Raw genomic sequence first — 57,487 nt, 5'->3', positions numbered from 1 at the left:
CTGACGCTGATTGCGCTGCTGCTGAGCAAAGAGACCCGCCACCAGTCGCTGTAAATTTTACCCTCACCCTCTCCCTAAAAGGGAGAGGGGATGAAGAGAGAAACCTGACCAAAAGGGAAAGGGGACGCTGATTTCCCCCTCGCCCCTTCGTGGAGAGGGCTGGGGTGAGGGGAAGCTTCACTCACTTCTTCATCTGCCCCAAAATCGTTCGGCACTGATTGTCGCTGCCTTCAGAAGGCGAGATCAGCGCGACCAGCGCCGCCGCTGGCGTAACCAGCGTTGCAAGCGCGGCGGCCACCGCACCACGAACAATGAGCGGCCCGGGCTTCACGCCCGCGTCCGGGCTCTTGAACGTGCCGCGCACGTAGAGCGGTGAACGCAGGGTAATAATACGAATCCCTTTGCTCTCCGGGTCGATGGTCAAATCCAGGCGCTCGCTGGCAAAGTTGGTGCTGCCGGTCACGTTGATCAGGGCGTTTTCGGTATCAAAGGCGAAAATCCTCGGCGTCGCGATCCCGTTACGCAAATCCAGGTTCGCGGCGGCGCAGTTTATCCGCACCTCATCGTCGCCAAAAATCTTCCCGACAATATAGTTCCCGACGTTAAGGCCGACGATTTCCATCAGGTTACGGCTGATAAGCCCGTCGTTCATCAGCAGCTTCAGACTACCGTTGCTGGTGCCCAGCAGCGCGGCGACAGAGTTACCACGCCCGCTCAGGTTAGCGTCACCGTTCAGCTCACCGAGCGTTTTCTGCATCGACTCCACCTTCGGCATCAGCTGTTTAAGCTGCAGGCGGCGAGCCTGGATATCCGCTTTCCCCTGCATCGGCTTTTTGTCGCCTTCGAGGTGGATATTCGCATTGATGGTGCCCCCCGCCATGCCGAATTTCAGCGGCTGCAGACGCAGGTCGGCGTTATTCAGGATCACATGGGTCGAGAGGTCGCTAAGCGGCAGCGTTCCGCTGTGCTCGATGCGCTGCCCTTTAAAGCGTACGTCGGCATCCATCACGTTCCATTTATCCGTTTCAAAGCGATCGTAAGGCAGCACTTTGTCGGCGGGCTGCGCCGTGCTGTCGCCCCGCTGCTGTTTGGCTTTTTTCGTTTTCTCGGCGCCCTTCCCGGAGTCCACGCCAATCAGCGGCCCTAAATCGGCCAGCCGCAGCTGCTTAGAGACCAAATCGCCTTCCAGTTTCGGACGAGGTTTGCCCTGGCTGTAGGTCAAAGACCCGTGAATATCGCTGTCGCCAATGCGCCCGTTAAAATCCTGATAACGGAATTCTGAGCCTTTTTCCGAATCTATTTTGGCCAGCAGATGGCCGTCGGTTTCAAACGGTGGCGTATCCGGCAATAAAACGCCGGTCAGCGCGTAAAGGTTACCGAGCGAGTCGCCGGAAAACTTGAGTCTAAGGTCAACGCCACCCATCTTCATCGGGTCATTAACCGTCCCGACAAAAGCCACACGTGAAGTCCCCGAACGCACGTCAGCCTGTACCGGGAACGCACTATCGCTTTCACTGGTCAGCGCCAGCATGCCGCCAATTTTGCCGCTGCCCGCGACCGGCTGGCCGTTGTAATGGCCATTCACCTTCAGGCCAAACACATAATCAGCCGCCTTCGCCGCATCTTTTCCCTGTGGCTTTTGGCCGGAGACTTCACTAAACGGCAGCGGTTTACCCAGCGGGTCGACGAGGATCGTCAATTCCGCCTTTGTCACCTTGTCGTCCACCGCAATCCGGCCTTTATCAAACAGGATGTTATCCAGGCGGAAAGACCAGCTGGACGGTTTTTGGTTGGGATCTTTCGCGTCAGAGCCGGCGAAATTGAAGGTCCAGTTATTGTTTTTTTCCGACAGCCGGATAAGCCGCGCATCAGGTTCAACCAGCTTTATCCAGGGGATGTAAACCGTTTTGGTGAGCAGCGCCAGCGGAGCCAGGGTTGCATCGACTCTCGGCAGATGCACCATGGTAACCTCAGGAATACCAGGCGGGTTGCCAAGGAGAATGTCTTCGGCGTGAACGTGCGGCCACGGTATCCAGCTGCGCCAGCCTGATTCGTCTTTATTGCGTTCCCAAACCACGCCCAGATCGCCACGGATGGCAAAGGGGCGGTTCAGCTCTGTCGAGACTTTTTGGTTGATGGTTGGTTTCAGTCGGTTCCAGTCAAACGTCGCAATCACGACGATCGCCACCACAACCAACAACAAGAAAATCCCGGCGACTACACTGCCAATTTTACCTGTTCTCGTCATCCCTCTTACCTCTCCCGATGCCGGTCTGCCTGACTAAAAGATAGTTCAGCGTGACCAAAACGACATCAGGGGAAGCGAATCAGAACATGTTCAAGGTTTTCGAAAGGGACCGGACGGGAAAGAAAATAGCCTTGTGCTGCATAGGCAGGAGATGACTGGACATCTCGCCATTCATCAATAGTTTCAATGCCTTCCACAATAACGCCTTTACAATATCGGTTCATCAATTGCAGCAGCATGGTAAATAAATTACGCCCTTCATCGCTTTTTCGCAGCATGATGAAAAGTTCTCGTGCCACCTTGATGTAGTCATAGCGCACTTCGCTCAGTGCGGAAAAGTTTGCGAGACCGGTTCCAAAATCATCAAGCCACAGCGGGCCAAACTCGTGCATGCCTGCAAGGGTCGCCGCCTGCGGTAAGTTGATATGCTCAACCAGCTCAAAACGCACCCACGGCAGCCTGGCGATCAAATCGAGGATCGGCTGATGCTGTTTCATCGCAATAAGCGTAGGGCCATCCACATTTACCGATGCCAGGATGTCATGGCCGATAAAGGTCTGTTCCCACGCTTCCAGCAGGCGGAGCTGCTCTTCAACAACGTCAAGACGCTGGCGGCCAGGAATAGAGGAGAAATAGCGATCGGGCGGAATACGTACCTCCGCGTCGCTCGGGTGAGTAACCACCGTTAGCAGTTCAACTGCCATCAATTTCCCGTCTGTTTTATATATCGGCTGAAAAGTGTAACGACGCTGGCATTGCAGCCAAAACCGCCGTTCCTGCAAACTTTCAACGCTCGCCTCAAGCGTATGCAGCCTGTGAGTAATCTGCTTCAACTTCATCTGTACATCCTGTTTGACCTGATGACTCTACGTGGCTCGTCGAAAGGTTATCGGCGTGGCAATAGAGAACTTTATGTTCGCTTTCGCAGCAAAATGTACTACACCGATTTTTGTCACAATCACAATAACCTGGCGCACATCAAAAATTTTCGAAACGCTGTTTTAAAATATTTGACTCAATTTTCACCAGGACGGAGAATGCAAAAAACAGTTTTTTTGTTCATTTCATCATCAGGTTTCCTATGTCTACCCATAAAATTGCCGTCATTGGCGAATGCATGATCGAACTGTCACAGGATGGCGCCCAGCTGCATCGCGGTTTCGGTGGCGACACCTTAAATACCTCTGTCTATCTGGCTCGCCAGGTGGATGACGGTGAGCTTGCCGTGTACTACGTCACCGCCCTTGGCGAGGACAGCTTTAGCCAGCAAATGCTGGACACATGGCGTCAGGAGCGGCTGCACACCGGGCTTATTCAGCGTCTGGAGCATCGCCTTCCAGGCCTTTATTACATCGAGACAGACGCCAGCGGCGAACGCACCTTCTACTACTGGCGAAATGAGGCCGCGGCCCGCTTCTGGCTCGAAAGTGAGCAATCATCTGCTATCTGTGCTGAGCTTGCGCAGTTCGACTATCTCTATCTGAGCGGGATAAGCCTCGCCATTCTCAATGAAGCCAGCCGGGCGAAACTCATGGCGCTGTTGAAAGAAGCCCGCGCCAACGGCTGCAAGGTGATTTTCGATAACAACTACCGCCCACGCCTGTGGGCAAGCCGGGACGAGACACAGCGCGTTTATCAGCAGATGCTGGTCTTTACCGATATCGCTTTCCTGACGCTGGATGATGAAGACTTGCTGTGGGGCACCGCCCCGGCAGACGAGGTGATTCGCCGGACGCACGCAGCAGGCGTAGAAGAAGTGGTGATCAAGCGGGGCGCAGAGCCTTGTCTGGTGTCGGTAAGAGGCGAAAACGTACTCGAAGTCCCCGCCCTTCGCCTGGCGAAAGAAAAAGTTGTGGATACCACCGCAGCAGGGGATTCGTTTAGCGCAGGCTATCTGGCGGTACGTTTAACCGGAGGAACGACAGAAGAGGCCGCGAAACGCGGCCATCTGACGGCAGGAACGGTGATTCAGTATCGCGGGGCGATTATCCCGCTGGAAGCAATGCCCAAATAAGTTGACCCTCACCCTAACCCTCTCCCTGAAAGGGAGAGGGGAAGAAAAGAAAACTTTTACACGAATTCCCCCTCTCCCCTATGGTGAGAGGGTCGCCGTGAGGGGCTGCTCCGGCACTAAGAGGCAGGAGGAATGTCCGAAACATCCTGCTTAGGGTCGTCAGTGACAGGCGGCACAGCGGCCGGCACCATAACCTTATCCCATGTCTCCTGCAGCGCCTTCATGTTGTACTCAGGCTCGCCCTTAGGCTGCAACAATACCAGTGACATCTCCTGTGAGAGCTGCTGGCGTAAATCCTGGTTAAGCATCGACACGGTCAGGCTGTCCAGGAAGTCCTGGCGCAGCTTCTGATACTGCTCTGGGGCAATATCAACAACCTGATTCTGCAGCGAACGCATACGCTGGCTAATCAGGACGTCAGTATCGGTACGCGCGTAGGTGGCGAACAGCTTCGTCAGCTCATTTTTCTTCTGGGCAATCAGCGCGTCAAACTCTTCCTGGGATAAGCCTTTATCACGCACTCTTAGCAGTTCACGCCCCACGCTTGTCAGGCTGGCGTTCAGCTTATCGTTTGGCGATTCAATATTAATCCCGCACTGGGCCCGCAGGTAAAGCACGCGGCAGTCGAAGCTGAGATTCAGGTCTTTGGCGCTGCTTTTGCTTAGATTTTGCTGAACATTCCAGAACAGCGCCTCGCGGGCCAGGTCAGCGCGCCAGTAGCGCAGCAATGCGGCTGATTCACGGATAGGCTGCCACGTGTTATCCCACATCAGTGAAAGCCTATCCTGATGCACGCTGTCGGTCATCAGGCTTACCGGCTCAGGCTTCAAGGGTGAAAGCGTTGGCATCGGCGCGGGCGTTTCACGCTTGCCTTTTAGTTCGCCGAAGGTTTTATTGATTTGCTCCGCCACGTTACGGCTATCAACGTTGCCGACCACGATAAGGGTCATGGCGTCCGGGGTATACCACTTGTCGTAAAACGCTTTCAGCTGCGCGGCATCGACCGGGCGTTTAAGATTCTCCGCCGGGTCATGGCCCAGCAGCGTGGAGCCTTTCAGACGATAACGCCACCAGCTGTCTTTGGTGTTCATCGGCCAGGTGGCCACCATATCCGGCGCGTGCAGCGCAGCGGTAACCGTTCCAGAGGTCACGTCCAGCGACCCGGTGTTGGTCGCCAAAAACGCCAGCGCTTCTTTCAATAAATCATTGCGGTTATTTGGCAGGCTGAGATTAAACAGCGTGAAATCATAAGAGGCGATTGCCGGAGGAAGTGGACGCTCCGGATCGCTGCTTTGATGCCATAAAGAACGCGCCTGGCTTGTCTGCAGGCCGCCGGCCTGCGTCAACACCATACGCGGTAAAAAGTGGCTGTAACCGCTTTGTTGGGCGGTTTCGGTTAGCGAACCGGTATTCACCATCAGGCGAATTTCTACGCGATCGCTTGGCCGCTGGGGAGTGGATAAAACCTGCCACTGGAAGCCGTTAGAAAGCGTTCCCTGTTGCCAGGCCGGGTCCGGCTGGAGTGCTTCTGCCTGCACATTACCGGCGGCTGCCACTAACAGCAATCCGCCAGCTAAAAGTCGAATCTTGGTGCCCTGCATGTGAACCCCTAAAAACAATCCTGGTTAAAAGTAGCACATCGGCGCGGCATTCGACGTCCGCAGACCGACATAGGTGACGTTTCACCAATCCGTTTGACCGCATTTCTACGAAAACGTCACTTAAGAAAGTGAAAAATAGAGAATAAAGACCCTAAATAATTCGAGCTGCAGGTAGGCGACAAGAGCGTGAATCCCGGGAAGCTTACATCAGATAAGTGACCAGGGTTCAGGAGCGCAGTCAACACCCCTGCAGTTTGAAGTATGACGGGTATTAGGGGTAATTATGCAGAGTCGCCCGCAGCAAGGGCAAGTCGCTGCGGGCAATTGGTCGGATTAGTGGGAGACTTCGGTCACTTTTTTGTCGGATTGCGGGTTATCCAGCTGCTGGCGAAGCTGTTTCTCATCCAGCTGTTTCACCCATTTGGCCACGACGACGGTTGCGACACCGTTACCGACCAGGTTGGTCAGGGCTCGGGCTTCGGACATGAAACGGTCGATACCCAGAATCAGCGCCAGGCCCGCGACCGGCAGATGGCCTACCGCAGAGATGGTCGCCGCCAGCACGATGAAGCCGCTTCCTGTTACCCCTGCAGCACCTTTAGAGGAGAGCAGTAGAACAACCAACAGCGTTATCTGGTGGAAGATATCCATATGGCTGTTGGTGGCCTGAGCGATAAACACTGCCGCCATTGTCAGGTAAATCGACGTGCCGTCCAGGTTGAAGGAATACCCCGTTGGAATAACCAGACCGACAACGGATTTGCGGCAGCCCAATTTTTCCATCTTGTCGAGCATACGCGGCAGCACCGACTCGGAAGAGGAGGTACCCAGCACGATCAGCAACTCTTCTTTGATGTAGCGGATGAACTTGAAGATGCTGAAGCCGGTGACGCGAGCAATAGAGCCAAGCACCAGAATCACAAACAGCAGGCAGGTAATGTAGAAGCAGATAATCAGCTGGCCCAGCTGTACCAGAGAGCCCACGCCGTATTTACCGATGGTAAACGCCATCGCACCAAACGCCCCAATCGGCGCCAGACGCATGATCATGTTGATGATGCCGAAGATGACCTGAGAGAAACTTTCGATGACGTTAAAGATCATCTGGCCTTTGTGGCCCAGGCGATGCAGGGCAAAACCAAACAGTACGGCAAACAGCAGGACCTGCAGGATGTTACCGCTGGCAAAGGCACCAATCACGCTGCCTGGAATCACGTCCAGCAGGAACGCAATCACACCCTGCTGCTGCGCTTGCTCAGCGTAAACCGCAACGGCTTTCGCATCCAGCGTCGCCGGGTCAACGTTCATCCCCGCGCCAGGCTGCAGCACGTTGACCACGATAAGCCCGATAATCAGCGCGATGGTGCTGACAATTTCAAAATAGAGTAACGCCACCGCGCCGGTACGGCCCACGGCTTTCATGCTTTCCATGCCAGCGATCCCGGTCACCACGGTACAGAAGATGACGGGCGCAATAATCATTTTAATCAGTTTAACGAACGCGTCGCCAAACGGTTTCATTTGGGCACCCAATTCCGGGTAAAAGTGACCCAGCAAAATGCCGATGGCAATTGCGGTCAGCACCTGAAAATACAGACTTTTGAAGAGTGAGGTTTTCATTAGAGTATCCTTGAACGGAGAGTAACCGCAGAACCGGCTCAGGGACCGGCATGACTGCGGCACTCAACATAACACCCCAAAAAAAAACGCAGAAGTGGCCTCGATCGACTTTGTTAACGCGATTGTTAAAAACTTGAACTGAACCGTTCCAGCTCGTAACATTTGTAACTATTGTTTTTCATTCAGGTAGCAAGGAATTCACTTTCAAACCGATCCAGGGAACAGGCTTTCGCAAACAAGAAGCCCTGCGCGTAGATAACGCCGTGTGCCACCAGCCACTCGCGCTGTGCCTCTTGCTCTACGCCCTCGGCCACCACTTTCAGGTCCAGCGCTTTGGCCATCGCGATGATCACCCCGACCATCGCGTTGTCTTCCGGCAGCCCTTCCACGAAGCTTTTGTCTATCTTCAGCACGTCAATCGGCAGCGCTTTCATGTGGTGCAGATGGCGCAGGCTGGCGTAACCCATACCAAAATCGTCCAGCGCGATGCGCACCCCAGCCTGGCGAAGCGGCCGCAGGATATTCACCGCAGCTTCCGGGTCGTCAATACGGCGGCTTTCGGTCACTTCGAGGATTAACGTGCCAGGCTGAATGCGATAGCGCCTGAGCAGCTCCAGCAACGACGGCACCATGGCTTCATGCAGGAGTTGCAAGGCTGAGAGATTCACACACAACGGCAACATAATGCCCCGGCTCTGCCAGGCAGACAGCGTACGGCAGGACTCTTCGAGGATCCAACTGCCGACGGTTATCATCAACCCGCAGGCCTCAATACGCTCTATCAGCCCTTCCGGCAGGCTCCAGCTACCGTCAGGCTGGCGCTGGCGTAGCAGAACTTCAGCGCTGACCACGCTGCCATCGCGCATATCCACCTGCGGCTGTAGCCAGACGGCAAAATGGTGTTTTTCCAGCCCGCTTAAAATATCGTGTTCTTCGGTCAGACGGCGCTGCGCTTTCTCCATCTGCTCGGGATCGAAAAACTGAATCTGGTTTTTACCGTAGCGGCGAGCGGAAAGCGTGGCCGACGCCGCACGACGGTAGAGTTGCTCAGCACTGAGGCCGACTTTAAACATTGCGATGCCGATGCTGGCGGTCGGTTTCAGTTGAAGCGCCTGAACCGGTAAACGGGCATTGAGCGTTTCCATGATTTGCTGGGCCAGCGTCATGGCATACCACGGGTCGCTTACGCCGTAGAGCAGCAGCCCAAAATCATTCTGGCTGAGCTGAGCGAGCACTCTGTTGGCGGGCAGAACGGCTTTGATTTTTTCCACCAGCGTCAACAGCAGCATCTCCCGCTGCTCTTCATTCAGGACGCCCGCGGCATCCTGCAGGGTTTCACTGCCGATAAGCATCAACGCGCCGTGCTTCTCGTTCACCACCATCTGCTCAATCAGCGCCAGCAGCAGCGCTTTATTTGGCAGCTCGGTCACCGGGTTGTGGGTACCCAGCGTGTTCATCTGCTCCTGAAGACGCAGCGCGACCTGCTGATTGCGGTTATAGCTGCGTACCAGCATGCCAATCTCATCGTCATGATGCAGCGGCGGCAGCGATAGCTGGTGCTCACCCGCCTGCTGGGGGTTAAGGCCATCAAGTTCACGGCTAATTTTACGAATGGGGTGTACCACCAGCCGGTTAATACACCAGCTGATCGCGACGGTCAGAATCAGCGCCAGCAGCAGATAGGTGGTTAGCAGCGTAGAAATCGTGCTGACGATAATGCGATACATGCGCCATGAGTCAGCCTGCAGTACGAGATAAGCCAGCGGCTGCGGGTTAGCCGGGCGCTCCAGCGAATAAAGAGGAAGGGAAATCTGCACCGGCAGCTCGAACACGCGGGCGATCAGCATCGGGATCTGATGTTCCGGCTTAAAGCTAAGCCGCAGCGCCTGAAACTGATTAGGCAACACAACATCCGCACGGCTGATGATGCCGGAAGGTTGAATCTGGTGAAGAATGGCTTCGGCCTGAGGAATATCGGCGCGCAGGATTGCCTCGGACAGCGGAAGGCGTACCGAGTGGGCGATTTTCTCCATTTGCGTGGCGGTGTCGTAGCGGCTTTGCTGTACAAAATGGAACAGCTGAATGACGATAAAAATGAAAATAAATACCAGGGCCACGGCTGACACCATAGCCATCTGTTTTATCGTTAGGGAACGACTGACTCGCAAGCTGACTCTCCGCTTTTGCTTAACCCGCGCCACGCCCGGCATCAGGATATTCTTATGCCCGCAGAGTATACTGCATTGCCACAGTTTTTAATCCTCGGTCCAGGATAATCGGGTAATTCTGCTTATTTGGATAAAATCGCGTCGGATCCAGGCTCAAATGCCGCAGAAGGCGGGCTAACCCGCCGTCTTAGATTGCGCCCGATCAGAAGTCCGCGTAAGGCACCAGCGGCTGAGGCGGCATATCCATATCGCCCTGCCAGCCCGCCATCGAGTAGCGAACGAAAATCAGCGCGTGGCTTGGGGTGTAGTCCTTGGCCTGCTGAATATCAATCCCCGCGCCAATTGACCAGTGCGCGCTGATACGGCGCTCTACCAGCGCCCTGGCCGTATAACCGAAACCGTTACTGCTGCTGGCTGAGAATGGATCGTTACGGTCCGGATAACCATTTGGATCGTCCGGATAGTCGTTAGTGTTGTTTGGCACAAGGTTGCGCAGCGGGTAGCGCATGCCCGCATTGCTGTGAGAATACGACCAGGAGCCGGAAGCGCCCAGTTCCCATGACCAGTTCTCGGTACGTTTACGCCAGGTCACCGGCACGGCAAACGACACGTATTTCTGCGGGCTGTAATAACCGCCCTGGCCGAGGAAGTAGTCGCTAAGGTCTTTTTCATAGTGCCAGACCATATTGGTGAGACCCACGGTCAGCCGCTGATTATTCTCGTTAATCAGCTTGTAGTAGTAGCCGGTCATCCAGCGCACGCGCCAGTTATCGGCAACGTTTTTACCGGTAAACGAGTCTGCGCTCAGGCTAGACCAAACGCCGTTAGCCTCACCTTTGTCGTAGCTCAGGCTAACGCCACCGCCGGTTGCACGAACGCCGCCCCACACGGTGTTGGTATTCGGATCCCGCTGTCCGCCGAAGGAGAGCAGAGAGCTGGAGATTGGGCGTCGGTGTGCATTGACGGTGTAGCCAATCGGCCCGAGGTCGTTGCTGTAGCTAACGCCGCCGACAACGTCCACGACGTCAAAGCCCAGCGGCGTGGTACCAATATCCGTCTGCCAGGTGTCATTTTTCCAGCCAACCGCCAGGCTTGCGCCGTTGGCGTGCTGTTTGGTGCTGCCAAAGCAGTTATGTTCCGCGCAGGTGCCCCAACGCTCGTTGTAGCCCGAGCCGTTATCTTTGAACGACCCAACGTCCATATTGACCATATCGGTGCGGAACCACATGCGCCCGTCGCTGAGCGGCGCATCTACTTCCAGCATCGTGGTGTGTGCTTTTAGATCGGAGTAACCCGGCGTACCGCTGGAGCCCCAGTATTCATGGTCGAGCGTCACGTTCACGTCCTGCTGACGGTAAAGATCGGCGGCGTCGCTACGCACCCCGCGCTTCAGCCAGTCGTCTTTTTCATCGTTGCGGGTAAGGCGGGTGAAGGTATCGTTATCCGCTGGACGTTTCTGAGTAATGCCGGAGGAGACCATTGCATCTTTATAGGTCTCCAGCGCCTGCTGTGGCTGACCGTTTGTGGCCTGGAAGCGCGCAGCATCACGCATCACCAGCGCACTGTCCATGGACGGCGGCTGGCTTTTCGCCGCGACAAGAATCGGGGCATAGGTTTGCGCGGCTTTTTCGTTATCACCCAGAGCGGCCCAGGCATTTGCGACGCGGCGCTGAGTATTGATCGACGGGGCAACGCCCTCCGGGGATGTCTGCAGCTTAGCCAGCAGGTCACGAGCCTGCGGTTTATTGCCTTCGGCGATCAGCACCTCGGTTAAGCCTAACAGCGCGTCTTCGTTATTCGGCGAGCGCTGCAGGACTTTCTGATACTGATTTTTAGCCGCTGTGCGGTCACCGCGCTCGGCGGCCCAGTCAGCCAGCGTCAAATCAATGCGATCGGACGGCGTCTGCTGCTGGAGTAGCGCAATCGCATCTTTTTCTTTCCCGCCGTCACGCAGTCGATTAGCCGTTTGCATCACTTCGTTGAACTGCAGCCGATCGGCAAGCTCGCGAATATTGTCGTTCCACTGCGCTTTTGGCAGCGTGTTGAGGTGGCTTAGCGCCGCCGCATCCTGGTTATTGCCCGAAAGATAAAGACCGTAAGCAAAGACCTGTTCCGCATCGCCGGGCTTACGTTGAGCAAGACCGCGCATCAGGCTGTCTGCCTCGCTGTGCTTCCCGGCGGCGTAGAGATCGTTAGACAAGCGATAGGTTATCCACACGCTGTCCGGGTCGAGTTTTAGCCGCTGACGCTGAACCTCCGCCGCTCTTGCCCACTGCCCCTGGCTTTCCAGCGCGGTAGCCTGCTGCTCCAGGCGTTCACCCGTCAGGCTACGTTCAATATCATCAATGCTTTTGCGCTGGCTAGTGGAAAGGCTTTGAATGTAGGCCGTTGCACGCTCCGGCGACTGGCGGCGATAAACGTTCGCCAGCCCGCGAATTGCGTTGCTGTTACCGCGATCCATTCGCAGGGCCTGCTGGTAATAGCGCTCGGCGCTGGCGTCGTCTTTTTTGGCGACGGCAACATCACCAAAGCCCAGCACCGCATAGCTGTCGGTATTATCAATCGTCTGCGCCTGCTGGTACTTCTGCCGCGCGGCATCAGGGTTATTGGCTTTTAGCTGGGCATCGCCTTGTTCGATAAGCAGCCAGTAGCGGTTGGTTTTTAATAAACTGTCCCACTTTCCACGGTTATCGCTTTCAGGATCCATCTGAATCGCTTTCTCGAACTGCTGTATTGCGAGGGCACGTTTCCCCTGCTGGGAATAAGCCTGCCCCAGCGCGCCCACCACTTCGCTGTCGTTTTGCTTCGCGCTTAACGCCTCTTTCAGCTGTGGGATCGCCTGATTTCCGCGCCCGCCGCCAACATCCTCTAAGCCTTTAGCTCGCGCGAGGAAAGCCGGATCGGCCAACTGTTTTTGCTGCTGTGCGAGGCGATCGCGCGCGCTGGCAACCGTATCGCCCTCGGTAAATATGCCGAGAAACGTCTGCAAAGCGGCAACGCTTTGCGGGCCTGTAGGTAAGCTGTTAATTTGGGAATACCAAAGCGCAGCGGCATCTTCCCGGCTGCTGTTTGACTTCGCCATTTGCTGTAGGACCTGGTACGCCTCAGCGCTGCGGCCGTTGGCAAACATCAGGCGCGCCAGGTTTCCGCGCAGCTCGCCGTTCCCTGGAGCAGCGGCATTAAGCGCTTTTAGCTTATCAATCGCCAGGTTCGTACTGGCAGGACGCTTCGTCATGAGCATCCAATATTCAACCGCCAGCTCGCCCTCAGGCGGGTTGCCATTGAACATTTTTTCATAGGCGGCAATTGCCTGCTCGGTGTGCCCGCTGGTCGCCAACAGCCGAGCCTGCTGCAGCTGCTGACGGCCGTCTGCGCTGGTCAGCATCATGGTAGCCTGCGACTGTTTATATTCATCAGAGCCTGGAGCAAGTTTTGCCAGTCGGTCTAGCTGCTTTTTCGCCCCGGCATTGTCACCCTGGCGTAGCAGATAGCGCATCCGGGCAGAGATAACATCCGGATCGTCGGGCGCCATCAGCTCCAGCCGGGAGAGCGACTGGCGCACGATATCTTCACGCTTGCTGGCCTCCCCCATCCTCACCTGATCAAGCAGCTGCTGTTGAGGCGTCAAGGCGGCCTGAGCCATTGGCATCAGCGCCATACCCAATGAGAGAGTGACTAAACTTAATGAGAACTTGCGCATACCTGACCCCAGCTCGGGATTAATTCACCAAGAGAATTGAAGCGAAAACGTTTTTGATCCCATCCCTGACCAAATAGCGTTAAAACATAGCTGTAATAGGCGTCAGCCTGGGGGAAATTCTGCTCAACCCGCTGGCGCAGCACTTCCCGTGCTTCGCTATCCTGTAAAAAGGGCAGCATGGCGGCGAAGAATCCCACCGGCCCGTTACCCTGAACACTTCCGGTTTGCACATCGACTTTTTCCGGCGGCAAACCTTGTTTAAGCGTCATATCGGCCATCGGCTGGAATGCCTTCAGCAGCCGAGCTTTCTGCGGATCGCTGTCGGCCATCATGCCAACCCACAGGTAAACGCGTATCGCGTCATAGCTGCCGTGGCGGACATCCTCTGCCGTAAACTGCCAGCCTTTGCCTTCAGTCCATTCAGCCCAGTTTGGGGAAAATCCTTTCGGCGCCGTCTCCAGCAGCAGTCTTTGGTTTGCCGCACGCATGGCCGACCAGGGCCCACGGTAGCGAACCATCCGCTGGAGCACCTGCGGCGGGAGGTAACTTGGATTTAGCCGCCAGTCCGGGGCATGATTAAAACCCACCCGCCCCGGCAAAAGCACAAAGCCAAGACCAGGAACGTTAATCACCTCCTCTTTCGCAACACGCTTTAATAGCTGTTCACCAAGGCGCGTATAGGCAGGTTTATGCCACAAACGCCCCGCCTCCAGCAGGCTCCAGACAATCCACATGTCGGCGTCAGAGGCGGAGTTCGTGTCTAAAACCGTCCACGCGTCTTTGTCGTTTTTGCCCCATAACCAGGCGGGCAAGTGGTCTTTTAGCGCCCCTTCGGCAAGGTTGTTTTCCGTCCAGCGCAGCAGCCTGTCGAACATCACCGGATCGTTAGCGGCCAGAGCAAAAAAGAGCGCATAACTCTGGCCTTCTGAGGTGGTAATTTTGCGCTCATCGCTGGGGTCGATAACCCTTCCCTGGTCGCTGATGTAATTTTGTTTAAACTGCTCCCAGGCAGGCCAGGTACAGGCGGCCCGCCCGGTAACGGCTGTTAACATCAGCCCGACCATCAGCAGTACGGCGCTGATTTTCATGGTGATTACTCATCGTCCGGATCGATACGGCGGCGGCTAATAATACGCAGTATGCGCCACAGCACCCAGGCCAGCAGCACCACGCTTATCGCCGCGAAAATAGCCAGCAATACCGGGTGGTTAGCCAACGCGTACCAGATACGCTCGAACCACGGCAGATGGCCAACATAGTAAATATCGCCTACACGAAGGCCATCAACGCCGGACTCACGAATCACCGCAACTGAACCAGAGATAGCCGCACGCTTACCGCTATCATTAAGCGCATTATTCAGCAACTCATAGCCGCGGGGGCTGTCCGCCAGTAACGCGAGGACGCTGCGCTGGTCGTTATACGGCGACTGGAAGCCCACGATAGCGGCCATAGCACCTTTGGAAGTCACCGTGGTTTGGGTATCAGCTGCACGATCTTTTGGATCGGAAACCGTACTCAGCAGCGGCGTCTGGCGAACCGGGGTTTTCACCCAGCTTTGGGCCGCTTCAACCAACAGATCGATGCGTTTGTCATCTTTCAACGTCGGCGGAATAGTGCCGATTATCATGACGTCCGCATCTTTACCCTGAATAGCGCTGCCGTCATCCGTCAGATTGACGTTCACGGCCGGGAAACCGGTCTGGGATCCAATCGTGGCAAGCGTATCCAGCAGCGCGGTCACCTGCGCAGGTTTAGGCTCTTTGCCGACAACCACGATGGTTTGCGAGAGGTCGGCCATACGGCTGAACGGGAAGCCCGCATTGGCAAAGGCACGCAGATCCGGCATCGCAATAAAGTGATGGTAGTTCGAGAAGTCGATCGTCGATTCATCCTCCACCACAACATGGTTTTGTATCGGCTGGAAAGTAATACAGTTTTCTATCGAACCGCCCGGCATCGGGTTCATATACGAGAAGTCAAAGCGGAGCTGGTTGGCGGCCCCCAGACGCAGTGCCGGAATCGACACGTCGGTTTTGCCGTCCAGCAGACCCTGAAGCACCGGCAGGCGAAGCAGCAGCTTGTTGTTCTCTTCGCTCGGCGTCAGGTTGAACGACTGGAGGAACTGGTTGTTCAGGCTGATGTCCATGCGCGAGCTGTCTTTCATCGCTGGCGCGGTGTAGCGATATTTCAGGTTAAGATCGATGCCGTTGCTGCGCAGCAGATACAGATCCGGCGGCAGGTTCATCGTCACACTAATCGCACCCGGTTCCAGCCCGCTGGACTGCAGCTGTTCCTGGTAACCTTTCATCTCGCCAAGCGTCACCGGACGATCGGTTCTCACCCAGTTTGGCGCATCGTAAGGTTGGCGAGGCAACAGCGGCTTCACGTCATCCACGGTCACGCTGCTGCCGCGGAACAGGACGTTACCCTGGGCAATACCTTTTGCCGCCTGAACGAGGTCTTTGTCATCGCGACCCAGAACCACCAGCAGCTTGATATACGGGTTATCCGGGTGGCTCATCATTTCAACGGTTGGCGCCTGAACAGGCGGGCGATCGCGCAGGAAATCCGGGCGCTTATCGTTTGTGGCAAACACGATACCGTTGCTGGTTGGCAGCTGGTTATACAGCACCGGGAAGCGCTGCCCGCGCCACGCCGTGCGGGAACCAAACCATGAGGCAACAATACCTGCCGCTCGCTGCTGCTCAATATCCGGGCTGGCGGCAAAGACCACAGGCAAGGTCAACGGGCGATCGTCACGCGAGTCGAAGAAAGGCACCGGGAAATGCGACAGGTCATTTTGCACCGGCAGGCGCTGGTAGGTCAGCGCAAGTGAACTGCTGCGCCCGACGTCCATCCACAGCGTAGTGCTGGCCGGGTTTTCACAGATGTCGCGGTAGTGGCCGACAAACTCCAGCCGTACGCGGTTAAAATCGGTGATATACAGCGGATCAACAGGCACCTGAGCAAAGGTTTTCTTCCCCAGTTGCTCTCTGGTTACCGGCAGAACGCCCATCAGTTCATCGTTAAGATAGACTTTCAGCTGAGACTGCACCGGCAGCAGCGACGGAGAAGGCGTGTATTCAAGATTCAGCAGCGCTTTAGAGACGATTTCATCCCGACGCATGCCGAACTCAACCCCGCCATTAGGATTCACGCCGGTTAACACCATGCTTCCCGGCGGCGGCGCAATTTGTGCAAAACTCAGTTTCACATCCCGAGAGGGCACATTTTCGGCGACGATAGGCGCATTTGCACCCGGTACACTCGGCATGACTTGCCCCACCGTAGGCGCGTTGTCCGCAGGCGTTGCAGGCACCATCGCTTCCGCCGCGCCCGGAGCAGGCGTAACCACCGCCTGGGTTGCCGTCGCAACGGCCGGGACCGTCGGCGTCGCGTCAGCCGCGCTTGCCACCGTAACAGGCAGGGCGCTAATGCCTACCGCCGCTGCATAAAACCAGGATATTTTTCTTTTCATCGCGTTTTCATCAAATTAAACAGGCTGTTGACAAACCTCAGGCGAAAGAAGAAACACCAGAGAACATCAATTCATAGTTTTCGGTTGCCGGATACAAAGAGGGAAAAACCACGCTTTTTCCCGCTTCAAAAGCAATCTCGTCAGGCCGATGCAGACAAGGTCCGCCGCTTTGCTGGTTCGACGGTTGGGCTGTGCGGAATAAACGACACAATCCAGTCCACCAGCACGGTGAGCGCGTGGAAAACAAACTTCAATGACGGTGGAGCAAACTCCGCCAGGTGCCGGTAACCCCGGAACCCAAGCTTGAGAATATCCAGCAGGCTCTCCAGCGGCTTATCCTCAGGGAAACTGTCCTGCCACAGCGCCCAGGTATCGGCGCGGGCAAAAGTACACTGAATAAAATCAATATGCTGCCGGGTAGTCATCTGTGCCAACTGCAGGCCAGCCTCGTCGCCAAAGACCCTGACGACCTGAGCCGGGAAGAAATACTCCTGCGCACCACGTTTCAGCAGCAGGTTAACTTTTTGCCCTTCCAGCACCTGCGCTGGCCCATGGATCTTGATGCCCACCCCGCCGTCTGAATAATCATGCACGGTGCAAGGGAAAAGATGCCCGTCTTCACGCGCCAGCGCCGCAGGCATGGCAATTTCAACACGGTGCGCGCGCCTGACTTGCTTGCTCTCAACCGAGACCGCCACCGCTCCACCGAGGATGATAAGGTTGTAGAACACCCACAGCAGGCTCACGACCACCGTTAACGCTTCGTTTTCCGGACCATAGAAGAAACGCCATGCCCCAACGGCAACGCCCAGAAGATTTATCAGCACCAGCACCAGATACGGGCGTGTAATCACCCAATCCACGTACTCGTTTTCAACCAGCCCGCCTTTCGCGGTAACATTGAACTTCCCTTTGTGCGGGTTAAACAGCGCCACCAGCGTAGGCTGGGCGATATACCAGGCCAGCACCGTTTCATAGATTTCACTCCAGAACGAATGGCGGTACTTGCCCTGAATTTTTGAGTTCGTCAGGCTGGCATGGATCATGTGCGGCAGAACAAACAGCGCAATCATGATTGCCGGGGCGTAAATGATATAGGCGTGAAACAGCAGGAACGCCAGCGGTGCCGTCAGGAAGATAAGTCGCGGGACCCCTGAAAGGAAGTGGAACATGGCGTTGGCGTAACAGAGCCGCTGAGCAAACTTCAGCCCTTTCCCAAAGAACGGGTTATCGAGGCGGAAAATCTGCGTCATGCCGCGCGCCCAGCGAATACGCTGGCCAATGTGTGCCGAAAGGCTTTCCGTCGCCAGCCCGGCCGCCTGCGGAATACGCAAGTAAGCTGAGGTGTAGCCGCGTCGGTGCAGACGCAGTGAAGTGTGCGCATCCTCGGTCACGGTTTCAACGGCAATACCGCCAATTTCGTCCAGTGGGCCACGACGGATCACCGCACAAGAGCCACAGAAGAACGTGGCATCCCACATGTCGTTGCCGTCCTGCGCCAGCCCGTAGAACAGCGTGCCTTCGTTTGGCGTTTTGCGAAAACGCCCAAGGTTGCGCTCAAACGGATCGGGCGAGAAGAAGTGGTGCGGCGTCTGCATCATCGCCAGCTGTTTCTCTTTGAAGAACCAGCCCATTGTGAGCTGCAGGAAGGAACGCGTGGGCACGTGGTCGCAGTCGAATATGGCGACGAAGTCGCCTTTCGCATGCTTCAGCGCGTTGTTAATATTCCCGGCTTTGGCGTGCTCGTGCGTTGGACGGGCGATGTAATTCACCCCCACCATCTCGGCAAACTGCTTAAACTCATCACGCCCGCCGTCGTCCAGAATCCAGATATTCAACTTGTCCTTCGGCCAGTCAATGCCCAACGAGGCATAGATTGTCCCTTTCACCACGTGCAGTTCTTCGTTGTAGGTCGGAACAAAAATATCCACAACTGGCCAGGTGCTCATGTCTTTTGGCATCGGTACCGGCTGGCGGTTAAGTGGCCACACAACCTGGAAATACCCCATCACCAGCACCAGCCAGGCATACGTCTCGGCAAACAGCAGCACCAAACCGAAGACCAGGCTAACCGGATCGTTCCAGTTTAGAGTTGATGTGTAGCGCCACCAGATGTAGCGACAGGAAACGGTGAGCGACAGCACAATCAGCATCAAGGCGGCAAAACGCCCAGGTAACCGGCGAACCAGCAGCGCCACACCCCACAGCAGCATCAGGAAAATGAACTGTGCCAGCGGGTTGAAAGGCTGAGTGATACAAAGCAGAGCGAGAATGGCGGAAAACACCACGATCACACCCAGAATGATACGCCGGGCGGTGTGGCTGATGTGGCCAAGCTCTTTCTTCTCTTCAAGATGCTGCGTACGGTTGCTAAAGTTTTCCGGCAGTTTGTTGAGCCAGCCATGCCAGCTCTCGCGCCATGCCTGCATCCGGTCGAACGACCGTATACGCGGGCGCCCGGTTTGTTTGCTGGCACGAAGCAGCAGCCACAGGCTTTGGATACCGTAACGCACCGCGTCCAGCGGGCGTGGCCGGTCGGGATTAATATGCGGGTAAAACCGACCATGCTCAGCGCGTATGCGGCCCCAGCGCTCCCCTTCAAGCGGCAGGAAAGACCAGGCAAGAATAAAGACGATACAGCCCAACACTGCGCTAAACGGTGGAGCGCCGTTGCGACGAAAAGTACGGTAACGCTCTCCCAACCGCTGACGGGCAGCAGGGAGCAACAGCCACGACGCCAGGTTACTCATGCTTTTTCCCTGAAAGATTCAGCAGACACCAATTGGCGAGCGTCATAATTTCTTCGGCGATAAGCGAGTCGGGGCGATATTCACCAAGCGGCTGTTTTACCGCCGCGCTTTCCGCCATCGCTTCATCCCGATGGAGAATAATAGGGATCATCGCCTGTTGGCTCTGCAGCCAGATTTGGTAGATATCGTCCTGCAGCTGGCTGGCGACCAACAGGTAGTTCACCAGTAAATGCGCCCCTGAGGCAACGCCTGCTGATGCAATCGGATATGGCAGTTAGTGTCCGGCTTGACTACCGTCAGAACGCTATCTGTCTGCGCCAAAAGCTGACGAGTCAATGACTTAAAACCGTGGGGCAAATCCAGCAAAATCCATTGGTATTGCTGGCTCGCTTTCAGGTCAGCAAGGAAATGGCTGAACTGCCCGAGCGCTTTTTCCACCGTCTCGAACGTTTCATGCTCTGCCGGGCTCAGTTGGCCAAACGGCAGCACGTCGAGATGACGGGTATAGCGCCAGGCGCTTTTGCGCCAGTCCTGATTGTCCAGCATGGCGCGCGCCCAGCCCTGAGGCTCTGCGAAATCAATATTATAAAACATGCGCAGCAGGTTATCTGGCGAGGCATCGATTACCAGCACAGTCTCACCAAGCTGCTGTAACGACCAGGCAAGCGCCGCGGTGATAGAGGTCGTCCCGACGCCACCACGCAACCCCTGCAACCCAATGACAGCCATCAGGCCTACTCCCTATTGTTGCGTGAATTCTGCCAGCAACGGCCAACGCTTAATTGCTGCCGCCAGCTGTTCCTGCTGCGATATATCGGTGTAATCTATTTCCGGCAGTGAGAATGCTTTACTTAATGCCAGAAAGTCATTTTGGAAGGCATAAACAAGCTTTTTTTCCTGAACATCGCCAGTCTCTTCATCTTGCATTTTGGTTGTCATCCCTTAGCCGGGTTTCGCTACCAGCGATAACGGTAAATGTCCGGAAAACGAAAAATGTTTTACAATGCTAAAACTGATGCTGTTTATTTTCAATGGTAGGTTTCTTTCTTAGCTTACGCTAGTAAACTGACATACATACTAATTTATATCCAGGGGACGCCATGGAACCCATATTTTCGCTTGGCATCCGTTCATTATGGAACGAATTGAGCCATATGCCTGCTGGTGGCGTCTGGTGGCTGAACGTCGATCATCAGAATGATGCAATAAACCTTGTTAATCAAACTGTTATCTCACAACAACAGGATGCAAACGTTGCCGTAATTACGATGTCGGCACAGCCAAAACAAGCGATAAAGCTCGATCCAACTACAGGGCCGGAAAAAATACGCCTTTTTTCAATGCCCTCATCTATCAATGGACTGAACTCGCTACGTCGCGATCTGATGTGCAGTATTAATCCTGAAAACTATTTTTTTATACTCTTAAGTTCAGACAACGCCTGGGAGAATATATCGACAGCGGATCTGAGGCATTGGATCTCCGCGATGGCCAAATGGACAACGCGCAATAAGTGCAGCCTGCTGTTTGTGAATGTTGGGAATAATAATGACAAACAATTCTCATTATTGGTCAACGAACACCGCAACCTTTCCGGTCTTGCCAGCCTGCGAGCGCAAAGTGATATCCATCGTTTTGATGTGGCTTTTTGGTGTAATGAAAAAGGCGTCACCGCCGATCAGCAACTGAATGTGCATTGGCAAAATGGAACATGGTACGTTGTGGAAAACGCCGAAAACGCCCCTCAGCCACGCAGCGATGAAAAGCGGGTGCTAAGCCACATTGCCGTGTTGGAAGGTGCCCCTGCCCTCTCTGAAAACTGGCAGCTTTTTGATAACAATGAACAGCTGTTTGAAGCCGCGCGAACCGCGCAGGCCGCCACCATTATTTTTTCTCTCACGCAAAACGGCCAAATCAATAGCATCGCCCGGCAGATTCACTCGCTTCGCCGCCAACGCGGAAGTGCGCTAAAACTGATCGTCCGCGAAAATCAGGCCAGCCTGCGAGCCACCGATGAAAGGCTGCTGCTTGGCTGCGGCGCAACGCTGATTATTCCGTGGAACGCGCCGCTTTCACGCTGCCTGACGATGATTGAAAGCGTTCAGGGCGCGAAGTTTACCCGCCATGTGCCGGAAGACATCAGCGTATTGATAGACCAAATGCAGCCGCTGAAGCTGCGCGGCTATCAGCCTTGGGACGTCTTCTGTAGCGGCATCAGCACGCTAATGAACAATGCACTACTGCCGGAAGATGGCAAAGGCGTGATGGTGGCTCTACGCCCGGTTCCTGGGCTGCGCGTTGAACAGGCGCTGACCCTGTGCCGACCCAATCGTATGGGGGATGTTGTCACTCTCGGCGAAAACCGCCTGGTACTGTTCCTTTCCTTTTGCCGAATTAACGATCTCGATACCGCACTGAATCACATTTTCCCCCTGCCGGTGAATGACATTTTCACCAACCGCATGGTGTGGTTCGAAGACAGCCAGATTGCCGCCGAGATCTTACAAATGCAGGCCATGCGCCCGGAAAAATGGGCGAAACCGCTTGCCGCAACGCTTGATCTGAACGCCGTACGTCAAGTCAGGCATGAGGGCCAAGGGTGGCGTCGCCAGCCAACCCCGATCGCGCTACTGGATGAAACACCGGGGGAGCAGACACAATGATGAATATCACCGACATCATCCAGCTGGTTGTGCTTTGCGCGATTATTTTTATTCCGCTAGGCTATACCGCTCACCGCTGGCTTCCCCGTCTTACCGCTTCGGTACGGCTGATGTTTTTAAAACCACGCTACGTTAAACCGGCCGGAACGCTGCGCCGAACATCCGTCAAGGCAGACCATCAACATGACTAATCACTCTCAAACGGCAAAGTCGCCAGCGTATTTTATGCAGTACTGGCGTGGCCTGGGTGGCTGGAACTACTACTTCCTGTTGAAGTTCGGGCTGCTGTGGACCGGCTATCTTAATTTTCACCCGCTGGCAAACCTGGTCTTTCTGGCCTTTTTGCTGTTCCCGCTGCCGCCGCTAAAGCTGCACAAACTGCGTAACTGGATAGCCCTGCCGGTGGGGATTGGCCTGTTCTGGCACGATACCTGGCTGCCGGGACCTGACAGCATCATGAGCCAGGGCTCACAGGTTGTTGGCTTCAGCGCGGACTACCTTATCGATCTGGTCACCCGCTTTATTAACTGGCAAATGATCGGGGCAGCGTTTGTCCTGCTGGTCGCCTGGCTTTTTATTTCACAGTGGCTGCGCGTCACGGTCTTTGTCGTGGCTATTCTGGTGTGGCTGAACCTGTTAACGGTGGCCGGCCCGGCTATCTCTTTGCTGCCGTCGACGTCACAGACGACAGCGTCCGTTAACGCGGGCGGTAAGGCTGCCGGGGCAACGGCTGCCGGCAATACGCTGGCCCCGGTACCCGGCGATATCCCGGCGCAAACGGCGCCGCCGACCAGCGATAACATTACCGCATGGCTTAACAGCTTCTATGCCAGCGAAGCCAAGCGGCAGACTAAATTCCCTGACGCACTGCCTGCTGACGCTCAGCCTTTTGAGCTGCTGATCATTAATATCTGCTCGCTCTCATGGTCCGACATCGAAGCGGTCGGCCTCAGTTCGCACCCGCTGTGGAAGCACTTCGATATTCTGTTCAAAAACTTCAACTCGGCCACCTCCTACAGCGGCCCGGCGGCCATTCGCCTGCTCCGCGCCAGCTGTGGCCAGTCCTCGCACAAGAATCTGTATGAGCCGGCCGGTAACCAGTGTTATCTGTTCGATGACCTTGCGCGCCTTGGCTTTAAACAGCAGTTGATGCTGGATCACAACGGCGTTTTCGGTAACTTCCTGAAAGAAGTGCGTGAATACGGCGGCATTCAGGTGCCATTGATGGATCAAAGCGGCCTGCCAAGCGACCTGCTGGCGTTCGATAATTCACCGATCTACGACGACACGGCTGTGCTCCACCGTTGGCTGGAGGGCGAGCAGAAAGACGGGACAAACCCGCGTACTGCCACCTTCTACAACCTGGTCCCACTGCACGACGGCAACCACTATCCGGGGAACAGCAAACCTGCGGACTATAAAGCGCGTGCGCAGAAGTTGTTTGATGAGCTGGATTCCTTCCTGACGGAGCTTGAAAAGTCGAACCGTAAAATCATGGTTGTGATTGTGCCGGAACACGGCGCGGCGCTGAAAGGTGACAAGATGCAGGTTTCAGGGCTGCGTGATATTCCAAGTCCTGATATCACTCACGTTCCGGCCGGCGTAAAATTCATCGGCATGAAGGCACCACACGGTGGCGATGCTATTGAAATCAACCAGCCAAGCAGCTATCTGGCGATTTCAGAGCTGGTTTCCCGCTCGGTGGACGGCAAGAACTTTGTCGCAGACCAGGTCGACTGGAACGCGTTGACCAGCAACCTGCCGCAAACTGCCCCGATTTCAGAAAATGCCACGGCGGTTGTGCTGAAGTACCAGAATAAGCCTTATGTCCGTCTCAGCGGCGGCGACTGGGTGCCTTACCCGCAATAATACGAACGTTTAGATGACCAAAAACCGGCGCTCAGGCGCCGGTTTTTTTGCTACGATAAAAAAATAATCTCTTGTAGCAGCGGCGAGAGATGTAGATTTTCGCCGAGCGAGAGATTACCCCAAAGGACTCAGGGTGATTTCTACGCGGCGGTTTTGCGCTTTGCCTTCCGCAGTGCTGTTGCTGGCGATAGGGTTCGCCGGGCCTGCACCGGAGGTGCGAATACGGCTCGCGTCAACGCCCTGGGTAATCAGCGCGCTGCCGACGCCGTCCGCACGCTGCTGTGACAGCCGCATATTCAGCTCTTTGCTACCGGTGCTGTCGGTATAGCCGACCACATTAACCGCTGTTTTTGGGTACTCTTTCAGCACCATCGCCACGCCGGTCAGGGTATTGGTCCCCGCCGGTTTCAGCGTGGCACTGCTGCTGTCGAAGGTGACGTTGTTCGGCATATTCAGCACGATGTTGTCGCCGTTACGGGTCACGCTAACGCCGGTGCCGCGCATTTTGTCGCGCAGCCTGGCCTCCTGCACATCCATATAATAGCCGGCACCACCACCGAGCGCTGCGCCTGCGGCAGCGCCGATCAGCGCGCCTTTACCCCGGTCTTTCTTGGACGAAGAGAGGACGCCTACACCCGCCCCCACCAGAGAGCCAATCCCGGCTCCAATGCCTGATTTACCGGCCTGGCTTTCACCGGTGTACGGGTTGGTCGTACAACCGGAAACCGCTAAGGTGCCGCACACGATGGCGGCCACGATCATGACGCGTTTTTTCATCTTATTTCCTTCAATCCTTATTCATCCTTTGCCGTATACGAGCCCGACGATTGATTATGACGATAATTCGTGTAGAAAATTCCGGTAAGTATTCTGAATAGTTGTCACAAATTGAGTGGGTATAGCCCACCGCCTGCAATCGCGGAGCCCAAATTGGCCAATTCATCCTCTTCACGTAAACAGATCCTCACGGCCGCCCACTGGGGGCCCATGCTGGTCGAAACCGACGGAGAACGTGTTTATCGCTCTCGCGGCGCGCTTGAAACCGATCATCAAAACTCGCTGCAAAGCGCGGTGCCGGATCAGGTCCATAGCAAAGCGCGCGTCGCGTTTCCTATGGCGCGAAAAGGCTTTCTGGCCTCGCCGGATAAGCCACAGGGCGTTCGCGGCAAAGATGACTATGTGCGCATTAGCTGGGATGACGCGCTGACGCTGATTCACCGGCAGCACAAACGCATTAGGGAGAACTACGGCCCGGCGGCCGTTTTCGCAGGCTCCTACGGCTGGCGCTCCAACGGCGTGCTGCACAAAGCCTCCACGCTGCTTCAGCGCTATATGAGCCTGGCAGGCGGCTATACCGGGCATTCAGGTGACTACTCGACCGGTGCCGCGCAGGTGATCATGCCCTACGTGGTCGGCTCCAACGAAGTTTACCAGCAGCAGACCAGCTGGCCGCTGCTGCTTGAGAACAGCGACGTGGTGGTGCTATGGAGCGCGAACCCGCTTAACACGCTGAAAATCGCCTGGAATGCCAGCGACGAACAGGGCGTGAAGTACTTCGAGCAGCTGAAAAACAGCGGCAAAACGATTATCGCCATCGACCCGATGCGTTCAGAAACCGTCGGCTTCTTCGGGGCTCGCGCCGAATGGATCGCCCCGCATATGGGCACCGACGTAGCGCTAATGCTCGGCATTGCCCACACGCTGGTTGTCCGTGGCAGGCATGATACGGCTTTCCTCGCCCGCTGCACCTATGGCTACGACAAGTTTGAAGCCTACCTGCTCGGCAAGACCGATAGCCTTCCGAAAAGCGCGGCCTGGGCCGCCGGGATCTGCGGTATTCCGGCGGACACAATCGAAAAACTGGCGGATCTTTTCAGCCACAAGCGCACCATGCTGATGGCCGGTTGGGGCATGCAACGCCAGCAGTACGGCGAACAAAAGCACTGGATGCTGGTCACGCTGGCGGCGATGCTGGGCCAGATAGGCACTCCGGGGGGCGGCTTCGGTCTCTCCTACCATTTTGCCAACGGTGGTAATCCGACGCGCAGCGCGGCCGTGCTCGGCTCGCTACAGGGCTCGCTTGCTGGCGGAACTGACAATCCCCGTGGCGCGTATCGTCGAGGCGCTGGAAAATCCGGGGGTGGCCTATCAGCATAACGGCAGACAGCACATCTTCCCGGATATCCGCATGCTCTGGTGGGCAGGCGGCAGCAATTTTACTCACCATCAGGACACTAACCGCCTTGCGGCCGCCTGGCAAAAGCCGGAGCTGATCGTTATCTCCGAGTGTTTCTGGACGGCGGCGGCAAAACACGCCGATATCGTTCTGCCGGTGACCACGTCGTTCGAGCGCAACGACATGACGATGACCGGGGATTACAGTAACCAACACCTTGTGCCGATGAAGCAGGTGGTTTCCCCGCAGGGCGAGGCGCGGAACGATTTTGATATCTTTGCAGAGCTGAGCGAAAAATGGGAAGCAGGCGGTAAAGCACGGTTCAGCGAAGGGAAAAGCGAGCTTGAATGGCTGGAGACTTTCTATGATATTGCCCGTCAGCGAGGGGCTGTACAACGGATCGAACTGCCAGAATTTAGCGATTTCTGGGAAGCTAACCAGCTGATAGAAATGCCAGAAAATGAGAAGAATGCGGAATTTATTCGCTTCTCAGCTTTCCGTGACGATCCTGAAGCGAACCCGCTCAAAACGCCGAGCGGTAAAATTGAGATCTATTCCGAGCGCATCGCCAGCTTTGGCTACGCAGACTGCCCGCCGCACCCAAGCTGGCTGGCACCGGACGAATGGCAGGGCAACGCCGCCTCCGGTCAGCTGCAGCTGCTCTCATCTCATCCGGCGCACCGTCTGCACAGCCAGCTAAACTACGCCGCACTGCGCGATCGGTATGCGATAGCGGGACGTGAACCTATTACGCTGCATCCGTTTGACGCCAAAGCACGCGGCATTGAGCACGGCGATTTAGTGCGGGTATGGAACGCTCGCGGGCAGGTGTTGGTGGGCGCTCAGGTTACCGATGGCATCAGGCCCGGCGTGGTCTGTATCCACCAGGGCGCATGGCCCGATCTGGACGAAGATAACCTGTGCAAAAACGGCGCGGTTAACGTACTCACGATGGATATTCCGTCTTCACGGCTGGCTAACGGCTGCGCGGCAAACAACTCCCTCGTCTGGGCAGAGAAATTTACCGGTCCGGCACCTGCTGTGACGGCGTTTGATCCGCCTGCCAGCCCATGATCCACGTCGGGTGCTGCGTCTCTTCCTGCCACGCGCCCTCTTCTATGCGAAAGCCGTGGCGGTGATAGAAATGCACCGCCTGGCGATTTTTCTGGTACACCTCGAGGCTCAAGGCCGTGTATTCCTCTTTGGCCTTCTCCAGCAGCTTGCCGCCGATACCTTGCCCCGTGCAGGCAGGCGCCACGAACAGCGCACCGATAAACTGCTTCTCCATGACGCTGATAAACCCCACCAGCCGTCCCTCATGCAGATACACCCACGTTTTTGACTGCGGGATATACACATTGCGCACCAGATTCACGCTCTCATGCCAGTAGCTTTCCGCGATAAACGGATGACCGTCGATCGTGCTCTCAAGCCAGAGCGCCATCAGCGCATCCATTTCCACGGCGTTAAATGGCCTGATCATTGGCGATAATCTGGGTGGCAGAAGCAGCCGGTCAGGTGATCATTGACCAGGCCACAGGCCTGCATAAACGAATAGCAGATTGTCGAGCCCACGAACTTAAAGCCACGCTTCTTCAAGGCCTTAGACAAGGCATCTGACGTTGGCGTGAAGGCCGGGACCTCGCTGAGCGAGGCGGCATGCGACACCTGCGGCTTATTCTCTACGAACGCCCAGACGAACGCCGGGAATTTCTCACCGTTGGCCTCCATCGCAAGAAAAGCTTTAGCGTTAGTAATAATGGCCTCAATTTTCCCACGGTGACGAATAATCCCGGCATCCTGCATCAGCTCATCGACCTCTTCCGGCTGAATGAGCGCTACGGCATACGGGTCGAAATTTCTGAAGCGCTTACGGTAGTTTTCGCGCTTCTTCAGCACGGTTATCCACGATAGCCCGGCCTGTTGTCCTTCAAGGCAGATCATTTCGAACAGCTTTTGCCCGTCGGTGACCGGCACGCCCCACTCTTTATCGTGATATTCAAGATACAGCGGGTCCTGAGTAACCCAGCCACAACGCTCCATATCCCTCTCCCTCATCACTTTCCGCATAGCGGGCAAATTAGTTGATCAGACAATAGTGAATACGGCGAGTTTCGCAACCCTAAAGGAGATCAAAGAAAAGTCATTTAGTGCAGGTGATTTTGCAAACTGTTAACCATGTCTCATTTATGATTTAACATTTACTATACAGCAATCACGCACAATACAATGATAGCAAGCACTAACAAACAAATTCAGAAAGGGTCATTGAAGGCCGTTCATACCTTCCCCAATGCATTTCATTCCGTTCTCCACGCATTTCATGCCGTTTTTTCCTGGAATAAACGGCGCTTCGCTATCGTAGGCGGCAGATAACTTCCCTTAGATTCGCAGGACATCTGCCATGAATACTGCCACCTACAACCGTACTCGCTGGTTAACCCTCATCGGGACCATCATTACTCAGTTCGCACTGGGTTCCGTTTATACCTGGAGCCTGTTCAACGGCGCGCTGTCCCAGAAGCTGGACGCGCCCATCAGCCAGGTCGCGTTCTCCTTCGGTCTGCTAAGCCTCGGCCTCGCCATCTCCTCTTCCGTTGCCGGTAAACTGCAGGACCGCTTTGGCGTGCGTAAGGTCACTATGGCGGCGGGCGTACTGCTCGGTGCCGGGCTGTTCTTCACCGCGCACGCCAACAACCTGATGATGCTGTGGCTCACCGCAGGCGTACTGGTTGGCCTGGCAGACGGCGCGGGCTATCTGTTAACGCTTTCCAACTGCGTGAAATGGTTCCCGGAGCGTAAGGGGCTGATCTCCGCCTTCTCCATTGGTGCCTATGGCCTCGGCAGCCTCGGTTTTAAATACATCGATACTCATTTGCTGGCAGCCTACGGCCTCGAAAACACCTTTATGATTTGGGGCGGCCTGGCGATGGTCATGGTGCTGTTCGGCGCCACCATGATGAAAGATGCTCCGCTGCAGGAAACCAAAACCGCAAACGGCGCGGCGAAAACAGACTTCACCCTGGCGGAATCTATGCGTCAGCCACAGTACTGGATGCTGGCGCTGATGTTCCTGACCGCCTGCATGAGCGGCCTGTACGTTATCGGCGTAGCAAAAGATATCGCGCAGGGCATGGTGCACCTGGATGCAATGTCCGCCGCCAATGCGGTCACCGTCATTTCCATCGCAAACCTCAGCGGCCGTCTTGTACTCGGTATCCTCTCCGATAAAATCGCCCGTATTCGCGTGATTACGATTGGCCAGGTGATTTCATTGGTCGGTATGGCAGCCCTGCTGTTTGCTCCGCTCAACGAGCTGACGTTCTTTGCGGCCATCGCCTGCGTTGCCTTTAACTTTGGCGGCACCATCACCGTATACCCTTCTCTGGTAAGCGAGTTCTTTGGCCTGAACAACCTGACCAAAAACTACGGTGTGATTTACCTGGGCTTCGGTATCGGCAGTATCTGCGGCTCCATCATCGCCTCGCTGTTCGGCGGCTTCTACGTAACCTTCTGCGTCATCTTCGCCCTGCTGATTCTGTCTCTGGCAATCTCCACCACAATTCGACAGCCGGTTCGTGCCGTGCTGAGCCACAAACACGCACATGCCTGATTCAATATATTAAGGCCGCCTGTTCGGGCGGCTTTCTTTGTTTATTTTCCCTGTTTGCCCTTATTTCAATGCGACGCGTAGCAATATTGATGTAACGTTAAGCGTTATCACCCGGCCATCGCAGATCGCCTTCTTGTCGTGTAAATATTGGGCCTAATCGCCATATACGACGATACTTTCTCCCCCTGCTGTGCTCTACTAGCCGCCGTTCGAGTTTTGACCCGGATCCAGGAATTTTCCACGATTCACGACTAATTCAAACTCATTAAGAACTCCGCGCCAACACCATGGTCTGATTAGCGCTTATATATTTATATCGCCAGGATACCCTGCATGAATTACTTTAAAACAATGTCCCAGCAGAAATTATGTTTACTGCTCGGCGTGTACATTGGTTGGTTTTTAAATATTTCGGTCTTCTATCAACGATTTGATAGTCGTGCACAAGTTTTCATCGCCTGGAAAGGTCTTGCTGCCGCAACAGAATTTTTCGCCTGCCTGCTGGTCACCTTTTTCCTGCTCCGCCTGCTGTCAATATTTGGCCGCAATCTCTGGCGCCTCCTGGCAACCTTCGTGGTGCTGTGTTCGGTGGCAGCCAGCTACTACATGACCTTCTTCAACGTGGTGATCGGCTACGGCATTATTGCCTCGGTCATGACTACCGATATCGACCTTTCAAAAGAAGTGGTTGGTTATCACTTTGCCATCTGGATGGTATTAGTCAGCATTATTCCGCTGTACCTGATCTGGGCAAACAAATCACAGGATACGCTGCTTCAGCAGTTGAAAACCCCCGGCCAGCGCATTAAGAACATCGCTATTGTCGTCGCGGCAGGTTTACTTGTTTGGGCGCCGCTGCGTACGCTTGGTGAAATGCAATCCAGCGACGAACGTGGTTCAACGACCGACATGGCAAGCTATGGCGGCGTGGTCGCGAGTTCGTATGTCCCGGTGAATTGGGTCTCCTCGCTTGGCCTGTTTGCCTGGGCAAAAGCCGACGAGTCTGACGGTAACGGCTCGCTGATGAACCCGACGAAGAAATTCACCTACGTCACGCCTCCGGGCCTGGACGATACCTACGTGGTGTTTATTATCGGCGAGACAACACGCTGGGATCACATGGGCCTGCTTGGCTACGATCGCGATACCACGCCAAAACTGTCTAAAGAGAAAAACCTGGTGGCTTTCCACGGCCAGTCCTGCGACACCGCCACCAAGCTTTCGCTACGCTGCATGTTCGTGCGGGAAGGCGGAACCGAGGATAACCCTCAGCGTACATTGAAAGAGCAGAACGTTTTTGCGGTACTAAAACAGCTGGGCTTTAGCTCCGACCTGTATGCCATGCAGAGCGAAGTGTGGTTCTACAAAAACGCCATGCCGGACAGCTTAGCTTTCCGCGAGCAGATTGCCGCTGAGCCGCGCAACCGTGGTAAAACCGTGGACGATATGCTGCTGGTTGAAGAGATGAAGCAATCACTCAATCAGAATCCTGACGGCAAGCATCTGATTATCCTGCACACCAAGGGTTCCCACTTCTCCTACGCCCAGCGCTACCCGCGCAGCTTTGCGAAATGGACACCGGAGTGCATCAACATCAATAACGGCGGTTGCCCAAAGGAAAACTTGATCAACGCCTTTGATAACTCGGTGCTGTACATTGATACGATGATCGACAGCGTGATCGACCAGGTACGTGATAAAAAGGCGATTGTGTTCTACGCCGCAGACCACGGCGAGTCCATCAGCGATTCTATGCACCTGCACGGCACGCCGCGTGAGATGGCACCGCCTGAGCAGTTCCGCGTCCCGCTGATGATTTGGGCCTCGGACAAGTATCTGGAAAACCCAACGTTCGCCGAGTCCTTCAGGCATTTGCAGGAACAGGCAAAAATGAAGATTCCGCACCGCCACGTTGAGCTCTACGACACGATCCTCGGCTGCCTGGGGTATACCTCACCAAACGGCGGGATTAACGAGAACAACAACTGGTGTCACGTTCCAAATAAAGCCGCGAAATAATCTTTTCCGCAGCCTGTCGTCTTCATTAAAAGGATCGGCATTCAATAAAACACCTCGCAACGCGGGGTGTTTTCTCTTTTATCGTCACTATTTTTTAACTTCGTGCCCTGCCATTTTTACCCGTGATGGCCCACATCAATTCATCGTGTTTGGTTATGGAAAACCGTGGTTTTTTGCGCCATCGCTTATGATGAGGGACAGCATTTTCCGCTGTGGGCGATACAGATCACAAAATAAATCGTGCAACAATTCATCATTTAACACAAAAATTTACCGATTCATGACAACCCATTCTCGCTATAGGTTGCAAATTAATCAGCGTAATATTCTGGTAACAAGCCTGTAGCATAATTTTCCCTGCTGGAAATACCCTTTGAAGGTTTTTTTAATCTTTGCCCGTGAAATCCCACCCTGCTTGTAAATCCCCGATACCTGTATTGACGTTTCCTTAATCTGTTGACAGATTGTAGGACGAGAGGGGCTATTTACGGACCGTCTGTGCTACCTCCATGCATGACTCGCGAAAGGAACTGCTGGCCTCACCATCGCCTCCGGGCACACCGTACCGACCACCCACAAATAACAATGGTCAGACGGTTACAAAACACAACACGACACATAATTGGAGCAGAATAATGAGTATTTCCTTGAAGAAGTCAGGGATGCTGAAATTTGGTCTGAGCCTGGTTGCCATGACCGTTGCAGCAAGCGTACAAGCCAAAACCCTGGTTTACTGTTCAGAAGGTTCCCCAGAGGGCTTTAACCCACAGCTGTTCACTTCCGGCACGACTTACGATGCCAGCTCCGTACCGATTTATAACCGTCTGGTAGAATTCAAAACCGGCACCACCGAAATCATCCCAGGCCTTGCTGAGAAATGGGACGTTAGCCCGGACGGCAAAACCTACACCTTCCACCTGCGTAAGGGCGTGAAGTGGCAGGATAATAAAGACTTCAAACCGACTCGTGATTTCAACGCCGACGACGTTGTGTTCTCTTTTGATCGTCAGAAAAACAAAGACAACCCGTATCACAAAGTCTCTGGCGGCAGCTATGAATACTTCGAAGGTATGGGCCTGCCTGACCTGATTACCGACATCAAGAAAGTTGACGACAACACCGTGCAGTTCGTACTGGCACGTCCGGAAGCACCGTTCCTCGCGGACATGGCCATGGACTTCGCCTCTATTCTTTCTAAAGAATACGCGGACAACATGATGAAGGCCGGCACCCCGGAAAAAACCGATCTGAACCCAATCGGTACCGGTCCGTTCCAGCTGCTGCAGTACCAGAAAGACTCCCGTATTCTGTATAAAGCCTTCCCGGGCTACTGGGGCACCAAACCGCAGATCGATCGCCTGGTCTTCTCCATCACCCCAGACGCTTCCGTGCGCTACGCCAAACTGCAGAAAAACGAATGTCAGGTGATGCCGTTCCCGAACCCGGCCGACATCGCCCGCATGAAAGAAGACAAAAACATCAATCTGATGGAACAGGCTGGCCTGAACGTGGGCTACCTCTCCTTCAACACCGAGAAGAAGCCGTTTGACGACGTGAAAGTGCGTCAGGCGCTGACCTACGCGGTGAACAAAGAAGCGATCATCAAAGCGGTTTATCAGGGCGCGGGCACCGAGGCTAAAAACCTGATCCCACCAACCATGTGGGGCTACAACGATGACGTGAAGGACTACACCTACGATCCTGAAAAAGCGAAAGCGCTGCTGAAAGAAGCGGGCCAGGATAAAGGCTTCACCGTTGAGCTGTGGGCGATGCCGGTACAGCGTCCTTACAACCCGAACGCTCGCCGTATGGCCGAGATGATTCAGGCTGACTGGGCGAAAATCGGCGTTCAGGCCAAGATCGTGACCTACGAGTGGGGCGAGTACCTGAAGCGTGCTAAAGCGGGCGAACACCAGGCCGTAATGATGGGCTGGACCGGCGACAATGGGGATCCGGATAACTTCTTCGCGACCCTGTTCAGCTGCGCCGCGGCGAAAGACGGTTCTAACTACTCTCGCTGGTGCTACAAGCCGTTTGAAGATCTGATTCAGCCGGCTCGCGCCACCGACGACCACAACAAACGTGTTGAACTGTACAAACAGGCTCAGGTTGTGATGCACGATCAGGCACCAGCGCTGATCATCGCTCACTCCACCGTGTTCGAGCCAGTACGTAAAGAAGTTAAAGGCTACGTGGTCGATCCACTGGGCAAACACCACTTCGAAAACGTGTCCGTCGAATAATAAAAGTTACGTGCTTTATTCCCTCTCCCTCAAAGGGAGAGGGGAAACATTTGTGAGCAATACAGACGGAACAGTTACCAGGCTTTCCGTCACTACAGAGAATCCGGGATATGCTGCAGTTCATCCTCCGACGACTGGGGTTAGTCATCCCCACGTTTATAGGTATTACCCTACTCACCTTCGCTTTCGTGCATATGATCCCCGGAGACCCGGTGATGATCATGGCCGGAGAGCGCGGTATTTCTCCCGAGCGCCATGCCCAGCTGCTGGCCGAGCTTGGCCTCGACAAACCTATGTGGCAACAATACCTCCATTACATCTGGGGCGTAATGCATGGCGACCTTGGGATTTCATTAAAGAGCCGCCTCCCGGTCTGGGACGAGTTCGTGCCGCGCTTTAAAGCGACGCTGGAACTCGGCATCTGCGCGATGATTTTCGCCGTTGCCGTCGGCATTCCGGTAGGCGTACTTGCCGCCGTGAAGCGTGGCTCCATCTTCGACCACACCGCCGTTGGCCTCGCGCTGACCGGCTATTCCATGCCCATTTTCTGGTGGGGCATGATGCTCATCATGCTGGTCTCGGTACACTGGAACCTGACCCCGGTTTCCGGACGCGTCAGCGACACCGTGTTCCTGGATGACTCCCTGCCACTGACCGGATTTGCGCTGATAGACACCGCCATCTGGGGCCAGCCGGGTGATTTTATTGACGCCGTTGCCCACATGATTTTGCCTGCCGTCGTACTGGGTACTATTCCGCTGGCGGTTATCGTGCGTATGACCCGCTCTTCGATGCTGGAAGTGCTGGGCGAAGATTACATCCGTACCGCTCGCGCCAAGGGCCTGACCCGCATGCGCGTTATCGTGGTTCACGCCCTGCGCAACGCGATGCTGCCGGTGGTCACGGTTATCGGCCTGCAGGTCGGTACTCTGCTGGCAGGCGCTATCCTGACGGAAACCATCTTCTCCTGGCCGGGCCTTGGCCGCTGGCTCATCGACGCCCTGCAGCGTCGTGACTACCCGGTAGTCCAGGGCGGCGTGCTGCTGGTGGCGACGATGATTATCCTCGTCAACCTGCTGGTAGACCTGCTGTACGGCGTGGTGAACCCGCGTATACGCCATAAGAAATAAGGGGCCATCATGACACAACTGACTGAAAACAAAGTGGTGGCAGCACCCAAGCCGATGACGCCTTTCCAGGAGTTCTGGCACTACTTCAAACGTAATAAAGGGGCGGTGATCGGCCTGGTGTACGTCGCCGTAATGATCTTCATCGCCGTGTTCGCTAACTTCATCGCGCCTCACGCGCCCGCCGAGCAGTTCCGCGACGCGCTGCTGCACCCGCCGGTCTGGCAGGAAGGCGGCAGCTGGAGCTACATCCTCGGCACCGATGACGTAGGCCGCGACGTGCTTTCCCGTCTGATGTACGGCGCACGCCTGTCGCTGCTGGTCGGCTGCCTGGTGGTCGTCCTGTCGCTGGTAATGGGCATCGTGCTGGGCCTGGTCGCCGGTTACTTCGGCGGCGTGGTCGACAACATCATCATGCGCGTGGTCGATATCATGCTGGCGCTGCCAAGCCTGCTGCTGGCGCTGGTGCTGGTGGCTATCTTCGGCCCGTCTATCGGTAACGCCGCGCTGGCGCTGACCTTCGTTGCGCTGCCGCACTATGTGCGTTTAACCCGCGCCGCGGTGCTGGTGGAAGTTAACCGCGACTACGTCACCGCTTCCCGCGTGGCAGGTGCTGGCCCCGTTCGCCAGATGTTTGTGAATATCTTCCCGAATACCCTTGCGCCGCTGATTGTTCAGGCGTCGCTCGGCTTCTCGAACGCCATTCTCGATATGGCCGCCCTTGGCTTCCTCGGCATGGGTGCGCAGCCGCCAACACCGGAGTGGGGCACCATGCTCGCCGACGTGTTGCAGTTCGCGCAGAGTGCCTGGTGGGTTGTGACCTTCCCTGGTCTGGCAATCCTGCTGACGGTGCTGGCATTTAACCTGATGGGTGACGGTCTGCGTGACGCGCTCGATCCCAAACTGAAGCAGTAAGAGGTTCGAGATGGCGTTATTAAATGTAGATAAATTATCGGTGCATTTCGGCGACGAAGACGCACCGTTCCGTGCCGTTGACCGCATCAGCTATAGCGTGGATCAGGGGCAAGTTGTCGGCATCGTGGGAGAGTCCGGCTCCGGTAAATCCGTCAGCTCGCTGGCGATTATGGGGCTTATCGACTTCCCAGGCCGCGTAATGCCGGAAAAACTGGAGTTCAACGGCCGGGACCTGAAACGCATTTCTGAGAAAGAGCGCCGCAACCTGGTGGGCGCCGAAGTGGCGATGATCTTCCAGGACCCGATGACCAGTCTGAACCCGTGCTACACCGTCGGTTTCCAGATTATGGAAGCCATTAAGGTGCACCAGGGCGGCAACAAGAAAACCCGCCGCCAGCGCGCTATCGATCTGCTGACCCAGGTGGGTATTCCTGACCCGGCTTCACGCCTCGACGTTTACCCGCACCAGCTTTCCGGCGGGATGAGCCAGCGCGTAATGATCGCCATGGCGATTGCCTGTCGACCTAAGTTGCTGATTGCCGATGAGCCAACCACCGCGCTCGACGTAACTATTCAGGCGCAGATCATCGAGCTGCTGCTGGAGCTGCAGCAAAAAGAGAACATGGCGCTGATCCTGATCACCCATGACCTCGCACTGGTTGCCGAAGCCGCCCATAAAATCATCGTGATGTACGCGGGCCAGGTTGTGGAAGCGGGCTCGTCCCATGATATCTTCCGCGCGCCTCGCCACCCTTACACCCAGGCTCTGCTCCGTGCGTTGCCGGAATTTGCTCAGGATAAAGCGCGCCTGGCTTCGCTGCCGGGCGTGGTTCCGGGCAAATACGACCGCCCGAACGGCTGCCTGCTGAACCCGCGCTGCCCGTATGCGACCGACAAATGCCGCAGCGAAGAGCCGGAATTAACCCTGCTGGCAGACGGACGTCAGTCCAAATGCCACTACCCACTCGATGATGCCGGGAGGCCAACCCTATGAGTACCCCACAGGCCACCGCGCAACCGCTGTTGCAGGCCATCGACCTGAAAAAACACTACCCGGTGAAGAAGGGCTTTTTCGCCCCTGAACGCCTGGTGAAAGCGCTGGACGGCGTGAGCTTTACCCTCGAACGCGGTAAAACGCTGGCGGTAGTCGGCGAGTCCGGCTGTGGGAAATCTACCCTTGGCCGCCTGCTGACGATGATCGAAGTCCCGACCGGCGGAGAGCTGTACTACCAGGGTCAGGATCTGCTGGTCCCGGACGTTTCAGCGGAAAAGCTGCGCCGGCAGAAAATCCAGATCGTCTTCCAGAACCCGTATGGCTCGCTGAACCCGCGTAAAAAAGTGGGGCAGATCCTGGAAGAGCCGCTGCAAATCAACACCAGCCTGAGCAAAGCCGAGCGCCGTGAAAAAGCGCTGGAGATGATGGCGAAAGTGGGTCTGAAAACCGAGCACTACGACCGCTATCCGCACATGTTCTCCGGCGGCCAGCGCCAGCGTATCGCTATCGCCCGCGGCCTGATGCTTGATCCGGACGTGGTGATTGCCGATGAGCCGGTCTCAGCCCTCGACGTATCGGTTCGTGCGCAGGTGCTGAACCTGATGATGGACCTGCAGCAGGATCTGGGGCTGTCCTACGTGTTCATCTCCCACGACCTGTCGGTGGTGGAGCACATCGCCGATGAAGTGATGGTCATGTACCTCGGGCGCTGCGTGGAGAAGGGCAGCAAAGAGCAGATTTTCTCTAATCCGCTGCATCCGTACACTCAGGCGCTGCTGTCTGCGACGCCGCGCCTGAACCCGGACGAACGCCGCGAACGCATCAAGCTGACCGGCGAGCTGCCAAGCCCGCTGAACCCGCCGCCGGGCTGCGCCTTTAACGCCCGCTGCAGCCGTCGCTTCGGGCCATGCACCCAGCTTCAGCCGCAGCTGAAAGACTACGGCAACGGCCAGCTGGTCGCATGTTTTGCTGTCGATCAGGATGTGAACGGGGAACTGCGTTAACTGCTTTGCCCCTCCTAACAGAGGGGCAATTTAATATGAAATGATCTTTAATTATAAATACTATGAATTAACTCAATTTTTTCTGAGAAAAATCCCATTCTGACATTTATTTTTAAAACTTAATTCTTTTAAATATCTCATACGATTATTAAACTTACATTCTGTTTTTAAGTCAATTATTTTCCTAAACGGATACTTTATCCTAGATACAATATAATATTCATCCGCATCAGGATGTTTTTGAATTAATTTCTTAATTCCATATGTGCCATATCCATAGTAACAACATGAGATATAGCACCTACATATAGTATCAGGATGTACACTCCCTCTAATCCAAATAGCTAACACTTGCTCACGAATTTTTCTTCTAACGGTCTTTTCATATCGCTTAGTTATTGTTCTAACGAACTGCTGTTCAATAGTACTGGCACCCTGCCTAACCCCCTTGAATGATCGTAAATATATTGTCCTAAGAATAGCAATCGGATCAATGCCAAAATGTAATAATTGTCGATGATCTTCTGCAATCCGTAAACACTCAACAAGTGGTGGTTTTATTATACTAATGGAAAAGCTGTTTTTATTTAGAGTCTGTAAACAAAGATTATAATCATACACTAAGCTTTTTATCTTTAAGCATCTAATAAAAAAAGCAATTAAAAAATATGGGATAGTTAATACAAAAATTAAAGCTCGTTCTTTTCCCATCTTACATCACCTGTGGAATCCGCGGCAGTAGACCAAAACTCACCAAACATTTTTTTTGAGTTTATTTTTTTAAACACAATAAGAATTGAATACTCTCTTTCCACCCCGGTCATTTTAATATGCAAAGAGACTTGATTTCTTCTTAAATAATTCCTTTTAATAACACCGCTAACCTCACCTCTAGTTCTATGCTTACCCTCATATGACAAAAATTTTAAATCACTATTAATATCATTAGTCTTTTCAATATACCCCTCTATATCATTACCATTACTTATTATATTAAGCGTATATATTGAAACCATATTAATATATGGATTGTACTTAGAAAATAATGTCTTACACTCAATATGAAACGAACCAGACAGATCAGGAGGACCTTTTATATACTCTTTGAAAATAAAGATTGCCAATGCTGCAAGTAGGGTTGCAATTGCTCCACTCAAGATGCTATTTGTGGAGATATAATTCCACACTGAATTTATCATATCCATTTTTTTGTCTTTGCTAAAAATGGATATTTTAAAGTCCAAGCCACAAACAGTAAAGTTACTTAACCCCTTGGCTCAATCCCTTTTGCCTTCAAAGCCTCACGAGCCAGATTCTTTAGCCAATTCGCCAGGCTCATTCCCTGTTCCGTTGCTTCCATATCGAGTTGCTCACGTAAAGCGGGATCGATACGCATTTTAAAATGGGGTGACTTACCACCGCCTTTCGGTTTTTTGTCTCGACTAACGATTGACATGGGGCCCCATATTGAGTAATTTTTGTTCTGTATAGGGGGGCACATTAACATAGCCACTCTATAACGAACAACGCCCCGAAGTGCTGTAACACTGTCGGGGCGTCTAACCACAAACGTTAACTGATTAGGAGTAACGCTATGGCTAACGCTGATAGTACCACAACCACTAATACCGAAAATCTGGTCTTTCAACCAGTTACTGAATCCACAATCGCGAAGCTATTAAAAATACCGCTCGGTGCTTCCCACGACCTGTTCCAGGTGCTGGATGCCTGCGAGGCATATGTTGATGAACTGATTGAGAACGAAGATATCACTGAGCGTATGGCGCTGTGCGGCCGCCTGCTTGCTGGCCTGGAAGTACTAAGAACCGTTTTGAAAGAGCCTCTACCGGAACACCTAATCCAGCAGCTCACAGTGGAGGATGATAATTTTAATGATAACAGCCACGCGCTCTGTTCCGACTCAGAAACGATACGTGAATATTGTCAGGGAATGACCATCATTTTGTTGAACCAGCAAAACACCGCCGAGTCTCAACAGCAAATTACCGGCCTGCTGTTCGAGTTGGTTCATCTGCTGGCCGACGATTTAAAAACACCGCGGTTTGTGCGGACTGCTGATGGACTGGCGATGATTAACCGCGAAGCACGGTCTGGCATACACTGATTTTCAATTAAGCACAGCCTGCTTCTGTTTACTGCGAAACTGACGTGAGAGCGTCGGTTTCTCCGTTCATAAAAAGACTTTTACCGCACAGTCCAGTCTTCAAGCCTTAGCCCCGGCACACGATTGAACTCCCGAATATTATTGGTTACCACTATTAAGCCAAGGGAACGCGCATGTCCGGCAATCATGCTGTCATAGGGGCCAATCGGAGTACCTTTTTTTGCCAGCTCTGCGCGAGCCTGCCCGGTGTTTACCGCAGCATCGGTTCCATAAGCCAGAACATCAAGACGGGCAGCAAACCCTTCAATAACGGCCAGATTTTTCTCCGGATGAAGTGATTTTTCTGCACCATAAATCAACTCCATTAAGGTGACCGAACTGATGCACATTTGCCCATAATATTGATTAAAAGCTTCACGAACGAGCTGCGGTTTATTCTTTATAGTAAAGATACAAATATTGGTATCCAGCATGTACTTAAGCATTAAAACTCTTCCCTGAGTTGTTCGTCCGGCTGTTCTCTGTCTGACATAAAGTCTGCCGTCACGCTATCGCCATTAAACCAACTATCCCAGCTTTCACCAGCCGGGGTGATCACACGTGTTCTGCCGATAGCAACAATATCCACATGCTTCACATCCTCTGGCAAGGCAACCGCTTTAGGTAAACGAACGGCCTGGCTACGATTACTTTTAAATACCGTTGTCTTTTCCATCAAAGGCCTCCTTTTCTGTTCATTTTTCACTCACTAAAGGATAACGCCACAAAGGGATATGTCAATGGGATATACAATACACCAACATAAGAGCTGTACATTTGCTCACCACACACCATATGGATATAATTAAATGACCAAATGGGAGATAAGCGATGAAGATTTTTACACCATCCGAAAACACGTCACCTCCACAGCGTTTGTGGCAGGCCGCCGGGCTGAAAAGTGCGGAAGGCATCGCCGTTGTCGCTCAGATTGATAATGGGCTGAGCGGCGATGTCGCTTCTCTGGTGATGGAATGGGCGGACATCACCCAAAGCGAGTTCAAACGCATCACAGGCATTCCGAATACCACTTTCAGCCGCAGTATCAAGCACGGCTTTACGCCGGAACAAAGCGAGAAGATCGTGCGTTTCATCCGCGTACTGGACAGGGCGGTTGAACTGTTCGAAGGCGACAAAGCCGCTGCCCGCCGCTGGCTTAACGAACCCGTTCGTGCTCTGGGCTGGAAATCCCCTGCCGAGTTGGTGACATCCGAGGCGGGGGCTTATGAGGTGATGAAGCTGATTACGAGGCTGGAGCACGGAGTCTGGTCATGAAGCTCTACCGCCTGACGAAAACACGCTATCTTTCCTCTGCGTGGTCCGGCTATGGGGCAAGGGAAGGCGGGGGCCGCTGGAACAACCCAGGCACATCGATGGTTTATTTGTCGGAGGCGGCCTCGCTCACCATGCTGGAAACGCTGGTGCATCTGAACGCCGCCAGGCTGCTGGATTCTTTTACCCTGCTGTGCGTGGAAGCCGGGGAAACATTGAGCCAAACCGTCGATATTGCCCGTCTGCCGAAAGACTGGGCCGCGTCTGAAGCATCTCCGGCACTTGCCGCCCTTGGCGATGAGTGGGCAACCAGCCAGTCTTCGGCGCTTTTGCGCGTTCCCAGCGCCGTCTCGCCGGTTGAATTTAACTACCTGCTGAACCCCATTCATCCCGATACCCCCTCCATTCTCGCCTCAGCAAAAGCGATTCCTTTTAGATTTGATGAACGATTAAAGTAGTGCCTGACGGAATTATTCACCCTCAGAAACAGTGTAATCATAAATACCGCATTTATCCGCCGCCCACGACTGCGTAAATTGTGATCCTTATCACTCATGCGTTCCTCTGAGGAAGTGCGGTACTATGCTAAATAATAAAGATAAACCTGCATCATCACCGTGGATTGCGGTCTTTTCCCTGACCGTAGCCTGCTTTGTGATGGTTACCACCGAATTCCTGCCCATCGGCCTGCTGACCAATATCGCGCCTTCGCTTGGCGTCTCCACCGGAACGGCCGGGCTGATGGTCACTATGCCCGGCATTGTTGCCGCCGTGGCAGCCCCCGTGCTCAGCCTCGCCTCCGGCAGCCTCGATCGCCGCCTGCTGATGCTTGGCCTGTCGCTGCTGTTGGTCGTTTCTAACCTGGTTTCCGCCCTGGCAATTAACTTTCCGATGATGCTGCTGGGCCGCATATTACTCGGCATCTGCGTCGGGGGGTTCTGGTCATTTTCCATGAACTATGGCCGCCATCTGGTTCCCGAGTCCAGCCAGGGTCGCGCCGTGGCGCTTATCGTCAGCGGCGTCTCCGTTGGCGCCGTTTGTGGCGTTCCGGCAGGAGCGCTGATTGGTGACCTGTTCGGCTGGCGTACCGCTTTCTTTGCCAGCGCGGGGCTGGCAGCAATCACTTTATTGGCGCAGCTACGCCTTCTGACCTCGGTACCGCCAAGCCGCGCGATTACCGTGCAGGATCTGCTGTCTCCCCTGCGCCTGCCGATGGCACGCATTGGGTTAATCGCCATCGTGCTGCTGTTTGTTGGCCACTTCTCGGCTTATACCTACCTGCGCCCGCTGCTTCAGCAGGTGTTTGTTCTTAGCCCGTCGGCGATTACCTTCCAGCTGCTGGCCTATGGTGCCGTAGGACTGTTGGGTACTTTCGCCGGTGAACGCCTGGCGGAGCATAGCCTGCGCTGGACCTTTATTCTGGTGGCGGCGATGCTGGCCAGTATTCTGATCGTTTCCCCGCTGCTTAGCGGCCTGGCGGGCGCCACGCTAATGGTGCTGGTCTGGGGTTTGGCTTTTGGTGCCGTACCGGTCTGCGCCACAAACTGGATGTTCGAAGCGGTGCCGGACGCACCGGAAGCCGGGCAATCACTGCTCGTCACCGTGATTCAGATTGCTCTGGCCTCCGGCGCGCTGCTGGGCGGTGAGGTGGTGGACTGGCACGGCGTCAGTAGCGCGATGTTGTTTGGCGGCGCGCTTATCCTTTCGGCAACGTTGGTATTCGGCCTCTCCTTGCGTACCAGAATGATTAGCGCTAAACAGTGTGGATGATTATTTACGTCGATAAACAAAACCCTGCCTGAGGCAGGGTTTTGAGATCGCTGAGGATTTTATGGATCATCACCTGCTGGCCATCCGTGTATTCAACCGTGTTGTCGAAACCGGGGGGTTCACCCGTGCCGCCGACTCCCTACGTATGCCCAAGGCCACCGTCACCAAGCTGATTCAAAACCTGGAAAACCACCTGCAAACCAAGCTTTTTCAGCGCACAACCCGCAGCGTCTCAGTGACCAAAGAGGGTGAATGCTACTACCGTCGTACCGTGAAATGGCTCGCCGACCTTGAGCAGATGGAAGGCAGTATGACCGAATCGCAAACAGAGCCTCAGGGCGTGCTGCGGGTGGATGCCGGTGGATCAATGGCGCGCCAGGTGCTGATCCCCGCCCTGCCCGAATTTCTTGAGCGTTACCCGGACGTCTCCATCGACCTTGGCGTGAGTGACCGTCTGGTGGATTTAATCAATGACAGCGCCGACTGCGTCATACGCAGCGGCCCGCTGGTCGATTCCACGCTTATTGCTCGCCGCCTGTTTACCATGGACTGGGCAACCTGCGCCACGCCGGGCTATCTTGCGCGCTATGGCACACCCACGCGGCCTGATGAACTGGAGCAAGGTTTCCCGCTCGCGCATTACCGCCATGCGCGTAACGACCGCATCTATCCGCTGCGTTTTGTCGATCGCGGTAAAACCATTGAGGTACAACACCGCTATCAAATCAGCGTTAACGAAAGTAACGCTCATCTGGCCGTAGCGCTTTCCGGCAGCGCCATGGTGCAGACCGTACGCTTCGCCGCCCAGCCACACATTGATAGAGGCGAACTGGTAAGCGTGCTCGAAGCGTACCAACCTCCACCGGAGCAGATGTATTTGGTGTACCCTTCCAACCGCCATCTGAGCGCCAGACTGCGCGTCTTTATCGAGTGGGCAACGGCGCGATTCTCCTGATAACGTCCAGAAGGCGGCTTCACTTACCCCCGCATAAAAATATGTTACTCTCCGCTGGGTTACCCCTCTGGAGACGGCTATGAACGGCAAGGCAGCGCGCCCTACGATAAGCGATGTCGCAAAAGCGGCGAAGACCGGGAAGACCAGCGTCTCCCGCTACCTTAACGGCGAGCAAAACGCGCTGTCCGACGACCTACGTGGGCGCATTGAGCGCGCTATTGCCGAACTCGATTACCGCCCAAGTCAAATGGCCCGTGGCCTGAAACGAGGCCGCACCCGGCTGATCGGCCTGATCATTGCCGACATCACCAATCCCTATTCCGTCGACGTCCTTAGCGGCATTGAAGCCGCCTGCCGCGAGAAAGGCTTTACACCGCTGGTGTGTAACACCAACAACGCAGTCGATCAGGAGCTGCACTACCTCGACCTGCTGCGCAGCTATCAGGTTGAGGGGATCGTGGTCAACGCGGTTGGGATGCGTGAAGAAGGGCTCAACCGCCTGCAGCAGTCCGCGCTGCCGATGGTGCTTATCGATCGTAAAATCCCGGACTTTGCCTGCGACGTGGTGGGGCTGGACAACATTCAGGCCGCAACCACCGCCACCGAACACCTCATCGAGCAGGGCTTCGAAGCTATTCTGTTCCTCAGTGAACCTCTGGGCATGGTAAATACCCGTCGCGAGCGTTTGCGAGCATTTCGCGGCACGCTGGAGCGTTATCCTGGCGTTATTGCTGAAAATGCCGAAACCCCGCTGCATGAAGCGGGGTTAATCGACAACACGCTGCGCCAGTTCCACACTCGCCACCGCGGGATGCGCAAAGCGGTCATTTCCGCAAACGGCGCGCTCACCCTGCAGGTTGCCCGATCATTACGCCGCATTGGCCTGAATTGGGGGAGCGATATCGGCCTGCTGGGCTTTGACGAGCTGGAATGGGCCGAGCTTGCCGGGGTCGGCATTACCACCCTCAAGCAACCGACCTGGCAGATAGGCTACGCCGCGCTGGAGCAGGTCGTGAGGCGTATTGAAGGCACCAGCGAAACGGTGCGTGAGCAGGTCTTTTCCGGCGAACTTATCGTGCGCGGCTCCACCTCCCGCTAAATCTTTTGTTCGTGATGGCGCTCAAAAATTAGCACTGGCGTTCTTTTCTTTGGAACCGGTTCCATCTGGCGTAATAACATCGTTAGTCAGCTGTTATCGCCCTGGAGACCGCCATGTCGCGAAAAATTATCGTCGTCACCGCCGCCTACGGCCACGACCGCATTGCCGCCCTCGGCGGGCAGCAGGCCTTGCTGCCCATTATCGCTGAAGCCGGTGCCGACGGCGTGGAGATCCGCCGCGAACTGTTCACCTCCGCGCAGTTAGATTTCCTGTCGACGATGGCCGGTGAAATCACCCAGCACGGGCTGGAAGCCTGCTACTCCGCGCCGGAGCCGCTGTTCACGGGCGACGGCAAGCTGAACCCGCTGATCCCTTCGCTGTTACAAGAGGCTCATCAGCTGAACGCCCGCTGGCTCAAACTCTCTCTCGGGCAGTTCAACCACGCCCGGATGTTCGACACGCTGAAGCAGTGGCTTAGCGAAAGCCCCGTCGCGCTGGTAGTGGAAAATGACCAAACCGACAGCGGAAAGCTGGCCCCAATGCAGCGCTTCCAGGCCGCCTGTGACGTTCACAACCTGCCGGTCACGCTCACTTTCGACATGGCTAACTGGCTGTGGGTGGATGACTCCCCACAGCAGGCCGCGCGCGCGCTGGCGCCTTCCGTCAGCTATATCCATGTGAAAACGGCTGTTGCCCACCATAACCACTACCGCGCCGTGGCGCTGGATGACGCCAGTTCGGACTGGAAAGGGCTGCTGAACATGCTGCCGGTAGATGCCCCGCGCGGCATTGAGTTTCCGCTGGAAGGGCGAGACCTGGTCGCGGTCACCCGACATTACGTCAATCTTTTACGCGAGGAATAACCATGCATCAGCTGGATGTCATCACAATTGGTGAAGCGATGGCGATGTTCGTCGCCAGCGAAACCGGCGACCTGGCCGCCGCGGAGCACTTTATTAAACGCGCCGCCGGTGCCGAGCTGAACGTCGCCACAGGCCTGGCTCGCCTGGGCTTAAGCGTGGGCTGGGTGAGCCGCGTAGGCAATGACTCCTTTGGCCGCTACGTGCTACAGCAGCTGGCGAAGGAAAACATCGACGCCCGCGCCGTCACAGTAGACGAGCAATTCCGCACCGGCTTTCAGCTCAAATCCAAAGTCGAAGATGGAACCGATCCCATTGTGGAATATTTCCGTAAAGACTCCGCCGCCAGTCATCTTTCGGTGGCCGACTTCAATACCGAATACTTTCTCTCGGCGCGCCATCTACACCTGAGCGGCGTGGCGGCAGCGCTGTCAGGCACCTCGCTGGAGCTGCTGAATCACGCGGCAAAAACGATGAAGCAGCAGGGCAAAACGCTCTCCTTCGATCCTAACCTGCGCCCGGTGCTGTGGCGCAGCGAAGCCGAAATGGTGCAGCAGCTTAACCAGCTGGCTTTCCAGGCCGACTGGGTGCTGCCCGGCGTGAAAGAAGGCATCGTGCTCACCGGGCAAAACACCCCGGAAGGGATCGCCGATTTTTATCTTCATCATGGCGTAAAAGTCGTGGTGCTAAAAACCGGCGCGGACGGCGCCTGGTATAAAACCGCAGACGGCGAGAAAGGCGCGGTTGCGGCGGTAAAAGTAGACAACGTAGTGGATACCGTGGGTGCCGGAGACGGCTTTGCGGTCGGGGTGATAAGCGCCCTGCTGGAAGGGAGATCTTTGCATCAGGCCGTCAGCCGGGGCAACAAAATCGGCTCACTGGCGATACAGGTCATCGGTGACAGCGAAGGGCTACCGACCCGAAGCGCACTGGACGAATAAACCCGACACCCTCGCTCTGTACCCTACAGACAAAGCGAGACGGTTAACCTCAAGATAGAGGCACTCTCATGAAAAACCAGACAATCGCGCCAAAGCGCTGGTGGTACATCATGCCTATCGTGTTTATCACGTATAGCCTGGCTTACCTCGACCGCGCCAACTTCAGCTTCGCCTCCGCCGCAGGCATCAACGATGACCTCGGCATTACCAAAGGGATTTCATCCCTACTGGGCGCGCTGTTCTTCCTCGGCTACTTCTTCTTCCAGATCCCCGGGGCGATGTACGCCGAGCGCCGCAGCGTGCGCAAACTTATCTTCGTCTGCCTGATCTTATGGGGCGGCTGTGCCTCGCTGACCGGCATGGTGAGCAACATTCCGATGCTGGCCGCCATTCGCTTTGTGCTCGGCGTGGTTGAGGCGGCGGTGATGCCGGCGATGCTGATTTATATCAGCAACTGGTTTACCCAATCCGAACGCTCCCGCGCCAATACTTTCCTGATCCTCGGCAACCCGGTCACCGTGCTGTGGATGTCGGTGGTGTCCGGCTACCTGATTCAGGCCTTCGGCTGGCGCGAAATGTTCATCTTCGAAGGGATCCCGGCGGTTATCTGGGCGTTTGCCTGGTGGGTGCTGGTAAAAGATAAACCTGCCCAGGTGGGCTGGCTGTCCGATGGTGAAAAATCCGCACTGCAGGCGCAGCTGCAGAAAGAACAGGAAGGCATTAAAGCCGTGCGTAACTACGGTGAAGCCTTCCGGTCACGTAACGTGGTTATCCTGTGTATGCAGTACTTCGCCTGGAGCATCGGCGTGTACGGTTTCGTGCTGTGGCTGCCGTCGATTATCCGCAGCGCGGGTGCGGCAGGCATGGGAATGGTGGAGGTCGGCTGGCTCTCTTCCGTGCCTTACCTGGCCGCGACTATCGCGATGATCGCCGTCTCCTGGGCGTCGGACAAAATGCAAAACCGCAAGCTGTTCGTCTGGCCGCTGCTGCTGATTGGCGCGCTGGCGTTCCTGGGCTCATGGCTGGTCGGGGCCAACCATTTCTGGGTGTCCTATACGCTGCTGGTGATTGCCGGGGCGGCAATGTACGCCCCGTACGGCCCGTTCTTCGCCATTATCCCGGAGATGCTGCCGAAGAACGTGGCCGGCGGCGCGATGGCTTTAATCAACAGCATGGGTGCGCTGGGTTCTTTCGTCGGCTCGTGGTTTGTGGGTTACCTGAACGGCGCCACGGGCAGCCCGGCGGCGTCCTATGTCTTTATGGGGCTGGCGCTGCTCGCCTCGGTATGGCTTACTCTGATTGTTAAGCCTGCTAACCATCAACAAATCCCGTCCGGCGCACATCACGCCTGACCCCGCGCCGGGCGCTTTGTCGCCCGGTTCGCGTTTAACCGAAAACGGAGAATCTCATGAAGCCGTCCGTCATCCTCTACAAGGCGCTGCCTGACAACCTGCTGTCCCGGCTTGAAAGCCACTTTATCGTCACCCAGCTTGACGATATCAGCCCGGAAACCGTAAAAGCGAACGCGGATCTGTTTGCCAACGCGGAAGGTATCCTGGGCTCCGGCGGCAAAGTCGATGCTGCGTTTCTGGCCAATACGCCCAAGCTGCGCGCGGCTTCTACCGTTTCTGTCGGCTACGACAACTTTAACGTGGAGGCCCTGAACGAGCGCGGGGTGGTGCTGATGCATACGCCGACGGTGTTGACCGAAACCGTCGCCGATACCGCAATGGCCCTGATCCTTTCCAGCGCAAGACGCGTGGTGGAAGTCGCCGAGCGCGTGAAGGTCGGCGAATGGCAAAGCAGCATTGATGCTGACTGGTTTGGTATCGACGTGCACCATAAAACGCTCGGTATTCTTGGCATGGGGCGCATCGGCCTGGCGCTGGCGCAGCGCGCGCATTTCGGCTTCAGCATGCCAATTCTGTACAACGCCCGCCGCCATCATAAAGAGGCGGAAGAGCGTTTTAACGCCCGCTACTGCGACCTGGATACCCTGCTGGCAGAGTCTGATTTCGTGTGTATCCTGCTGCCGTTAAGCGAAGAAACCCGCCACCTGATTGGCGCAGAGCAAATTGCGAAGATGAAATCGTCTGCCATTCTGATCAACGTCGGGCGCGGCCCGGTGGTTGACGAGAAAGCGCTGATTCAGGCGCTGGAAGAGGGCAAAATTCACGCCGCCGGGCTGGATGTCTTCGAGCAAGAGCCGCTGCCGCTGGACTCCCCGCTGCTCGGGATGCCAAACGTGGTGGCTCTGCCGCACATCGGCTCCGCCACCCATGAAACGCGCTATGGCATGGCAGAATGCGCGGTGGAAAACCTGATTACCGCCCTGACTGGCAAGGTGGAAGTGAACTGCGTGAACCCGCAGGTGCTGAAATAGTTTTTTCGGCGGGCCAGAAAAACGCTAGCCCGTCGAATAAATCACGTTATGCCGGTATAAGGCGGACTCAAAATCCTCCTTCATACTGGCATAAAGCAGTATGACTACCCGGCACGGATCGCCGTCGTCATAAAAGCAGCGGTATTCATTATCTGTATCCAGCCATTCCCGGATACGTATTCCTTTATCGGCCAAAATACCGTTAAATCGATAGCGGGCAGGATCGAGAGAAATGGCCGAAACTGAACGTAACAACAGGTCATCAATCAGCTTTGCTGCTTCGTTATTACCTATAAATTGCGCTTTAAAAAACTCGAGATCCTGGAGGCTGGTTACCGCTGTTTCAGCAAGAGTAATCGATCGGCTCATCCTTGATAATCCCTCTTATTTCCTGGATTGACGCAGTTTTTCCAGCGCCTCATCAGGAGACAAGGTATCACCGCTGGCGGCTTCCTGCTTTGCCTTCATGATGAGTTTGAGTAACGCATTATTCTGACGCTCCCTCATTTTCTCTGCTTCTTCAAGCTGGCGCTCTGCGGCCGTCTGAACATATAACTCTGCCACACCGTTTTTGGTGATCCAGGCTCCCCCTTCAAAGACCCCAGGGGTGCTAAAGCTTTCACGCGCCGTTTTTTGCGACATTGTTTTAGGCATGGTTTCGCTCCAATAACACAGGTAGCGTCTATTTTATGAGCAATGAAAGGCGGGGTCAAATTTAGCCTAAATTTGTCACCATTCGCTGCCCATAAAAAAAGCGGAGTCGCCGTTAAGCGCTCCGCCTTTTCTTAGCTTACTAAATTTACTGCATTGCGGTCTGTGCCGCGCTCCAGGCCTGAGTAAACGCCTGATGCTGAGCGGACAGCGGACCAATCAACGAGTTGTACTGGCTTGCCTGCTGGGAAGTCGGGAACTGAATACCGCCGTTAGCAAAACCAACCTGAGTCCCCTGCTGAGCGATAAAATCACCCACCTGCACCAGCTGCTGGGTCAGGGTTTGCGCGGCTGGGATCAGCGGCGCCATGGCGTTCGCCGGGCCGGTCACCACTTTCTGATAGACCTGGTAGTAAACGGTTTTCAGATCGTCAGGCTGTTTCAACGCAGCCAGCGCGCCGTCAGCCTGCATTTTTGCGTTCTGAACCTGCTGGCCGAGGACGTTCAGCGAACCGTTAGCCTGGCGCAGCGCATCACGCTGGGTCATATAATCCTGCGGGGCGCGGATGCTATTCACGCTATCCACGACCGGCTTCATTCCTTCGTCCATGGCCTGGCTTACCTGCTGGGAGAAACCGTATAAAATGGCGTAGTCGGAGACCAGCGGGCCAAACTGTTTTTTCTGATCGGACGTCAGCGTTGGCAGGCGATCGCCGCTACGCATAGCCGTATTTTGCAGAAAATCGATGAACGCCTTGCGCTGGTCGCCTTCTTTATCGAAGCAACCACTCAGGCTCACCACCATTAACAACGCCGCCAGCGGCGCAAACCAGCGAGACCAGGACTTACCTGTCGCCATCATTTCTACTCCTATCACCAATGCACTACCTGGCAAATTGCCACCCAATAACGATGCTAAGAATAGTCCAACAGTCCTTCGCAAGATACCCTTTCGCAATAATCTCTCATGCTTACTCACCCCCTCAGGAAAAAGCGAGAAAGCGGCAAAATGGCCCACGCTGGATTAGCTTGCTAAGGATTTGCATAACTATTTACACATTTATACTAACGATTCCCTTCAGAGCCTTTTCAAGCGCTTACTTCGCCTGGGCATTCAGCTGAAACGCATAAGCATTTTTCGCAGCGCGTTCAGCAATGAACGTGATCCTACGCACGCTTTAAATCCAGCTACAGTTAATAGGCTTCTTTGCGTTCACGTTCTCGCTGTGTGATTTATGAGGAGTTCTCAATGGAATATAAAGATCCAATGGTTGAGCTGCTTAGCAGTCTTGAGCAGATTGTTTTTAAAGATAATCAGGTCATTAGCCTGAGTCAGAAACCCAGCGCCTTCTCGGAGTTTGAGCAGCTACGCAAAAGTACCGGACTAAAAATCGATGATTTTGCTCAGGCGATGGGGGTTAGCGTCACGATGGTGCAGGAATGGGAGTCCAGACGACTCAAGCCCTCAAGCACCGAAATGAAATTGATGCGTCTGATTCAGGCCAATCCAGGCCTAAGTAAGCAGTTAATAAGCTAGAAAATCGTTGCTGCGTTTGAAAACAACCCCGCTATGATGCGGGGTTTGTCATTTTAGCGCCGGGATTAGAACGTCTCCCAGTTAGCATCCGCGCCTGAAGACTGCGGTTTAAGCGCAACGGACTGTGGACGGAGTTTTTCCTGCACTGGCTCCACACGACGCCCTCCGGCCTGCTGAAGCTGGAACACCGCTACAGCCTGACGCAGTTCGCTTGCCTGATCTTCCAGCGCTGCAGCGGCAGAAGCTGACTCTTCCACCAGCGAGGCGTTCTGCTGCGTCACGCTATCCATCTCGGACACCGCCTGTGCCACCTGCTCAATGCCTTTGCTCTGCTCTTCAGAAGCCGAAGCGATTTCACCCATGATGTCCGTTACGCGGGTGACCGCCGAAACAATTTCCTTCATCGTCTCGCCCGCTTCGCGAACCTGGCTTGAGCCGGTATCAATGCGCGATACCGAGTTTTCAATCAGCACTTTAATTTCTTTCGCGGCCTGTGCGCTACGGCTGGCCAGCGTTCGTACCTCACCCGCAACAACGGCAAACCCACGTCCTTGCTCCCCCGCACGGGCAGCTTCTACCGCGGCGTTAAGCGCCAGGATATTGGTCTGGAAGGCAATGCTATCGATAACGCTGGTGATATCCACAATTTTGCCGGAGCTCTCGGCGATTTCGCTCATGGTGTTGACCACGCTATCCACCACACGGCCACCTTTCTGTGCGGTTTCGGAGGCATTTTTCGCCAGCCCGGTGGCCTGCCGCGCGTTGTCGGTGTTTTGCTTCACGGTCGCAGTAAGCTGCTCCATACTGGCCGCCGTCTCTTCCAGCGCCGCCGCCTGCTGCTCGGTGCGGGAGGAGAGATCGCTGCTGCCGGCAGATATTTCGCTGGCACCGGTGTAAATTGAATCGGCGTTGTCGCGCACCGAACTGACGGTTTTAATCAGCGACTGCTGCATGGTTTTCAGCCCGGCAGACAGGCGGCTCATTTCGCTGCGCCCTTCCGCTTCGATAGTGCGGGTTAAATCCCCCTCGGAGATAGCCTGGATATGCCCCATAACGGTTTTTAACGGCCACAGCAGTACGCGCTGCAGACCCAACCAGATAGCCACCAGCGCGGCAATAACAATCAGAAAAATAGTCCCCAGCGTCCACAGCATGCCGGTATAACTGCTTTGATTATGTTCACTGGAGGCTTTCAGCAGGCGAGTGTTCTGAGCCAGCCATTGCTCGTAGACCGCCTTGAAGTCGTCCTGCGCCTGCTGGGCATCAAGGTTGCCGTAAGCCTGGTAGTTATCGGCCTTCAGGAACCCAATGGACTGTTCCATAACGCCATGCATCTGCTTAAAGCTGGCGGCCGCTTTGTCGTCGATGGCTTTATCCTGGCCTGGAACATCGTCGGAGTTCATGTAATTGGAGAATTGCTTTTGCGCATCGGCAAGCAGGACGCCAGCGTGGCCCAGTAGCTTATTCATTGCCTCCAGCGAAGCCGGATCGCGCTGATTTTTCAGGATACGAATCGCCACCCGGTTGATGGTCACGCGGGTTTCGACCAGCGTCTGGAAGCTTCCGCCCAGCTGCTCCTGCTGATAATTTAGCAACCCGGTATGTTGAAAGTTAAGGCGATCGCTACTGACTGCGGAATAGAACAGCGCCCCTGTCACCAGCAATAACGCGCTGAAGATCCCAAGCGTAGTAACGATTCCGGTGATGACTTTGATATTTTTCATGGTGCCGAACATTCCTGAGGTGATAGGCGATATTAGATATATCGGTTCGGCGCAAATTTACCTTATCGCCCCTGGCGCGACTTTTTGTTAATCCATTGATATTTGAAAGTAAAAAAATTAATAAAAATTCGAAGGGGACTTTATGAGAAAGGCGATCAAAATGACGAGAAGCACTGCATGGAATGGATTTTAGAATAAACCAGGAAAATCAATTCATTGATTTTCAACTGATAATCACAAAGAGGGAAAAACCACGCTTTTCCCTCTTTGTCGGCAAATTAACCCGCCGAAGCGGGTTTCTGATAGCGACAGGCTTTTAAGCCATTACTGCAGCAGGGAGATATCCGCCACCTGCAGGAACAGCTCGCGCAGCTTGGTCAGCAGCGTCAGGCGGTTAATACGCAGCTCTTTATCTTCCGCGTTAACCATTACCTTGTCGAAGAACTCATCCACCGGCTCGCGCAGGTTGGCCAGCTCTTCCAGGGCTTCCTGGTAACGGCCTTCGGCGAAGTACGGCTGCAGCTTATCGCGCAGCACCACCACGTTAGTCGCCAGGCGAATTTCTTCGGCCTCTTTCAGGACGGAAGCATGCACGATGTCGTTCAGCACTTCATCGGACTTGGCAAGAATGTTGGACACACGCTTGTTAGCCGCCGCCAGCGACGCCGCCGCTTCCAGAGTGCGGAAGTGGGAAACCGCCTTCATGCGAGCGTCGAAGTCCGCCGGTTTAGTTGGACGACGCGCCAGCACCGCCTGAATTGTGTCAACCGCGTGGCCTTCTTCCTGATACCAGGCGCGGAAGCGGCCCAGCATAAAGTCGATAACCTCATCCACCACGTTGGTGTTGGTCAGCTTGCTGCCGTAGAGGCGAGCCGCTTCTTCGGTCAGGGTCTGCAGATCCAGCGGCAGGTTTTTCTCAACGATAATGCGCAGCACGCCCAGCGCGGCACGGCGCAGCGCGAACGGGTCTTTATCGCCTTTCGGATGCTGACCAATGCCGAAGATGCCCGCAAGGGTGTCCATCTTGTCGGCAATCGCCACCGCACAGGCCACCAGGTTAGACGGCAGTTCATCGCCCGCAAAGCGAGGCTGATACTGCTCGTTTAGCGCAACCGCTACGTCTTCCGCTTCGCCGTCGTGACGGGCGTAGTGCATGCCCATGATGCCCTGGGTGTCGGTAAACTCGAACACCATGTTGGTCATCAGGTCACACTTGGACAGCAGGCCCGCGCGGGTTGCATGATTCACGTCTGCGCCAATCTGGCCGGCAATCCAGCCGGAAAGCGCTTCGATGCGGTTGGTTTTGTCGCGCAGGGTGCCCAGCTCTTTCTGGAACAGAACGGTTTCCAGGCGCGGCAGATTGTCTTCCAGACGCTTTTTACGGTCGGTATTGAAGAAGAACTCGGCATCCGCCAGGCGCGGGCGAACCACCTTCTCGTTACCGGAAATGATCTGCACCGGGTCTTTCGACTCGATGTTCGTCACGAAGATGAAGTTTGGCAGCAGCTTGCCGTCGTTGTCGTAAACCGGGAAGTACTTCTGGTCACCTTTCATGGTGTAAACCAGCGCTTCGGCAGGCACGGCCAGGAATTTCTCTTCAAACTTCGCGGTCAGCACCACCGGCCATTCCACCAGCGAGGTAACTTCTTCCAGCAGGCTTTCGCTCAGGTCCGCGTTACCGCCAATTTTACGGGCGGCTTCTTCAGCATCACGTTTGATGGTGGCTTTACGCGCTTCGTAATCAGCAATGACCTTCCCGCGCTCCAGCAGGATCTGCGGGTACTGGTCGGCATTGTCGATGGTGAACTCCGGCTCGCCCATAAAGCGGTGGCCGCGAATCACGCGATCTGACTGAATGCCCAGAATAGTGGCAGGGATCAGTTCGTCACCCAGCAGCAGCGTCACGGTGTGAACCGGGCGCACGAACTGAATGTCGGACGCGCCCCAGCGCATCAGCTTAGGAATCGGCAGTTTCGCCAGGGAAGTGGCGATCATGTTCGGCAGCAGAGCCTGCACGCTTTCGCCCTTCACATGGGCGCGGTACATCAGCCATTCGCCTTTGTCGGTCGCCAGACGCTCGGCCTGGTCAACGGTAATTCCGCAGCCACGAGCCCAGCCTTCGGCGGCTTTGCTTGGTTTGCCTTCGGCGTCAAACGCCGCAGACACCGCAGGGCCGCGTTTTTCGACTTCGCGATCCGGCTGAGAAGCTGCCAGTTTAGCAATTTTCAGCGCCAGGCGACGCGGAGCCGCAAACCATTTTACTTCGCCGTGGGCGATGTTGGCCGCATCCAGCTCGGCGGTAACGTTGGCAGCGAAGGATTCAGCCAGGCTGCGCAGGGCTTTTGGTGGCAGCTCTTCAGTGCCGATCTCCACCAGAAAAGTTTTTTCAGACATGCCTGCCTCTCTAGTTGTTCTTATTGCACATCGGGAAGCCAAGCGCTTCACGAGAAGCGTAGTAGGCTTCGGCCACGGCTTTGGTCAGGGTGCGAATGCGCAGAATGTAGCGCTGACGCTCGGTCACGGAGATGGCCTTGCGTGCATCCAGCAGGTTAAAGCTGTGAGCGGCTTTCAGAATACGTTCGTAGGCCGGCAGCGGCAGCGGAGTGTCCAGCGCCAGCAACTGCTGCGCTTCTTTCTCGTACTGCTCAAAGCAGGTGAACAGGAAGTCCACGTCGGCGTATTCGAAGTTATAGGTGGACTGCTCCACTTCGTTCTGGTGGAACACGTCGCCGTAGGTGGTTTTACCCAGCGGGCCGTCGCTCCACACGAGGTCGTAAACGCTGTCTACGCCCTGAATGTACATCGCAAGGCGCTCTAAGCCGTAGGTGATTTCGCCGGTAACAGGCTTGCACTCCAGGCCACCGACCTGCTGGAAGTAGGTGAACTGCGTCACTTCCATACCGTTGAGCCAGACTTCCCAGCCCAGGCCCCATGCGCCAAGCGTTGGGTTTTCCCAGTTATCTTCCACGAAGCGAATGTCATGAATCGTTGGATCCATACCCAGCTCTTTCAGAGACCCGAGGTACAGCTCCTGAATGTTGTCCGGGGAAGGCTTAATCACCACCTGGAACTGATAGTAGTGCTGTAAACGGTTCGGGTTTTCGCCGTAGCGGCCATCGGTAGGACGGCGGGACGGCTGCACGTAAGCGGTGGCCATTGGTTCCGGGCCTAAGGCGCGCAGGCTGGTCATCGGGTGAGAGGTGCCTGCGCCTACTTCCATGTCCAAAGGTTGAACAATGGTGCAGCCCTGGCGAGCCCAGTAGTCCTGTAAAGTCAGGATCAGGCCTTGAAAGGTCTTGGTATCAAACTTTTGCATGTTGAATTCGCACGCGTTCGGTGGATTTAAGAGAAGCGGCCAGTATATACGCAAACGCGGTCGAGTTGTATCAACACGGCAACGGAACGGCTGGCTGAGGAAAAGCCGTCAGGTTGTTGCGCGTTGGTTGAGGTTTTCGCGGCTGGAAAGGTGTGAAAATTGACCACTTTCATCAAATGAGCAGGTAAAACCTTCTTTGCGGGCAGTACTGCCCATCATTTCATAGCTTGCCTGGTACTGCTTAAAGTCGGACAAATTAATGCGCTGCGGCTGGGTGTTGTAGCGGAAAGCGGCCTGGTTTTTACAGGCAAGTTCCATCGCCTCGGTGTGAACAATCGGGCGAGCCTGCGGTGAAAAGTGATTTTCCTGCTGTGGAACACTACAACCACTGAGAATAAACGCGAAAAATGCGGCCAGGATGAGTCTATTTTTTCTTTCTACCATCATCATTCGCTACCAGTACGTTAAACTCGGTTTCTTATTCATATTCCCCGTGAACCATGCATTCTGCGAAGCCGTCATGGGGATAGCAAGATACGCAACACAAACTCAGAAATATCCGGGCGCAGGTATTAAAAGCAGGTTCAGGGGAACGAATGCAGCAAAAAAT

The 57,487-nt window shown here is 55.1% G+C and carries 49 protein-coding genes and 2 pseudogenes (2 of these 51 running past the window's edge); 25 read left to right on the top strand and 26 right to left on the bottom strand.

What is annotated here, in order from left to right; all coding sequences use genetic code 11:
* On the top strand, positions 1-54 hold the 3' end of the coding sequence (locus VGM55_RS22140; protein ID WP_154187374.1) for an MFS transporter. The gene continues 1,272 nt to the left of window position 1, outside the view; only the last 54 of its 1,326 coding nucleotides appear in the window; its start codon lies beyond the left edge, outside the window; it ends in the stop codon at positions 52-54.
* Between the two features lie 127 nt (positions 55-181).
* Here VGM55_RS22140 and VGM55_RS22135 read toward each other — a convergent pair whose 3' ends face one another.
* Positions 182-2,248: an AsmA family protein gene (locus VGM55_RS22135; RefSeq protein ID WP_154187373.1), complete on the bottom strand. Its 2,067-nt coding sequence runs from the start codon at positions 2,246-2,248 to the stop codon at positions 182-184.
* A gap of 65 nt (positions 2,249-2,313) precedes the next feature.
* Complete coding sequence (gene pdeH, locus VGM55_RS22130) at positions 2,314-3,087, bottom strand: cyclic-guanylate-specific phosphodiesterase (RefSeq protein ID WP_331636708.1); 774 nt, start codon at positions 3,085-3,087, stop codon at positions 2,314-2,316.
* 242 nt (positions 3,088-3,329) lie between these two features.
* On the opposite strand from pdeH, the gene VGM55_RS22125 reads away from it, so the two are divergent.
* Positions 3,330-4,262: a sugar kinase gene (locus tag VGM55_RS22125; protein ID WP_331636707.1), complete on the top strand. Its 933-nt coding sequence runs from the start codon at positions 3,330-3,332 to the stop codon at positions 4,260-4,262.
* 116 nt (positions 4,263-4,378) lie between these two features.
* On the opposite strand, the gene VGM55_RS22120 is transcribed toward VGM55_RS22125, so the two are convergent.
* The 9 genes and pseudogenes from VGM55_RS22120 to bcsR all read right to left on the bottom strand — a co-directional run bounded on the left by VGM55_RS22120 (position 4,379) and on the right by bcsR (position 20,509).
* Positions 4,379-5,863 carry a M16 family metallopeptidase gene (locus VGM55_RS22120; RefSeq protein ID WP_154187370.1) on the bottom strand — a complete coding sequence of 495 codons (1,485 nt, stop codon included), beginning with the start codon at positions 5,861-5,863 and terminating at the stop codon, positions 4,379-4,381.
* Positions 5,864-6,196: 333 nt separating this feature from the next.
* The gene (locus VGM55_RS22115; RefSeq protein WP_154187369.1) at positions 6,197-7,483 is read right to left on the bottom strand and encodes a dicarboxylate/amino acid:cation symporter; all 1,287 of its coding nucleotides are present in this window, start codon (positions 7,481-7,483) and stop codon (positions 6,197-6,199) included.
* 182 nt (positions 7,484-7,665) lie between these two features.
* On the bottom strand, positions 7,666-9,651 hold the full coding sequence (gene hmsP, locus VGM55_RS22110; RefSeq protein ID WP_331636705.1) for a biofilm formation regulator HmsP: 1,986 nt from the start codon (positions 9,649-9,651) through the stop codon (positions 7,666-7,668).
* Between the two features lie 202 nt (positions 9,652-9,853).
* Complete coding sequence (bcsC, locus tag VGM55_RS22105; RefSeq protein WP_331636704.1) at positions 9,854-13,351, bottom strand: cellulose synthase complex outer membrane protein BcsC; 3,498 nt, start codon at positions 13,349-13,351, stop codon at positions 9,854-9,856.
* The gene (gene bcsZ, locus VGM55_RS22100; protein WP_154187366.1) at positions 13,333-14,439 is read right to left on the bottom strand and encodes a cellulose synthase complex periplasmic endoglucanase BcsZ; all 1,107 of its coding nucleotides are present in this window, start codon (positions 14,437-14,439) and stop codon (positions 13,333-13,335) included. Before bcsZ ends, bcsC begins: the two co-directional genes overlap by 19 nt.
* Before the next feature lie 5 nt (positions 14,440-14,444).
* The gene (bcsB, locus tag VGM55_RS22095; RefSeq protein WP_331636703.1) at positions 14,445-16,832 is read right to left on the bottom strand and encodes a cellulose biosynthesis cyclic di-GMP-binding regulatory protein BcsB; all 2,388 of its coding nucleotides are present in this window, start codon (positions 16,830-16,832) and stop codon (positions 14,445-14,447) included.
* 140 nt (positions 16,833-16,972) lie between these two features.
* Entirely contained in the window at positions 16,973-19,582 is a 2,610-nt protein-coding gene (gene bcsA, locus VGM55_RS22090; RefSeq protein WP_331636701.1) for a UDP-forming cellulose synthase catalytic subunit, read from the bottom strand.
* A pseudogene (gene bcsQ / locus VGM55_RS22085) lies at positions 19,575-20,311 on the bottom strand (cellulose biosynthesis protein BcsQ). The gene bcsA and the pseudogene bcsQ overlap by 8 nt, the downstream one beginning before the upstream one ends.
* 12 nt (positions 20,312-20,323) lie before the next feature.
* Positions 20,324-20,509 (bottom strand): cellulose biosynthesis protein BcsR, encoded by a 186-nt coding sequence (gene bcsR, locus VGM55_RS22080; RefSeq protein ID WP_154187517.1) that lies wholly within the window; start codon positions 20,507-20,509, stop codon positions 20,324-20,326.
* Positions 20,510-20,682: 173 nt separating this feature from the next.
* Here bcsR and bcsE point away from each other — a divergent pair, with 173 nt between their 5' ends.
* Genes bcsE through bcsG form a run of 3 tightly spaced genes read left to right on the top strand, consistent with a single transcriptional unit; the run spans position 20,683 to position 24,114 of the window.
* The gene (bcsE, locus tag VGM55_RS22075) at positions 20,683-22,245 is read left to right on the top strand and encodes a cellulose biosynthesis protein BcsE (protein WP_331636700.1); all 1,563 of its coding nucleotides are present in this window, start codon (positions 20,683-20,685) and stop codon (positions 22,243-22,245) included.
* A complete protein-coding gene (bcsF, locus tag VGM55_RS22070) occupies positions 22,245-22,436 on the top strand; it encodes a cellulose biosynthesis protein BcsF (RefSeq protein ID WP_331636731.1) in 192 nt (63 codons plus the stop codon). Before bcsE ends, bcsF begins: the two co-directional genes overlap by 1 nt.
* Positions 22,429-24,114 (top strand): cellulose biosynthesis protein BcsG, encoded by a 1,686-nt coding sequence (gene bcsG / locus VGM55_RS22065; RefSeq protein WP_154187360.1) that lies wholly within the window; start codon positions 22,429-22,431, stop codon positions 24,112-24,114. Before bcsF ends, bcsG begins: the two co-directional genes overlap by 8 nt.
* 114 nt (positions 24,115-24,228) lie before the next feature.
* Here bcsG and VGM55_RS22060 read toward each other — a convergent pair whose 3' ends face one another.
* Positions 24,229-24,891: an OmpA family lipoprotein gene (locus tag VGM55_RS22060; protein WP_154187359.1), complete on the bottom strand. Its 663-nt coding sequence runs from the start codon at positions 24,889-24,891 to the stop codon at positions 24,229-24,231.
* A gap of 210 nt (positions 24,892-25,101) precedes the next feature.
* Here VGM55_RS22060 and VGM55_RS22055 point away from each other — a divergent pair.
* Positions 25,102-27,364: pseudogene (locus tag VGM55_RS22055) on the top strand (molybdopterin guanine dinucleotide-containing S/N-oxide reductase).
* On the opposite strand, the gene VGM55_RS22050 reads toward VGM55_RS22055, so the two are convergent.
* On the bottom strand, positions 27,312-27,773 hold the full coding sequence (locus VGM55_RS22050) for an N-acetyltransferase (RefSeq protein WP_154187357.1): 462 nt from the start codon (positions 27,771-27,773) through the stop codon (positions 27,312-27,314). The pseudogene VGM55_RS22055 and the gene VGM55_RS22050 overlap by 53 nt on opposite strands.
* Positions 27,770-28,333, bottom strand: coding sequence for a DNA-3-methyladenine glycosylase I (gene tag / locus VGM55_RS22045; RefSeq protein WP_154187356.1), 564 nt, complete (start codon positions 28,331-28,333; stop codon positions 27,770-27,772). The genes VGM55_RS22050 and tag overlap by 4 nt, the downstream gene beginning before the upstream one ends.
* A 361-nt stretch (positions 28,334-28,694) precedes the next feature.
* Here tag and VGM55_RS22040 point away from each other — a divergent pair, with 361 nt between their 5' ends.
* The 7 genes from VGM55_RS22040 (at position 28,695) to dppF (ending at position 38,205) form a co-directional block, all read left to right on the top strand.
* A complete protein-coding gene (locus tag VGM55_RS22040) occupies positions 28,695-29,903 on the top strand; it encodes an L-lactate MFS transporter (RefSeq protein ID WP_331636698.1) in 1,209 nt (402 codons plus the stop codon).
* Positions 29,904-30,236: 333 nt separating this feature from the next.
* Positions 30,237-31,922 carry a kdo(2)-lipid A phosphoethanolamine 7''-transferase gene (gene eptB, locus VGM55_RS22035; RefSeq protein ID WP_154187354.1) on the top strand — a complete coding sequence of 562 codons (1,686 nt, stop codon included), beginning with the start codon at positions 30,237-30,239 and terminating at the stop codon, positions 31,920-31,922.
* Positions 31,923-32,557: 635 nt separating this feature from the next.
* A complete protein-coding gene (gene dppA, locus VGM55_RS22030; protein ID WP_331636697.1) occupies positions 32,558-34,165 on the top strand; it encodes a dipeptide ABC transporter periplasmic-binding protein DppA in 1,608 nt (535 codons plus the stop codon).
* A 110-nt stretch (positions 34,166-34,275) separates the two neighbouring features.
* Entirely contained in the window at positions 34,276-35,295 is a 1,020-nt protein-coding gene (gene dppB, locus VGM55_RS22025; protein WP_061273312.1) for a dipeptide ABC transporter permease DppB, read from the top strand.
* 9 nt (positions 35,296-35,304) lie between these two features.
* Complete coding sequence (gene dppC / locus VGM55_RS22020; RefSeq protein ID WP_061273309.1) at positions 35,305-36,207, top strand: dipeptide ABC transporter permease DppC; 903 nt, start codon at positions 35,305-35,307, stop codon at positions 36,205-36,207.
* A 10-nt stretch (positions 36,208-36,217) separates the two neighbouring features.
* On the top strand, positions 36,218-37,201 hold the full coding sequence (gene dppD / locus VGM55_RS22015) for a dipeptide ABC transporter ATP-binding protein (protein ID WP_039298855.1): 984 nt from the start codon (positions 36,218-36,220) through the stop codon (positions 37,199-37,201).
* Positions 37,198-38,205, top strand: coding sequence for a dipeptide ABC transporter ATP-binding subunit DppF (gene dppF, locus VGM55_RS22010; protein ID WP_154187351.1), 1,008 nt, complete (start codon positions 37,198-37,200; stop codon positions 38,203-38,205). The genes dppD and dppF overlap by 4 nt, the downstream gene beginning before the upstream one ends.
* Before the next feature lie 72 nt (positions 38,206-38,277).
* Here the strand turns inward: dppF and VGM55_RS22005 are convergent, their stop codons facing one another.
* The 3 genes from VGM55_RS22005 to VGM55_RS21995 are packed head-to-tail and all read right to left on the bottom strand — an operon-like array spanning position 38,278 to position 39,661.
* Positions 38,278-38,916, bottom strand: coding sequence for a transglycosylase domain-containing protein (locus VGM55_RS22005; protein ID WP_331636696.1), 639 nt, complete (start codon positions 38,914-38,916; stop codon positions 38,278-38,280).
* Positions 38,895-39,410, bottom strand: a complete 516-nt coding sequence (locus VGM55_RS22000) for a hypothetical protein (protein WP_331636695.1) — start codon at positions 39,408-39,410, stop codon at positions 38,895-38,897. The genes VGM55_RS22005 and VGM55_RS22000 overlap by 22 nt, the downstream gene beginning before the upstream one ends.
* Positions 39,411-39,469: 59 nt before the next feature.
* Complete coding sequence (locus tag VGM55_RS21995; RefSeq protein WP_331636694.1) at positions 39,470-39,661, bottom strand: toxin-antitoxin system HicB family antitoxin; 192 nt, start codon at positions 39,659-39,661, stop codon at positions 39,470-39,472.
* Between the two features lie 138 nt (positions 39,662-39,799).
* Here VGM55_RS21995 and VGM55_RS21990 point away from each other — a divergent pair, with 138 nt between their 5' ends.
* A complete protein-coding gene (locus tag VGM55_RS21990; RefSeq protein WP_331636693.1) occupies positions 39,800-40,330 on the top strand; it encodes a hypothetical protein in 531 nt (176 codons plus the stop codon).
* A gap of 80 nt (positions 40,331-40,410) precedes the next feature.
* Here the strand turns inward: VGM55_RS21990 and vapC are convergent, their stop codons facing one another.
* Together vapC and vapB are read right to left on the bottom strand one after the other, a co-directional pair.
* The gene (gene vapC / locus VGM55_RS21985; RefSeq protein WP_331636692.1) at positions 40,411-40,815 is read right to left on the bottom strand and encodes a type II toxin-antitoxin system tRNA(fMet)-specific endonuclease VapC; all 405 of its coding nucleotides are present in this window, start codon (positions 40,813-40,815) and stop codon (positions 40,411-40,413) included.
* Positions 40,815-41,045 carry a type II toxin-antitoxin system VapB family antitoxin gene (gene vapB / locus VGM55_RS21980; RefSeq protein ID WP_154187346.1) on the bottom strand — a complete coding sequence of 77 codons (231 nt, stop codon included), beginning with the start codon at positions 41,043-41,045 and terminating at the stop codon, positions 40,815-40,817. The genes vapC and vapB overlap by 1 nt, the downstream gene beginning before the upstream one ends.
* A gap of 155 nt (positions 41,046-41,200) precedes the next feature.
* Between vapB and parS the strand changes: the two genes are divergently transcribed.
* The 9 genes from parS (at position 41,201) to ghrB (ending at position 49,649) form a co-directional block, all read left to right on the top strand.
* On the top strand, positions 41,201-41,644 hold the full coding sequence (gene parS, locus VGM55_RS21975; protein WP_154187345.1) for a type II toxin-antitoxin system Xre/ParS family antitoxin: 444 nt from the start codon (positions 41,201-41,203) through the stop codon (positions 41,642-41,644).
* Positions 41,641-42,099, top strand: a complete 459-nt coding sequence (locus tag VGM55_RS21970; protein WP_154187344.1) for an RES family NAD+ phosphorylase — start codon at positions 41,641-41,643, stop codon at positions 42,097-42,099. Before parS ends, VGM55_RS21970 begins: the two co-directional genes overlap by 4 nt.
* A 124-nt stretch (positions 42,100-42,223) precedes the next feature.
* The gene (locus VGM55_RS21965) at positions 42,224-43,411 is read left to right on the top strand and encodes an MFS transporter (protein ID WP_154187343.1); all 1,188 of its coding nucleotides are present in this window, start codon (positions 42,224-42,226) and stop codon (positions 43,409-43,411) included.
* Between the two features lie 61 nt (positions 43,412-43,472).
* The gene (locus tag VGM55_RS21960) at positions 43,473-44,366 is read left to right on the top strand and encodes a LysR family transcriptional regulator (protein ID WP_154187342.1); all 894 of its coding nucleotides are present in this window, start codon (positions 43,473-43,475) and stop codon (positions 44,364-44,366) included.
* A gap of 79 nt (positions 44,367-44,445) precedes the next feature.
* Positions 44,446-45,465 (top strand): LacI family DNA-binding transcriptional regulator, encoded by a 1,020-nt coding sequence (locus VGM55_RS21955; protein ID WP_331636691.1) that lies wholly within the window; start codon positions 44,446-44,448, stop codon positions 45,463-45,465.
* Positions 45,466-45,578: 113 nt separating this feature from the next.
* Positions 45,579-46,328 (top strand): sugar phosphate isomerase/epimerase family protein, encoded by a 750-nt coding sequence (locus tag VGM55_RS21950; protein ID WP_154187340.1) that lies wholly within the window; start codon positions 45,579-45,581, stop codon positions 46,326-46,328.
* A gap of 2 nt (positions 46,329-46,330) precedes the next feature.
* Positions 46,331-47,266: a sugar kinase gene (locus VGM55_RS21945; protein ID WP_331636690.1), complete on the top strand. Its 936-nt coding sequence runs from the start codon at positions 46,331-46,333 to the stop codon at positions 47,264-47,266.
* A 68-nt stretch (positions 47,267-47,334) separates the two neighbouring features.
* A complete protein-coding gene (locus VGM55_RS21940) occupies positions 47,335-48,618 on the top strand; it encodes an MFS transporter (protein WP_154187338.1) in 1,284 nt (427 codons plus the stop codon).
* 56 nt (positions 48,619-48,674) lie between these two features.
* On the top strand, positions 48,675-49,649 hold the full coding sequence (ghrB, locus tag VGM55_RS21935) for a glyoxylate/hydroxypyruvate reductase GhrB (RefSeq protein WP_154187337.1): 975 nt from the start codon (positions 48,675-48,677) through the stop codon (positions 49,647-49,649).
* Positions 49,650-49,673: 24 nt separating this feature from the next.
* Here ghrB and VGM55_RS21930 read toward each other — a convergent pair whose 3' ends face one another.
* From VGM55_RS21930 to VGM55_RS21920, 3 genes are all read right to left on the bottom strand, one after another.
* A complete protein-coding gene (locus VGM55_RS21930) occupies positions 49,674-50,018 on the bottom strand; it encodes a hypothetical protein (protein ID WP_154187336.1) in 345 nt (114 codons plus the stop codon).
* Between the two features lie 15 nt (positions 50,019-50,033).
* A complete protein-coding gene (locus VGM55_RS21925; RefSeq protein WP_154187335.1) occupies positions 50,034-50,303 on the bottom strand; it encodes a hypothetical protein in 270 nt (89 codons plus the stop codon).
* A 145-nt stretch (positions 50,304-50,448) separates the two neighbouring features.
* Positions 50,449-51,159, bottom strand: a complete 711-nt coding sequence (locus VGM55_RS21920; RefSeq protein ID WP_038483066.1) for a DUF3053 domain-containing protein — start codon at positions 51,157-51,159, stop codon at positions 50,449-50,451.
* Positions 51,160-51,549: 390 nt separating this feature from the next.
* Here VGM55_RS21920 and VGM55_RS21915 point away from each other — a divergent pair, with 390 nt between their 5' ends.
* Complete coding sequence (locus VGM55_RS21915) at positions 51,550-51,837, top strand: HTH-type transcriptional regulator (RefSeq protein WP_038477456.1); 288 nt, start codon at positions 51,550-51,552, stop codon at positions 51,835-51,837.
* A gap of 65 nt (positions 51,838-51,902) precedes the next feature.
* Here VGM55_RS21915 and tcp read toward each other — a convergent pair whose 3' ends face one another.
* The 4 genes from tcp to VGM55_RS21895 all read right to left on the bottom strand — a co-directional run bounded on the left by tcp (position 51,903) and on the right by VGM55_RS21895 (position 57,324).
* Positions 51,903-53,561 (bottom strand): methyl-accepting chemotaxis citrate transducer, encoded by a 1,659-nt coding sequence (gene tcp / locus VGM55_RS21910; RefSeq protein WP_331636689.1) that lies wholly within the window; start codon positions 53,559-53,561, stop codon positions 51,903-51,905.
* Positions 53,562-53,885: 324 nt separating this feature from the next.
* Positions 53,886-55,955 (bottom strand): glycine--tRNA ligase subunit beta, encoded by a 2,070-nt coding sequence (gene glyS, locus VGM55_RS21905; RefSeq protein ID WP_331636687.1) that lies wholly within the window; start codon positions 55,953-55,955, stop codon positions 53,886-53,888.
* 10 nt (positions 55,956-55,965) lie between these two features.
* Positions 55,966-56,877 (bottom strand): glycine--tRNA ligase subunit alpha, encoded by a 912-nt coding sequence (glyQ, locus tag VGM55_RS21900; RefSeq protein WP_154187332.1) that lies wholly within the window; start codon positions 56,875-56,877, stop codon positions 55,966-55,968.
* Positions 56,878-56,985: 108 nt separating this feature from the next.
* A complete protein-coding gene (locus VGM55_RS21895; protein WP_154187516.1) occupies positions 56,986-57,324 on the bottom strand; it encodes a YsaB family lipoprotein in 339 nt (112 codons plus the stop codon).
* 149 nt (positions 57,325-57,473) lie between these two features.
* Between VGM55_RS21895 and VGM55_RS21890 the strand changes: the two genes are divergently transcribed.
* Positions 57,474-57,487: the 5' end (the start) of an acyltransferase gene (locus VGM55_RS21890; protein WP_154187331.1), read on the top strand. Its footprint extends 982 nt past the window's final position; 14 of the gene's 996 nt are visible here — the first part of the coding sequence; the start codon lies at positions 57,474-57,476; the stop codon falls past the right edge of the window.

Origin of the sequence: Cedecea sp., assembly GCF_036500665.1 — a bacterium.
Taxonomy (GTDB): domain Bacteria; phylum Pseudomonadota; class Gammaproteobacteria; order Enterobacterales; family Enterobacteriaceae; genus Cedecea.
This window is presented reverse-complemented; position numbering and strand designations above follow the sequence as displayed.

What these genes read in the sequence shown, in the direction of transcription:
- bcsB (WP_331636703.1), bottom strand. Translation starts at nt 16,832, where the DNA reads ATGAAAAGAAAAATATCCTGGTTTTATGCAGCGGCGGTAGGCATTAGC.
- parS (WP_154187345.1), top strand. Translation starts at nt 41,201, where the DNA reads ATGAAGATTTTTACACCATCCGAAAACACGTCACCTCCACAGCGTTTG.
- VGM55_RS21940 (WP_154187338.1), top strand. Translation starts at nt 47,335, where the DNA reads ATGAAAAACCAGACAATCGCGCCAAAGCGCTGGTGGTACATCATGCCT.
- VGM55_RS22120 (WP_154187370.1), bottom strand. Translation starts at nt 5,863, where the DNA reads ATGCAGGGCACCAAGATTCGACTTTTAGCTGGCGGATTGCTGTTAGTG.
- dppC (WP_061273309.1), top strand. Translation starts at nt 35,305, where the DNA reads ATGACACAACTGACTGAAAACAAAGTGGTGGCAGCACCCAAGCCGATG.
- VGM55_RS21960 (WP_154187342.1), top strand. Translation starts at nt 43,473, where the DNA reads ATGGATCATCACCTGCTGGCCATCCGTGTATTCAACCGTGTTGTCGAA.
- glyS (WP_331636687.1), bottom strand. Translation starts at nt 55,955, where the DNA reads ATGTCTGAAAAAACTTTTCTGGTGGAGATCGGCACTGAAGAGCTGCCA.
- ghrB (WP_154187337.1), top strand. Translation starts at nt 48,675, where the DNA reads ATGAAGCCGTCCGTCATCCTCTACAAGGCGCTGCCTGACAACCTGCTG.
- dppF (WP_154187351.1), top strand. Translation starts at nt 37,198, where the DNA reads ATGAGTACCCCACAGGCCACCGCGCAACCGCTGTTGCAGGCCATCGAC.
- dppA (WP_331636697.1), top strand. Translation starts at nt 32,558, where the DNA reads ATGAGTATTTCCTTGAAGAAGTCAGGGATGCTGAAATTTGGTCTGAGC.
- VGM55_RS21915 (WP_038477456.1), top strand. Translation starts at nt 51,550, where the DNA reads ATGGAATATAAAGATCCAATGGTTGAGCTGCTTAGCAGTCTTGAGCAG.
- VGM55_RS21965 (WP_154187343.1), top strand. Translation starts at nt 42,224, where the DNA reads ATGCTAAATAATAAAGATAAACCTGCATCATCACCGTGGATTGCGGTC.
- bcsG (WP_154187360.1), top strand. Translation starts at nt 22,429, where the DNA reads ATGACTAATCACTCTCAAACGGCAAAGTCGCCAGCGTATTTTATGCAG.
- pdeH (WP_331636708.1), bottom strand. Translation starts at nt 3,087, where the DNA reads ATGAAGTTGAAGCAGATTACTCACAGGCTGCATACGCTTGAGGCGAGC.
- VGM55_RS21970 (WP_154187344.1), top strand. Translation starts at nt 41,641, where the DNA reads ATGAAGCTCTACCGCCTGACGAAAACACGCTATCTTTCCTCTGCGTGG.
- bcsE (WP_331636700.1), top strand. Translation starts at nt 20,683, where the DNA reads ATGGAACCCATATTTTCGCTTGGCATCCGTTCATTATGGAACGAATTG.
- VGM55_RS22060 (WP_154187359.1), bottom strand. Translation starts at nt 24,891, where the DNA reads ATGAAAAAACGCGTCATGATCGTGGCCGCCATCGTGTGCGGCACCTTA.
- VGM55_RS21955 (WP_331636691.1), top strand. Translation starts at nt 44,446, where the DNA reads ATGAACGGCAAGGCAGCGCGCCCTACGATAAGCGATGTCGCAAAAGCG.
- VGM55_RS21920 (WP_038483066.1), bottom strand. Translation starts at nt 51,159, where the DNA reads ATGGCGACAGGTAAGTCCTGGTCTCGCTGGTTTGCGCCGCTGGCGGCG.
- dppD (WP_039298855.1), top strand. Translation starts at nt 36,218, where the DNA reads ATGGCGTTATTAAATGTAGATAAATTATCGGTGCATTTCGGCGACGAA.
- VGM55_RS22115 (WP_154187369.1), bottom strand. Translation starts at nt 7,483, where the DNA reads ATGAAAACCTCACTCTTCAAAAGTCTGTATTTTCAGGTGCTGACCGCA.
- VGM55_RS21925 (WP_154187335.1), bottom strand. Translation starts at nt 50,303, where the DNA reads ATGCCTAAAACAATGTCGCAAAAAACGGCGCGTGAAAGCTTTAGCACC.
- bcsR (WP_154187517.1), bottom strand. Translation starts at nt 20,509, where the DNA reads ATGCAAGATGAAGAGACTGGCGATGTTCAGGAAAAAAAGCTTGTTTAT.
- vapB (WP_154187346.1), bottom strand. Translation starts at nt 41,045, where the DNA reads ATGGAAAAGACAACGGTATTTAAAAGTAATCGTAGCCAGGCCGTTCGT.
- VGM55_RS21950 (WP_154187340.1), top strand. Translation starts at nt 45,579, where the DNA reads ATGTCGCGAAAAATTATCGTCGTCACCGCCGCCTACGGCCACGACCGC.
- VGM55_RS22005 (WP_331636696.1), bottom strand. Translation starts at nt 38,916, where the DNA reads ATGGGAAAAGAACGAGCTTTAATTTTTGTATTAACTATCCCATATTTT.
- VGM55_RS21895 (WP_154187516.1), bottom strand. Translation starts at nt 57,324, where the DNA reads ATGATGGTAGAAAGAAAAAATAGACTCATCCTGGCCGCATTTTTCGCG.
- VGM55_RS22000 (WP_331636695.1), bottom strand. Translation starts at nt 39,410, where the DNA reads ATGGATATGATAAATTCAGTGTGGAATTATATCTCCACAAATAGCATC.
- dppB (WP_061273312.1), top strand. Translation starts at nt 34,276, where the DNA reads ATGCTGCAGTTCATCCTCCGACGACTGGGGTTAGTCATCCCCACGTTT.
- bcsZ (WP_154187366.1), bottom strand. Translation starts at nt 14,439, where the DNA reads ATGAAAATCAGCGCCGTACTGCTGATGGTCGGGCTGATGTTAACAGCC.
- glyQ (WP_154187332.1), bottom strand. Translation starts at nt 56,877, where the DNA reads ATGCAAAAGTTTGATACCAAGACCTTTCAAGGCCTGATCCTGACTTTA.
- VGM55_RS21990 (WP_331636693.1), top strand. Translation starts at nt 39,800, where the DNA reads ATGGCTAACGCTGATAGTACCACAACCACTAATACCGAAAATCTGGTC.
- VGM55_RS21945 (WP_331636690.1), top strand. Translation starts at nt 46,331, where the DNA reads ATGCATCAGCTGGATGTCATCACAATTGGTGAAGCGATGGCGATGTTC.
- vapC (WP_331636692.1), bottom strand. Translation starts at nt 40,815, where the DNA reads ATGCTTAAGTACATGCTGGATACCAATATTTGTATCTTTACTATAAAG.
- bcsF (WP_331636731.1), top strand. Translation starts at nt 22,245, where the DNA reads ATGAATATCACCGACATCATCCAGCTGGTTGTGCTTTGCGCGATTATT.
- VGM55_RS22050 (WP_154187357.1), bottom strand. Translation starts at nt 27,773, where the DNA reads ATGATCAGGCCATTTAACGCCGTGGAAATGGATGCGCTGATGGCGCTC.
- VGM55_RS22040 (WP_331636698.1), top strand. Translation starts at nt 28,695, where the DNA reads ATGAATACTGCCACCTACAACCGTACTCGCTGGTTAACCCTCATCGGG.
- VGM55_RS21930 (WP_154187336.1), bottom strand. Translation starts at nt 50,018, where the DNA reads ATGAGCCGATCGATTACTCTTGCTGAAACAGCGGTAACCAGCCTCCAG.
- VGM55_RS22135 (WP_154187373.1), bottom strand. Translation starts at nt 2,248, where the DNA reads ATGACGAGAACAGGTAAAATTGGCAGTGTAGTCGCCGGGATTTTCTTG.
- bcsC (WP_331636704.1), bottom strand. Translation starts at nt 13,351, where the DNA reads ATGCGCAAGTTCTCATTAAGTTTAGTCACTCTCTCATTGGGTATGGCG.
- tcp (WP_331636689.1), bottom strand. Translation starts at nt 53,561, where the DNA reads ATGAAAAATATCAAAGTCATCACCGGAATCGTTACTACGCTTGGGATC.
- tag (WP_154187356.1), bottom strand. Translation starts at nt 28,333, where the DNA reads ATGGAGCGTTGTGGCTGGGTTACTCAGGACCCGCTGTATCTTGAATAT.
- VGM55_RS22125 (WP_331636707.1), top strand. Translation starts at nt 3,330, where the DNA reads ATGTCTACCCATAAAATTGCCGTCATTGGCGAATGCATGATCGAACTG.
- VGM55_RS21995 (WP_331636694.1), bottom strand. Translation starts at nt 39,661, where the DNA reads ATGTCAATCGTTAGTCGAGACAAAAAACCGAAAGGCGGTGGTAAGTCA.
- eptB (WP_154187354.1), top strand. Translation starts at nt 30,237, where the DNA reads ATGAATTACTTTAAAACAATGTCCCAGCAGAAATTATGTTTACTGCTC.
- bcsA (WP_331636701.1), bottom strand. Translation starts at nt 19,582, where the DNA reads ATGAGTAACCTGGCGTCGTGGCTGTTGCTCCCTGCTGCCCGTCAGCGG.